Annotated in this window: 50 protein-coding genes and 1 pseudogene (1 of these 51 only partly in view); 27 read left to right on the forward strand and 24 right to left on the reverse strand. The window is 69.0% G+C overall.

Going from position 1 to position 56,643, the window contains the following annotated elements:
- Positions 1 to 229 precede the first annotated feature (229 nt).
- Positions 230 to 1,234, forward strand: coding sequence for a malate dehydrogenase (locus ACFVIV_RS35200; protein WP_379204001.1), 1,005 nt, complete (start codon positions 230 to 232; stop codon positions 1,232 to 1,234).
- Between the two features lie 31 nt (positions 1,235 to 1,265).
- On the opposite strand, the gene ACFVIV_RS35205 is transcribed toward ACFVIV_RS35200, so the two are convergent.
- A complete protein-coding gene (locus tag ACFVIV_RS35205; protein ID WP_379204003.1) occupies positions 1,266 to 2,138 on the reverse strand; it encodes a TIGR03619 family F420-dependent LLM class oxidoreductase in 873 nt (290 codons plus the stop codon).
- Positions 2,139 to 2,275: 137 nt separating this feature from the next.
- Between ACFVIV_RS35205 and ACFVIV_RS35210 the strand changes: the two genes are divergently transcribed.
- Positions 2,276 to 3,025 (forward strand): SDR family oxidoreductase, encoded by a 750-nt coding sequence (locus ACFVIV_RS35210; protein WP_379204005.1) that lies wholly within the window; start codon positions 2,276 to 2,278, stop codon positions 3,023 to 3,025.
- A 214-nt stretch (positions 3,026 to 3,239) separates the two neighbouring features.
- On the opposite strand, the gene ACFVIV_RS35215 is transcribed toward ACFVIV_RS35210, so the two are convergent.
- Both ACFVIV_RS35215 and ACFVIV_RS35220 read right to left on the reverse strand, forming a co-directional pair.
- Positions 3,240 to 4,856 carry a hypothetical protein gene (locus ACFVIV_RS35215; protein WP_379204007.1) on the reverse strand — a complete coding sequence of 539 codons (1,617 nt, stop codon included), beginning with the start codon at positions 4,854 to 4,856 and terminating at the stop codon, positions 3,240 to 3,242.
- On the reverse strand, positions 4,853 to 5,209 hold the full coding sequence (locus ACFVIV_RS35220; RefSeq protein WP_379204009.1) for a type VII secretion target: 357 nt from the start codon (positions 5,207 to 5,209) through the stop codon (positions 4,853 to 4,855). The genes ACFVIV_RS35215 and ACFVIV_RS35220 overlap by 4 nt, the downstream gene beginning before the upstream one ends.
- A gap of 119 nt (positions 5,210 to 5,328) precedes the next feature.
- On the opposite strand from ACFVIV_RS35220, the gene ACFVIV_RS35225 reads away from it, so the two are divergent.
- The 4 genes from ACFVIV_RS35225 to ACFVIV_RS35240 all read left to right on the forward strand — a co-directional run bounded on the left by ACFVIV_RS35225 (position 5,329) and on the right by ACFVIV_RS35240 (position 10,521).
- Positions 5,329 to 6,321, forward strand: coding sequence for an NAD-dependent epimerase/dehydratase family protein (locus ACFVIV_RS35225; RefSeq protein ID WP_379204011.1), 993 nt, complete (start codon positions 5,329 to 5,331; stop codon positions 6,319 to 6,321).
- Positions 6,322 to 6,352: 31 nt separating this feature from the next.
- Positions 6,353 to 7,369 carry an Rv2578c family radical SAM protein gene (locus ACFVIV_RS35230; RefSeq protein ID WP_379204013.1) on the forward strand — a complete coding sequence of 339 codons (1,017 nt, stop codon included), beginning with the start codon at positions 6,353 to 6,355 and terminating at the stop codon, positions 7,367 to 7,369.
- A gap of 111 nt (positions 7,370 to 7,480) precedes the next feature.
- Positions 7,481 to 9,433 (forward strand): 2-oxoacid:acceptor oxidoreductase subunit alpha, encoded by a 1,953-nt coding sequence (locus ACFVIV_RS35235; RefSeq protein WP_379204015.1) that lies wholly within the window; start codon positions 7,481 to 7,483, stop codon positions 9,431 to 9,433.
- The gene (locus tag ACFVIV_RS35240; RefSeq protein WP_379204017.1) at positions 9,433 to 10,521 is read left to right on the forward strand and encodes a 2-oxoacid:ferredoxin oxidoreductase subunit beta; all 1,089 of its coding nucleotides are present in this window, start codon (positions 9,433 to 9,435) and stop codon (positions 10,519 to 10,521) included. The genes ACFVIV_RS35235 and ACFVIV_RS35240 overlap by 1 nt, the downstream gene beginning before the upstream one ends.
- On the opposite strand, the gene ACFVIV_RS35245 is transcribed toward ACFVIV_RS35240, so the two are convergent.
- A complete protein-coding gene (locus tag ACFVIV_RS35245; protein ID WP_379204019.1) occupies positions 10,518 to 11,507 on the reverse strand; it encodes a GlxA family transcriptional regulator in 990 nt (329 codons plus the stop codon). The genes ACFVIV_RS35240 and ACFVIV_RS35245 overlap by 4 nt on opposite strands.
- Before the next feature lie 127 nt (positions 11,508 to 11,634).
- On the opposite strand from ACFVIV_RS35245, the gene ACFVIV_RS35250 reads away from it, so the two are divergent.
- Positions 11,635 to 12,159, forward strand: coding sequence for a pyridoxamine 5'-phosphate oxidase family protein (locus tag ACFVIV_RS35250; RefSeq protein WP_379204021.1), 525 nt, complete (start codon positions 11,635 to 11,637; stop codon positions 12,157 to 12,159).
- Here ACFVIV_RS35250 and ACFVIV_RS35255 read toward each other — a convergent pair.
- Together ACFVIV_RS35255 and ACFVIV_RS35260 are read right to left on the reverse strand one after the other, a co-directional pair.
- Entirely contained in the window at positions 12,123 to 12,635 is a 513-nt protein-coding gene (locus ACFVIV_RS35255) for a hypothetical protein (RefSeq protein ID WP_379204023.1), read from the reverse strand. The genes ACFVIV_RS35250 and ACFVIV_RS35255 overlap by 37 nt on opposite strands.
- A 161-nt stretch (positions 12,636 to 12,796) precedes the next feature.
- Positions 12,797 to 13,720 (reverse strand): neutral zinc metallopeptidase, encoded by a 924-nt coding sequence (locus ACFVIV_RS35260; protein ID WP_379204024.1) that lies wholly within the window; start codon positions 13,718 to 13,720, stop codon positions 12,797 to 12,799.
- Between the two features lie 118 nt (positions 13,721 to 13,838).
- On the opposite strand from ACFVIV_RS35260, the gene aspS reads away from it, so the two are divergent.
- The gene (gene aspS, locus ACFVIV_RS35265) at positions 13,839 to 15,647 is read left to right on the forward strand and encodes an aspartate--tRNA ligase (RefSeq protein WP_379204026.1); all 1,809 of its coding nucleotides are present in this window, start codon (positions 13,839 to 13,841) and stop codon (positions 15,645 to 15,647) included.
- A 75-nt stretch (positions 15,648 to 15,722) separates the two neighbouring features.
- Positions 15,723 to 16,682 carry a DUF389 domain-containing protein gene (locus ACFVIV_RS35270; RefSeq protein ID WP_379204028.1) on the forward strand — a complete coding sequence of 320 codons (960 nt, stop codon included), beginning with the start codon at positions 15,723 to 15,725 and terminating at the stop codon, positions 16,680 to 16,682.
- Positions 16,683 to 16,686: 4 nt separating this feature from the next.
- On the opposite strand, the gene ACFVIV_RS35275 is transcribed toward ACFVIV_RS35270, so the two are convergent.
- Entirely contained in the window at positions 16,687 to 17,772 is a 1,086-nt protein-coding gene (locus tag ACFVIV_RS35275; RefSeq protein ID WP_379204030.1) for a hypothetical protein, read from the reverse strand.
- 195 nt (positions 17,773 to 17,967) lie between these two features.
- Between ACFVIV_RS35275 and ACFVIV_RS35280 the strand changes: the two genes are divergently transcribed.
- On the forward strand, positions 17,968 to 19,137 hold the full coding sequence (locus ACFVIV_RS35280) for a phosphotransferase family protein (protein WP_379204032.1): 1,170 nt from the start codon (positions 17,968 to 17,970) through the stop codon (positions 19,135 to 19,137).
- Between the two features lie 52 nt (positions 19,138 to 19,189).
- On the opposite strand, the gene ACFVIV_RS35285 is transcribed toward ACFVIV_RS35280, so the two are convergent.
- Both ACFVIV_RS35285 and ACFVIV_RS35290 read right to left on the reverse strand, forming a co-directional pair.
- Positions 19,190 to 20,857 (reverse strand): alkaline phosphatase D family protein, encoded by a 1,668-nt coding sequence (locus ACFVIV_RS35285; RefSeq protein WP_379204034.1) that lies wholly within the window; start codon positions 20,855 to 20,857, stop codon positions 19,190 to 19,192.
- A 53-nt stretch (positions 20,858 to 20,910) separates the two neighbouring features.
- Positions 20,911 to 22,566, reverse strand: coding sequence for an alkaline phosphatase D family protein (locus ACFVIV_RS35290; protein WP_379204036.1), 1,656 nt, complete (start codon positions 22,564 to 22,566; stop codon positions 20,911 to 20,913).
- A 122-nt stretch (positions 22,567 to 22,688) separates the two neighbouring features.
- Here ACFVIV_RS35290 and ACFVIV_RS35295 point away from each other — a divergent pair, with 122 nt between their 5' ends.
- Positions 22,689 to 24,038, forward strand: coding sequence for a replication-associated recombination protein A (locus ACFVIV_RS35295; protein ID WP_379204038.1), 1,350 nt, complete (start codon positions 22,689 to 22,691; stop codon positions 24,036 to 24,038).
- 11 nt (positions 24,039 to 24,049) lie between these two features.
- Here the strand turns inward: ACFVIV_RS35295 and ACFVIV_RS35300 are convergent, their stop codons facing one another.
- Entirely contained in the window at positions 24,050 to 25,282 is a 1,233-nt protein-coding gene (locus ACFVIV_RS35300; protein WP_379204108.1) for a KasA/KasB family beta-ketoacyl-ACP synthase, read from the reverse strand.
- A 97-nt stretch (positions 25,283 to 25,379) separates the two neighbouring features.
- The gene (locus ACFVIV_RS35305; RefSeq protein ID WP_379204040.1) at positions 25,380 to 26,039 is read right to left on the reverse strand and encodes a CatB-related O-acetyltransferase; all 660 of its coding nucleotides are present in this window, start codon (positions 26,037 to 26,039) and stop codon (positions 25,380 to 25,382) included.
- Between the two features lie 71 nt (positions 26,040 to 26,110).
- Here ACFVIV_RS35305 and alaS point away from each other — a divergent pair, with 71 nt between their 5' ends.
- The 4 genes from alaS to ACFVIV_RS35325 are packed head-to-tail and all read left to right on the forward strand — an operon-like array spanning position 26,111 to position 31,641.
- Positions 26,111 to 28,780, forward strand: coding sequence for an alanine--tRNA ligase (gene alaS / locus ACFVIV_RS35310; protein ID WP_379204042.1), 2,670 nt, complete (start codon positions 26,111 to 26,113; stop codon positions 28,778 to 28,780).
- Positions 28,780 to 29,367, forward strand: coding sequence for a Holliday junction resolvase RuvX (ruvX, locus tag ACFVIV_RS35315; RefSeq protein WP_379204044.1), 588 nt, complete (start codon positions 28,780 to 28,782; stop codon positions 29,365 to 29,367). The genes alaS and ruvX overlap by 1 nt, the downstream gene beginning before the upstream one ends.
- Positions 29,364 to 30,818, forward strand: a complete 1,455-nt coding sequence (locus tag ACFVIV_RS35320; protein ID WP_379204046.1) for an endolytic transglycosylase MltG — start codon at positions 29,364 to 29,366, stop codon at positions 30,816 to 30,818. Before ruvX ends, ACFVIV_RS35320 begins: the two co-directional genes overlap by 4 nt.
- Positions 30,793 to 31,641 (forward strand): shikimate dehydrogenase, encoded by an 849-nt coding sequence (locus ACFVIV_RS35325; RefSeq protein WP_379204048.1) that lies wholly within the window; start codon positions 30,793 to 30,795, stop codon positions 31,639 to 31,641. Before ACFVIV_RS35320 ends, ACFVIV_RS35325 begins: the two co-directional genes overlap by 26 nt.
- Here ACFVIV_RS35325 and ACFVIV_RS35330 read toward each other — a convergent pair.
- The 3 genes from ACFVIV_RS35330 to ACFVIV_RS35340 are packed head-to-tail and all read right to left on the reverse strand — an operon-like array spanning position 31,632 to position 33,703.
- Complete coding sequence (locus tag ACFVIV_RS35330) at positions 31,632 to 32,105, reverse strand: DUF3291 domain-containing protein (protein WP_379204050.1); 474 nt, start codon at positions 32,103 to 32,105, stop codon at positions 31,632 to 31,634. The two genes, ACFVIV_RS35325 and ACFVIV_RS35330, sit on opposite strands and share 10 nt — an antisense overlap.
- Before the next feature lie 13 nt (positions 32,106 to 32,118).
- Entirely contained in the window at positions 32,119 to 32,739 is a 621-nt protein-coding gene (locus ACFVIV_RS35335; RefSeq protein ID WP_379204052.1) for a helix-turn-helix transcriptional regulator, read from the reverse strand.
- A 34-nt stretch (positions 32,740 to 32,773) separates the two neighbouring features.
- On the reverse strand, positions 32,774 to 33,703 hold the full coding sequence (locus tag ACFVIV_RS35340; RefSeq protein WP_379204054.1) for a zinc-binding dehydrogenase: 930 nt from the start codon (positions 33,701 to 33,703) through the stop codon (positions 32,774 to 32,776).
- Between the two features lie 82 nt (positions 33,704 to 33,785).
- On the opposite strand from ACFVIV_RS35340, the gene ACFVIV_RS35345 reads away from it, so the two are divergent.
- The 3 genes from ACFVIV_RS35345 (at position 33,786) to car (ending at position 38,706) form a co-directional block, all read left to right on the forward strand.
- The gene (locus tag ACFVIV_RS35345; RefSeq protein WP_379204056.1) at positions 33,786 to 34,427 is read left to right on the forward strand and encodes a TetR/AcrR family transcriptional regulator; all 642 of its coding nucleotides are present in this window, start codon (positions 33,786 to 33,788) and stop codon (positions 34,425 to 34,427) included.
- 56 nt (positions 34,428 to 34,483) lie between these two features.
- Positions 34,484 to 34,966, forward strand: coding sequence for a B-4DMT family transporter (locus tag ACFVIV_RS35350; RefSeq protein WP_379204058.1), 483 nt, complete (start codon positions 34,484 to 34,486; stop codon positions 34,964 to 34,966).
- A 233-nt stretch (positions 34,967 to 35,199) separates the two neighbouring features.
- Positions 35,200 to 38,706, forward strand: coding sequence for a carboxylic acid reductase (gene car, locus ACFVIV_RS35355; RefSeq protein ID WP_379204060.1), 3,507 nt, complete (start codon positions 35,200 to 35,202; stop codon positions 38,704 to 38,706).
- Between the two features lie 4 nt (positions 38,707 to 38,710).
- Here car and aroB read toward each other — a convergent pair whose 3' ends face one another.
- From aroB to ACFVIV_RS35375, 4 genes and pseudogenes are all read right to left on the reverse strand, one after another.
- Complete coding sequence (aroB, locus tag ACFVIV_RS35360; protein WP_379204062.1) at positions 38,711 to 39,829, reverse strand: 3-dehydroquinate synthase; 1,119 nt, start codon at positions 39,827 to 39,829, stop codon at positions 38,711 to 38,713.
- Between the two features lie 929 nt (positions 39,830 to 40,758).
- A pseudogene (locus ACFVIV_RS35365) lies at positions 40,759 to 41,277 on the reverse strand (shikimate kinase); the annotation flags it as partial.
- Positions 41,274 to 42,482, reverse strand: coding sequence for a chorismate synthase (gene aroC, locus ACFVIV_RS35370; RefSeq protein ID WP_379204063.1), 1,209 nt, complete (start codon positions 42,480 to 42,482; stop codon positions 41,274 to 41,276). The pseudogene ACFVIV_RS35365 and the gene aroC, both read right to left, overlap by 4 nt.
- Positions 42,483 to 42,717: 235 nt before the next feature.
- Entirely contained in the window at positions 42,718 to 43,278 is a 561-nt protein-coding gene (locus ACFVIV_RS35375) for an A24 family peptidase (RefSeq protein ID WP_379204065.1), read from the reverse strand.
- Between the two features lie 153 nt (positions 43,279 to 43,431).
- Between ACFVIV_RS35375 and ACFVIV_RS35380 the strand changes: the two genes are divergently transcribed.
- The 5 genes from ACFVIV_RS35380 (at position 43,432) to ACFVIV_RS35400 (ending at position 46,303) form a co-directional block, all read left to right on the forward strand.
- Positions 43,432 to 44,556, forward strand: coding sequence for a M24 family metallopeptidase (locus tag ACFVIV_RS35380; protein ID WP_379204067.1), 1,125 nt, complete (start codon positions 43,432 to 43,434; stop codon positions 44,554 to 44,556).
- Between the two features lie 39 nt (positions 44,557 to 44,595).
- Positions 44,596 to 45,159, forward strand: a complete 564-nt coding sequence (gene efp / locus ACFVIV_RS35385; RefSeq protein WP_379204069.1) for an elongation factor P — start codon at positions 44,596 to 44,598, stop codon at positions 45,157 to 45,159.
- Between the two features lie 19 nt (positions 45,160 to 45,178).
- Positions 45,179 to 45,694 carry a transcription antitermination factor NusB gene (gene nusB, locus ACFVIV_RS35390; RefSeq protein WP_379204071.1) on the forward strand — a complete coding sequence of 172 codons (516 nt, stop codon included), beginning with the start codon at positions 45,179 to 45,181 and terminating at the stop codon, positions 45,692 to 45,694.
- 33 nt (positions 45,695 to 45,727) lie between these two features.
- The gene (locus tag ACFVIV_RS35395; RefSeq protein ID WP_379204073.1) at positions 45,728 to 45,985 is read left to right on the forward strand and encodes a YciI family protein; all 258 of its coding nucleotides are present in this window, start codon (positions 45,728 to 45,730) and stop codon (positions 45,983 to 45,985) included.
- Between the two features lie 102 nt (positions 45,986 to 46,087).
- Positions 46,088 to 46,303, forward strand: coding sequence for a type II toxin-antitoxin system VapB family antitoxin (locus ACFVIV_RS35400; RefSeq protein ID WP_379204075.1), 216 nt, complete (start codon positions 46,088 to 46,090; stop codon positions 46,301 to 46,303).
- Positions 46,304 to 46,338: 35 nt separating this feature from the next.
- Here ACFVIV_RS35400 and ACFVIV_RS35405 read toward each other — a convergent pair whose 3' ends face one another.
- Both ACFVIV_RS35405 and ACFVIV_RS35410 read right to left on the reverse strand, forming a co-directional pair.
- Entirely contained in the window at positions 46,339 to 47,196 is an 858-nt protein-coding gene (locus ACFVIV_RS35405; protein WP_379204077.1) for an SDR family NAD(P)-dependent oxidoreductase, read from the reverse strand.
- Positions 47,197 to 47,388: 192 nt separating this feature from the next.
- A complete protein-coding gene (locus ACFVIV_RS35410) occupies positions 47,389 to 48,366 on the reverse strand; it encodes a zinc-binding alcohol dehydrogenase family protein (RefSeq protein ID WP_379204079.1) in 978 nt (325 codons plus the stop codon).
- 84 nt (positions 48,367 to 48,450) lie between these two features.
- Here ACFVIV_RS35410 and ACFVIV_RS35415 point away from each other — a divergent pair, with 84 nt between their 5' ends.
- On the forward strand, positions 48,451 to 49,029 hold the full coding sequence (locus ACFVIV_RS35415) for a TetR/AcrR family transcriptional regulator (RefSeq protein WP_379204081.1): 579 nt from the start codon (positions 48,451 to 48,453) through the stop codon (positions 49,027 to 49,029).
- Between the two features lie 82 nt (positions 49,030 to 49,111).
- A complete protein-coding gene (locus ACFVIV_RS35420) occupies positions 49,112 to 50,707 on the forward strand; it encodes an alpha/beta fold hydrolase (protein ID WP_379204083.1) in 1,596 nt (531 codons plus the stop codon).
- Here the strand turns inward: ACFVIV_RS35420 and ACFVIV_RS35425 are convergent.
- From ACFVIV_RS35425 to ACFVIV_RS35440, 4 genes are read right to left on the reverse strand one after another with little or no spacing between them, the layout of a single operon-like run.
- A complete protein-coding gene (locus ACFVIV_RS35425) occupies positions 50,704 to 51,351 on the reverse strand; it encodes an NUDIX hydrolase (protein WP_379204085.1) in 648 nt (215 codons plus the stop codon). The genes ACFVIV_RS35420 and ACFVIV_RS35425 overlap by 4 nt on opposite strands.
- A gap of 10 nt (positions 51,352 to 51,361) precedes the next feature.
- On the reverse strand, positions 51,362 to 52,615 hold the full coding sequence (locus ACFVIV_RS35430) for an adenylosuccinate synthetase (protein WP_379204086.1): 1,254 nt from the start codon (positions 52,613 to 52,615) through the stop codon (positions 51,362 to 51,364).
- A gap of 13 nt (positions 52,616 to 52,628) precedes the next feature.
- Positions 52,629 to 53,618, reverse strand: coding sequence for a hypothetical protein (locus ACFVIV_RS35435; RefSeq protein ID WP_379204088.1), 990 nt, complete (start codon positions 53,616 to 53,618; stop codon positions 52,629 to 52,631).
- A gap of 5 nt (positions 53,619 to 53,623) precedes the next feature.
- Complete coding sequence (locus tag ACFVIV_RS35440) at positions 53,624 to 54,643, reverse strand: hypothetical protein (RefSeq protein ID WP_379204090.1); 1,020 nt, start codon at positions 54,641 to 54,643, stop codon at positions 53,624 to 53,626.
- A 147-nt stretch (positions 54,644 to 54,790) separates the two neighbouring features.
- Between ACFVIV_RS35440 and ACFVIV_RS35445 the strand changes: the two genes are divergently transcribed.
- A complete protein-coding gene (locus tag ACFVIV_RS35445; RefSeq protein WP_379204092.1) occupies positions 54,791 to 55,351 on the forward strand; it encodes a DUF4334 domain-containing protein in 561 nt (186 codons plus the stop codon).
- 81 nt (positions 55,352 to 55,432) lie between these two features.
- On the forward strand, positions 55,433 to 56,643 hold the 5' portion of the coding sequence (locus ACFVIV_RS35450; protein WP_379204094.1) for an FAD-dependent oxidoreductase. Its footprint extends 22 nt past the window's final position; the window shows 1,211 of its 1,233 coding nt (coding positions 1-1,211); the start codon lies at positions 55,433 to 55,435; its stop codon lies beyond the right edge, outside the window.

Below are 56,643 nucleotides of genomic sequence, written 5' to 3' on the forward strand. Positions count from 1 at the left end.
CGGCCCCCCCCCCCGCTCATCCGGGCGTGTTGTGGGCGGGTTTCTCTGCCCTGGTGGTGGATTCCGGCCAAAAGCCCGCCGGAACGACGGGGGTGAGTCTCCGAGGAGGCGCGCTGGCGGAGGCGCGCCGGCATCGCGGTGATGTCTGCTTGCTCACGACTGCTGGGGTGTGCCGGTGAGCGATCGTTAGGGTAGGTACGGGATATCCGCCTAGCGCGAGGAGTTCGCCGTGAGCAGTGCCGCTCGACCCGTGACCGTGACCGTGACCGGAGCCGCCGGGCAGATCGCCTACGGGCTGCTGTTCCGCATCGCGTCCGGTGCGCTGCTCGGCCCGGAGACCCCGGTGCGGTTGCGGCTGTTGGAGATTCCCGCCGCGGTCGGCTCGCTCGAGGGCGTGGCCATGGAGCTCGAGGACGGCGCGTTCCCGCTGCTGTCGGGCATCGATATCTCCGATGATCCGTGGGTGGGTTTCGACGGCGCGAATATCGCGCTGCTGGTCGGGGCGCGACCGCGCACCGCGGGCATGGAGCGCGGCGATCTGCTGGCCGCCAACGGGCCCATCTTCACCGATCAGGGCGCGGCCATCAATGCCAATGCGGCCGCGGACATCAAGGTCCTCGTGGTCGGGAATCCGGCCAATACCAATGCCTACATCGCCATGAGCAATGCACCCGACGTGCCCGCGGAGCGGTTCACCGCGCTGACGCGCCTGGACCACAATCGCGCGATCGCGCAGGTGACGAAGAAGACCGGTGCGGCCGCGGCCGATATTCGACGAATCGCCATCTGGGGCAACCACTCCGCGACGCAGTACCCGGACATCAACCACGCCACGGTGGCGGGCCGCCCGGCCGTCGAGGTCATCGGCGACCAGGCGTGGCTGGTGGACGATTTCATTCCGACCGTGCAGCAGCGCGGCACCGCGATCATCAAGGCGCGGGGCGCGTCCTCGGCGGCGAGTGCGGCCAGCGCCGCCATCGACCACATTCACGATTGGGCGCTGGGCTCCGCGCCGGGCGACTGGGTGTCCATGGCGGTGCCGTCGGACGGTTCCTACGGGGTGCCGGAAGGGTTGATCAGCTCGTTCCCGGTGACCTGCGCCGACGGCCGGTACACCATCGTGCCGGATCTGCAGATCGACGAATTCTCGCGCGCCCGTATCGATCTCAGCGTCGCCGAACTGGTGGCCGAGCGGGATGCGGTGATCGAGGCGGGCTTCGCCAAGCGCGGCTGAGCCCGGCCCGATCCGGCGGTGATCGCCGAGCTCAGCCGAGCTTGGCGATCACATTGTCGCCGTACCACTTGATCTTGGTGATCTTGTCCTCGAGCGATTCGGTGTCGTGCTCCATGGCGTAGGAATTGCGGAAGCCGATGATCAGATCGGTGATGCCCCGCTCCTCCAGGCGCTTCACGCCGTCCGGGGTGTAGCCGTCCCGCGACACCGCGTGGATCTCGAACTCACCGGGATTGTCCCGCTCGCTGCGCAATTCGCGGATGCGCGCCAGGTACTGGTCCAGCTCCTCGTCCTTGCCGCCGGCATGCATCCAGCCGTCGCACAGCCGGACGGCCCGGCGCAGCGCGGCATCGCTGTGTCCGCCGAGCAGGATCGGCAGCGGCTGGGTGGGGGCGGGGGTCATCTTGATCTTGGGAATGTCGTAGAACTCGCCGTGGTATTCGAAGTACTCGCCGGTGGACAGCCCGCGCACGATCTCGATGCACTCGTCCAGGCGCTTGCCGCGCCGCTCGAAGGGGACGCCCATCATCTGGAAGTCCTCCGGCCACGGGCTGATGCCCACACCGAGACCGAAACGGTTGTTGCTCAACCGTGCCAGCGAACTGGCCTGTTTGGCCACCAGTACCGGTGGTCGGATCGGCAGCTTGAGCACGAACGGGGTGATCCGTAGCGTGGTCGTCGCCGCGGCGATGGCGGCCGAGAGCACGAAGCATTCGATGAACGGCTTGCCGTCCAGGAACTCGCGATTGCCGTCCGGGGTGTAGGGGTACTTGGAGTCCGACTCCGCCGGGTACGCGATGCTGTCCGCAACGGTGATGGAGTGGAACCCGGCCGCCTCCGCCGCCTGCGCCAGCGGGACGTAGTAGTCCGGATTGGTCATCGCCTCTGCGTAGGTGAAACGCATCGATCGTCCTCTCGACGGTGAGCAAGTACGAAAACTAGAACAGATTCTAGTTGCTGTTCGGATCATAGTCCCGGTAACCGAGACCATTTTTCGGCCTCGCTTGCGGCCGGATTCTGCACCTTGTTCTAATCGATGTCATGACCATTGCCATCACCGGATCCGGGTCGGGCATCGGCGCCGCGACCGCCGCCGCGCTGACCGCCGCCGGGCGCGACGTCATCGGCATCGATCTGCGCAATGCCGAGGTGACCGCCGATCTGACCGATCCGGCGGCGCGCGCGGCAGCGGTCGCGGCGGTGCTGGAACGCTCGGGCGGCGTGCTGGACGGGGTGGTGCTGTGCGCCGGAGTCGGCCCGCAGGTGCCGGACCCGAACGTCATTGTGGAGATCAACTACCGCGCCACGATCGCCCTGCTCGATGCGCTGCTGCCCGCGTTGCGGAAGGGTGAATCGCCTGCGGCCGTGGTGGTTTCCTCGGTCGCCTCCACCCACATCCAGTGGGCCGAGAATCCGATCGCCAAGGGCAACGAGGCCGAAGCCTTCGCGCAGGCAGGCGATTTCGCCGGGTCCTACGCCTACGCCGCCTCGAAGAACGCGGTGACCGTCGCGGTCCGCGAGCGCGCCGTGGAATGGGGCATGGCGGGCGTGCGCCTCAATACGGTGGCCCCCGGCAGCGTCGACACTCCGCTCCTGCAAGCCGGACTGGCCGATCCCCGCTACGGCGAATCCATCCGCAACTTCCTGGCACCCATCGGCCGCAATGGCTCGCCGGATGAGATCGCTTCGCTTATCGTGTATTTGCTGGGCCCGCACGCCGGTTTCATCCACGGGGCGCAGTTCGTCATCGACGGCGGCATCGACGCGCAGGTGCGCCCGACTGTCGTCTGAAAACCGCAGCGCCCGGCGGTAATCGGGCGCTGCTCCCCGCGTGTGTGGGGATGAGCCTGGTGGCCGGTGCCCGCGGGGTGTACAGCCGCAGTCGGCCTCCACTGATGCCGCGGTGCCGGAGCAGCTACTCCGGTAACCGCGGCATCGCCTTGTTCACACGCTGCATTGCCGCGTTCACACGGGCGCATCGCAGGGTCCAGCCACCGTGCAGAAGTCAGGCCGGGTCGCCGTCGTAATCTCCGGCAACCTCGTCCTCGGCTTCGCCGATGACATTCGGGGCCGCCTCGCCCAGATTGCCGGTGAGTTCGCTTTCGCCGGAACGGCTCTGGTGCGGCAGCACCGTGCGTGAATACTCCTGATCGCCGCCGCGCTGGCCGGCGCCCGCCGCGTGCGGTGAGCCCATGAAGCCCGGACCGCCGACGCCGCTCGTGCCGGGCAGGCCGCCGGTACCCGCGCCGAAGGGGCTCGCCGTGCCCGCCGGGACCTTGCCGCCGGGAATCGAGGACCCCGGGCCGCCGGGCGTCGACGCGACGCCGCCCAGGCCGCCGCCTCCACCGAGACCGCCGCCGCCTCCGGCACCGCCGCCACCGCCGCCGAGTCCGGCGGCCTTGGTGTCGAGATCGTTCGGGCCGGGCTTGGCGGGGATGCCGCCGAGGGGATTGGCGGGGGAGTCGCCGCCTTGCAGCAGACCTTTGGCCTGTTCGAGGATCGGCTGGCCGACGTTCTGCGCGAGCGACTGCGCGACCTCGGCCGGATTGGGGCCGCCGCCCTGGCCGAGCAGCTGGGCCACGACGCCGTTCAATTGCGCGGTGTATCCGGCCAGTTCACCGCGGGTGATGTTGACGACCGTCATGGCCTGGCCCAGATGCTGGGTGGCCGAGGCGATGAGGGCGGTCTGGGCGGGCGGGGTCATGATGACCGGCGCGAGGGCGGTGGCCTGCGCGGCGAAGGATTGCGCGATGGCGGTGAGCTGGATATTGCCGCGCTGCACCACGGCCGCGGCCTGTTCGGTGACGGCCGAGATGTCGAAGCCGCGCTGTGCGGTCTCCCGGCCGTGGTTCTGCGCCTGCTGGCCGGCGGCCTGCGCATTGCGCGAGGCCTGGCCCTGCCAGACCTGCTCGACGGTTTTGAACGCGCCCTGGCCGACGCTCATGGCGCCTTCGATGAGCTTGGAGCCCTCGCTCAGGATCGAGGCCGGATTGAGCTGGCCCAGGACACCGGTGCCGAAGCTGTTGATCAGATCCAGGAACGGCTTGAACAGCGCGTCCATCCCCGGGATCGCGGGCAGCGCCAAGCCCTTCATGAGATCGCCGACCGGATCGGCGGGCAGCGGCGGCAGCGCGGCCGGGTCCACCCCGGCCCGAGCCAGGGCGGCCTGCGCGGACTGCAATGCGGCGGGCACATTGTTCAGCGCCGCCTGTGCTGTGCCGAGCGCGCCCTGCGCGTCGCCGAGGGCTTGCTGCGCGGTGCCGAGTACGCCCTGCGCGTCCCCGAGTGCTTGCTGCGCGCCGCCGAGTACGCCGTGTGCGGCATCGAGGGCGGGGGCGTGGGAGCCGTCGAGGACCGAGGCCGCATAGGTGTCGTCACCGTGCGACGCGCCCGGGAGGCCGTGCGGCATACCGCCGGTCAGCGGCGACCCGCCCTGCTCGATCTCCTTGCGCGACAAGGCGAATGCGGGCGGCTCGAACGGGGCCATATCCTCGGGCAACTGCCCGAGCGGCGGGTCGAGCAGGACGCCGGACGCACCGGCGGGAAGCGCGGCGGCCGCACCGGCGACGCCTGGAGCGGTAGGGGCGACGACGCCGATCACGCCGTCCTCGGGGAACTTCATGACTGCCCTCCGAGCTGCCCGGTGACCCTGCTCAGCCCACCGGCGAATTCGGCATCGGTGGCGTCGTAGGTGGCGGCGGATCCGAAGGCGGCCTGGCCGACGTGGGCGAAGCGGGCGGAGAGGGCGTTGATGTCCTTGTCGTGCAGTAGCTCGGCGGCGGCGAAGCTGACCAGGAAGTCCGCGCCGATCAGGCCGAAGACCGGTGTCATGGCGGCGACGTGGGATACGGTGTCCAGGCCGCCGGTCGCGGCGATGTCGGCGGCGACGCCGTCCTGCGTCGCGGCGAAGGTGCGGACCGCGGTGGTATCGACCGAGAGTTCGGCCATGATGTGCCCCCCTATCGTCGTGGACATGCGATGCCGAATATAACCCATCGTTCGTCCAGCTCGGCGTGCCGTCCGGCCCCACGCCGAGGCCGAAGCGTGTTCCGGCCGTTGTTGCAAATTAGAACAAGTTCTATATTCTTCAAGCCATGAAGGTCGCAGTCACCGGCGCTGCCGGGTTCCTTGGCACCAATTTGCTTCGCCTGCTTACGGATCGCGGTCACGAGGTGACTGCCATCGATCGCGTCCGCCCGAACGGTGCGAGCGAACCCGGTGTCACCTGGGTCTCCGGTGACGTGCTCGACCCCGAGTCCATGCGTAGCGCGCTCGAGGGCGCCGAGGTCGTGTACCACCTGGTCGCGCTCATCACCCTGGCGCACAAGAACGATCTCGCCTGGCGGATCAATACCGAGGGCGTGCGCGTGGTGGCCGAGGCCGCCAAGGCGGTCGGCGTGCGGCGCATGGTGCACACCAGCTCCATTCACGCCTTCAACCAGTACAGCTGCGGCGGCACCATCAACGAGCGCTCGCCGCGGTCCATCGATCCGGATCTGCCGGTGTACGACCGCTCCAAGTTCCAGGGCGAGGTCGAACTGCGCAAGGTCATCGACGACGGCCTCGATGCGGTGATCTGCAACCCGACCGGTGTGTACGGCCCGGTCGACCACTCCGATTCGCGCATCAATGTCACGCTGTGGGATTCCGCGCGCGGGCGCACCCCGGTCATGATCGGCGGCGGCTTCGACCTGGTCGACGTGCGCGATGTGGCGCAGGGCCTGGTGCTGGCCGGCGAGCGCGGCAAGACCGGCGAGAACTATCTGCTCGGCGGCCATTTCGTGAACATGCTGGAGATCACCCGGTTCGCGGCCGAGTACAACGGCAGGCTCAAGCCCGCCTTCGCGATTCCGCCGAAGGTCATCAATGCGCTCATTCCGATCCTGGAGCCGGTCTCCAAGGCGCTGGGCAGCGACCGGATCTCCAAGGCGGCCATGGGCGCGCTGCTGTCGGCGCCGATCGTGGAGAACGCGAAGGCCAAGAGCGAGTTGGGGTATCAGCCGCGCTCTGCGCAGGAGACCGTCGGCGATCTGATCGACTTCTACAACGGGCGCAAACTCGAGCCCGACACGCAGAAGATCGCTTGACAGTCGGTAGAACAAATGTTCGACTTGGGTGGTGCGCTGGCAAAGCCAAACCCTGGACGCCGATGACGGCGCGCTGCCCGGGCTCGAACGTGCCGGTTTCGTACGCAGCGTACAGACACCGGAGTTCGAGGGCATCACATTCCACGAGGTGCTCTGCAAGAGCGCGCTGAACAAGGTGCCCGAGGGCGGGTCGCTGCCGTTCGGCTGGACGGTGAATCCGATGCGCGGCTGCTCGCACGCCTGCCGCTACTGCTTCGCGCGCGGCTCGCACGAGTACCTGGATCTGGACTCGGGCAATGACTTCGACTCGCAGATCGTGGTCAAGACCAATGTGGTGCCCATTCTGCGCAAGGAACTGCACAAGCGGTCCTGGCGGCGGGAACCCGTCGCGCTGGGCACGAATACCGATCCCTATCAGCGCGCCGAGGGGCGCTACCGGTTGATGCCGGGCATCATCGGCGCGCTCACCGAATCGGGCACCGGCTTCTCGATTCTCACCAAGGGCACGCTCATGCGCCGGGATCTGCCGCTGCTGACCCAGGCCGCGCGGCAGGTGCCGGTGCAGCTGGCGGTCTCCATCGCCATCCTGGATCCCGAACTGCATCGGGCCATCGAGCACGGGACGCCCTCGCCCAAGGCGCGCCTGGAACTGGTGCGCGCCCTGGCCGATGCCGGATTCGCCGTGAATGTCATGGTCGCCCCGGTCATTCCGTATCTCACCGATTCCAAGGCTCACCTGGACGAACTCATCGGGGCGATCGCCGAGGCCGGGGCCGCGAGCGTCACCGCATTTCCCATGCATCTGCGCGGCAGCACCCGCGGCTGGTTCCTCAACTGGCTCGCCGAAGCGCACCCGGCGCTGCTGCGACGCTACCGGCAGCTGTATGGTCGCGGTACTTCGGTCACTCCGGAGTATTCTGCGTGGCTACGCGGCCGTATCGAGCCGCTGCTCGACAAGCACGGCTTGAACCGCGACCGACCGGCCGAACCCGAGGTGCGTGCCGCCGAATCGCATACGCCCGACCCACAGCTGGCGTTGTTCGCCTGACGCCGGTGTAAATCTCTGCGTTCCGCCGCTCACTTTCGCCGGTGTGTCGCGAATAGAGCGGAGTAGTTTGGCGTTGGTACTTCTGACTCGACGAGGAAGTGATGCAGGCGCATGGTTTCGCAGCATGACAACCCGGTGGCGGCGCCCGGAAACGGCGCTGCCGCAGAGAAATTGGAAAAGGTCGTTATTCGCTTCGCGGGCGATTCCGGTGACGGCATGCAGCTCACCGGTGATCGGTTCACGCACGAAGCGGCCGCATTCGGCAACGACCTTGCCACTCAACCGAGTTTCCCGGCCGAGATCCGCGCACCCCAGGGCACCCTGCCCGGCGTGTCCTCCTTCCAGATCCAGATCGCCGACTACGACATCCTCACCGCCGGTGACCAGCCCGATGTGCTGGTGGCCATGAATCCCGCTGCGCTCAAGGCGAATCTGGAGGACCTGGCGCGCGGGGCCACGCTCATCGTGAACACCGACGAGTTCACCAAGCGCAATCTGGCCAAGGTGGGCTACAGCGGTGATCCGCTCACCGATGACACGCTGACCGATTTCGTGGTGCACCGGGTGCCCATGACCTCGCTGACCCTCGCCGCGACCGAACCGACCGGTGTGGGCAAAAAGGATGGGCAGCGGGCGAAGAATATGTTCGCGCTGGGATTGCTGTCCTGGATGTACGGGCGGCCCATCGGCGGCACCGAACAGTTCGTGCGAGAGAAATTCGCGGCCAAACCGGATGTGGTCGAAGCGAATATCCTGGCATTTCGCGCCGGATGGAATTACGGCGAGACCACCGAGGCCTTCGCCACCACCTACGAGATTGCTCCCGCGACGCTGCCGCCCGGCACCTACCGGCAGATCACCGGCAATACCGCGCTCGCCTACGGCATCGTGACAGCCGGGCAGCTGTCCGGTCTGCCGGTCTTCCTGGGCACCTATCCGATCACCCCGGCCTCGGACATCCTGCACGAGCTGAGCAAGCACAAGAACTTCGGCATCACCACCTTCCAGGCCGAGGACGAGATCGCCGGAATCGGTGCGGCGCTGGGCGCTTCGCTGGGCGGCGCACTCGGCGTCACCAGCACCTCCGGGCCCGGGCTCGCGCTCAAGAGCGAGAGCATCGGCCTCGCGGTCATGACCGAGCTGCCACTGGTGATCATCGACGTGCAACGCGGCGGGCCCTCCACCGGCTTGCCGACCAAGACCGAGCAGGCCGATCTGCTGCAGGCGCTCTACGGGCGCAATGGCGAATCCCCGGTGCCCGTGGTGGCGCCGCGCTCGCCCGCCGACTGTTTCGACGCCGCCGTCGAGGCGGCCCGCATCGCGCTCACCTATCGCACCCCGGTGCTGCTGCTGTCCGACGGCGCCATTGCCAATGGCTCGGAGCCGTGGGCGATTCCGCAGGTCGACCGGATGCCGCGCATCGATCCCGGCTTCGAACCCGGTGGCGAGCCCGACGATTCGTTCCAGCCCTACGCCCGCGATCCGGAAACCCTCGCGCGCCCGCTGGCGGTGCCCGGCACCAAGGGCCGCGCGCATCGCATCGGCGGCCTCGAGAAGGCCGACGGCACCGGCAATATCTCCTACGAGCCGGCCAATCACGAACTCATGGTGCGATTGCGGCAGGCCAAGATCGACGGCATTGCGGTGCCCGATCTCGAGGTGGACGATCCGGGCGAGCGGGCCGAACTGCTGCTCATCGGGTGGGGCAGCTCCTACGGTCCCATCGGCGAGGCGTGCCGGCGGGCGCGGCGGCGCGGGGTGCCGGTGGCGCAGGCGCATCTGCGGCATCTGAATCCGTTCCCGGCCAATCTCGGCGACGTGCTGCGCCGCTATCGCACCGTGGTCGCGCCGGAGATGAACGGCGGCCAGCTGGCCATGCTGCTGCGCGCCCGCTACCTGGTGGACGTGCAACCGTGGACCAAGATCGCCGGCACCGCCTTCTCCGCGCAGGAACTGGTCGGCGTCATCGACGCGGCCCTGGACGGCTCGATCGCCGAGATGGAACAGAGCAAGGCCTTCGCCGCGCGGGCGCGGGCGACGTATCGCAGCACAGGGGGTAAGTGATGACCATTCTCGAAAACCCGCTCGTCGGCACCGATCTCGGCCTCACCGGCCTGTCCGGCGTCCCCACCGCCGACGGCCCGCAGAAGGCCAAGGACTACACCTCCGATCAGGAGGTGCGCTGGTGCCCCGGCTGCGGCGACTACGTCATCCTCGCCACCGTGCGCGGCTTCCTCGCCGAGCTCGGCCTCAATCGCGAGAACCTCATGTTCGTCTCCGGCATCGGCTGCTCCAGCCGGTTCCCGTATTACCTGGAGGCGTACGGGATCCACTCCATCCACGGCCGCGCCCCCGCCATCGCCACCGGCCTGGCGGTCACCCGGCCCGATCTGTCGGTGTGGGTGGTGACCGGTGACGGCGACGCCCTGTCCATCGGCGGCAACCACCTCATTCACGCGCTGCGTCGCAATGTGAACATGACGATCCTGTTGTTCAACAACCGGATCTACGGGCTGACCAAGGGCCAGTACTCGCCGACCTCGGAGACCGGCAAGGTCACCAAGTCCACCCCCATGGGCTCGGTCGACCATCCGTTCAACACGCTCTCGGTCGCCCTGGGCGCCGAAGCCACCTTCGCCGCCCGCGCCCTGGACTCCGACCGCGCCGGCTTGAACGAGGTGCTGCGCGCCGCCGCCGAACACCGCGGCACGTCCTTCGTCGAAATCCTGCAGGACTGCCCGATCTTCAATGACGGCTCCTTCGACGCCCTGCGCCGCGAGAACGCCGAATCCCATCTCATCCGGCTACACCACGGCGAGCCCATCCGCTTCGGCGCCGACCGCGAATTCGCCGTCGTGCGCCATGGTTTCGGCCTGCGCGTGGCCCGCGCCGACAGCGTCGCCGAATCCGACATCGTGGTGCACGACGCCTATGCCGACGATCCGGAGTACGCCTACGCCCTGTCCCGGCTGTCGGATCAGGACCTCAACAATGTGGTGACCGGCGTCTTCCGCAGCGTGTCGCGGCGCACCTACGACGACGGCGTGCGCGCCCAGCTCGACAGCGCCGCCGAAGACAAACCGGTGCACGAGGATTCGCTGCAGACCCTGCTCACCGGCCGCGAGACCTGGACGGTCGGCGCGGCCGGCTAGTTGACCTCCGGACAGGGAAAGGCCCGGCGATAGTCGCTGGGGGAGACGCCGATCTGCTTGAGGAAGTGGTGGCGGAGATTGTTGGCGGTGCCCAGACCGCTCAGCTCCGCCACCTTCTCCACCGACAGATGCGTTGCCTCGAGCAGGGTTTGGGCCCGGCCGAGGCGCTGGTTCAGCAGCCATTGCAGGGGAGTGGTGCCGGTCGACTCCTGGAGGCGGCGGTAGAGCGTGCGCGGGCTGACGGCGGCGCGGCGGGCCAGATCCTCGATGGTGAGGGGCTGATCGAGATTGGCTCGCGCCCAATCCAGGACGGGCGCCAGGGTGTGATCGTCGGTGGCGGGCACCGACAGATCGATGAACTGGGCCTGCCCGCCCGGCCGGTGCGCGGCCACCACCATGCGGCGGGCCAGCTGATTGGCCACTCGCGCGCCCAGATCGCGGCGCACCAGATGCAGGCACAGATCCAGTCCGGCGGTCATGCCGGCGCTGGTGAGCAGGTCACCGTCATCGGTGTAGAGCACGGAGTCGTCGACCTGGACCCGCGGATAGCGGCGCGCCAGCTCGGCGGTGTGCATCCAGTGCGCGGTGGCGCGGCGGCCGTCCAGGAGCCCGGCCTCGGCGAGTGCGAAGGCGCCCGTGCACAGCGACACCATGCGCGCGCCCGCCGCGGCGGCCTCGCGCAGGGCGGTGATGAGATCCGCGGGCAGCGGAAGCCCGTCCTCCACACAGGCTTCCGGGACCGACGGGACGATCACGGTATCCGCGCCGATCAGACCATCCAGCCCGTAGTCGGTGCGCAGCGCGAGACCCGTTTCCGCGGCGGGTGTGCGTTCACCGGTCCCGCACAGGCGCAGCTCGTACCAGTCCGGCGACAGGTCCGGCTGCCGCCTGCCGAAGATCGTTGCGGGAATGCTCAACTCGTACATGTCCCAGGACGCCAACCCGATCTCACCGGGCACGACCAGGGCGACGGAACCGACGCTCATGCCCGTCAGGATATGGCAGGAATTTGGTGATACCCGGCATCGGTGTCACTGGTTCGGGAAGATCGACACTGCGAACCTGGTTCCTGTCAGAGCATCGAATGCAGTACGTCCCAAGGAGATTGCGGGCATGAGCACGAAGGTCGGCCGGTTCGCCGAACTGGAGCCGGAGTTCAACAGCTACGTCGGGGCCATCAACTACGCCACCATGGTGACCGTCGATTCCAAGTACCGGCCGCGCACCCGGGTGCTGATCCCGGTGTGGGAGAACGTGGACGGGCAGCCGCTGGGGTGGCTGGCCACCTATCGGACGCCGGTCAAGGAAGCGCATCTGGCGCGCAATCCGCACACCAACTTCTCCTACTGGGCGCCGGGCAACAACTCGGTCGCCATCGACGCCGTGGCCACGGGGGTGGAGGACCGGGCGGACAAGGAACACGTGTGGGAGCTGTACCGCCGCACCAGCCCTCGCGGCGCGGGCTACCACCTCGGCCAGTTCTGGCGCTCGCCCGCCGATCCGAAACTGCGGGTGCTGCGGCTGGAGCCGTGGCGGATCCAGGTGATCCGGGGCCGGGATCTGCGCAGCCGCATCTGGCAGGCCGATCCCGGCGCGCGGAATCAGCTCGCGGAGAAGGCGTTGAGCAGCTTGTCGTAGAGCGTCGCGAACCGGGCGCGCGCGGCCACCTGCTCATCGGTGAGGCCCTCGGTGGATTCGGGCGCGTACACGATGAGGTGCACGTCCGGATCCGGTTGGGCCGGCATGAAGTCGAGGATCAGATTGCCCTGATCGGTGACGGTGGGCGTGCCCAGATCCACCTGAGCCAGGGCCCGGATCTCGGTGGCGGCCGCGGTGGTCGCCTCGGCCGGGACCTTCCCCTTCAGTTCCTGGGTGCCGCCGTCCGGTCGTTTCACCGCGCTGCCGTCGGAGCGGATCTCCAGCACCGGGCGCAGATCGAGGCGGGTCTGCCAGCCATTGGGCATGGTGGTCAGCATGAACACCGTGGTGGCCGCCGGTTCGTCGGCGGCGGCGAAACCGCCTGTGCCGGTGAGCATCGCGGCCGCCACCAGCATCGCAGCGGTCGTGCGCCGCGCCGCAGTCCCGAATCGTGTTCTCGCGCCCAGTCTTCGCATTCACGTCCTCCGAATCCCATTGCGGGCAGGCGCCCGCCGCCGGAGATTCTGCCTCGCCGCGCGGTTCGTGGGCACCAGGGCGCGCCGACGGTGCAGGGGCCGGAAAGCACACACCCCGCACCGGATACGGCGCGGGGTGCGGAGTTCGGTAGGGCGGGCGATCAGCGCAGGGCGGGCGGATTGTCCAGGTCGCGGGCGGAGTAGGTGTCGCACGAAGCCACCTGGCCGGTCTTGTAACCGGACAGGAACCACTTCTGCCGCTGCTCGGACGAACCGTGGGTCCAGGCTTCGGGATTCACGCGGCCGGTGGCCTTCTCCTGAATCCGGTCGTCGCCCACCGCGGAGGCGGCGGACAGGCCGTCGCGCACATCGTTCTCGGTGAGCCGTTGCAGGAACGGGGTGTTCGAGCCGGGGGCCGGCAGCTTGTCGGCCCAGTATGCCCAGACCCCGGCGTAGCAGTCGGCCTGTAGTTCGGTGCGCACCGCACCGGATTCCGGGCCCTGCGGATCGCGCTGGGCGCGGCCCAGATCACCGAGCAGGTTCTGAATGTGATGTCCGAACTCGTGGGCGACCACGTACTCCTGGGCGAGCGGCCCGCCGGTGGCGCCGAAGCGATCCTTGAGCTCCTGGAAGAACGCGGTGTCGAAGTAGGCGGTCTGATCGGCCGGGCAGTAGAACGGGCCGACCGCCGAGGACGCGCGACCGCAACCGGTATTGATCACACCGGAGAACAGCCGCACCGACGGATCGGTGTAGCGGGTGCCGGTCTGCTTGGCCAGTTCGGTTCCCCACACCGAATCCAGGCTCTGCACCGTAAGCACCACGCGGCAGTCGACGTATTTATTGGCGTCCGCTCCGGTCCTGCAGTGCTCGGGCGTCCCGGCGACGGTCCCCTCCTGCTGCGCCTGCTCGCCGGTGAACTGCCCCAGCACGCTGCTCGGATCACCGCCCAGCAGCAGCGTCGCGATCAGCGCGATGATGCCGAGGGCGCCACCGCCGAGGACCATACCGCCGCCCATGCCCGGCCCGCCGCCACCGCTTCGCACCCGGTCCGGGTCGATTTGCAGGCCCTCGTTGAAGGTCATGGCTCCTAGCTTGGCACGGCGGCGCGGATATCGGTTTCCTCTAGTCAAACGTGTCTCACTACGATAGGAGCGCACCCGGCCGACCCCGTGGTGCTTCGAGCCCGTCGAAAGGAATCCCGTGCTGCGCACCCACTTGGCTGGTTCGCTGCGAAGCGAGCACGCCGGTCAGACCGTCACCCTCACCGGATGGGTGGCCCGGCGGCGAGACCACGGTGGCGTGATCTTCATCGATCTGCGCGATGCGTCGGGTGTGTCGCAGGCTGTGTTCCGTGAGGGCGAGCCTGCCGAACAGGCCCACAAGCTGCGCAACGAATTCGTCGTGAAGATCACCGGAGTGGTCGAGAACCGACCGGCCGGGAGCGAGAACCCGAATCTGCCGACGGGTGCCATCGAGGTCAATGTGACCGAGCTCGAGGTGCTCAACGAGGCCGCGCCGCTGCCGTTCCAGCTCGACGACGAGCCGGGCGAGGAAGCGCGCCTGAAGTACCGCTACCTGGATCTGCGCCGCGAAGGCCCGGGTCACGCCATCCGGCTGCGGTCGAAGGTCAATGCCGCCGCCCGCGACGTGCTGGCCAAGCATGCCTTCGTCGAGGTCGAGACCCCGACCATGACCAAGTCCACGCCCGAAGGCGCGCGCGACTTCCTGGTGCCCGCGCGGCTGCAGCCCGGCTCGTTCTACGCGCTGCCGCAGTCGCCGCAGCTGTTCAAACAGCTGCTCATGGTCGGCGGCATCGAGCGCTACTACCAGATCGCGCGCTGCTACCGCGACGAGGACTTCCGCGCCGACCGCCAGCCCGAGTTCACCCAGCTCGACATCGAGATGAGCTTCGTCGAGCAGGAGGACGTCATCCTGCTGGCCGAGGACATCCTGACCGCGCTGTGGAAGCTGGTCGGCTACGAGATCCCGACCCCGATCCCGCACATGACCTACGCCGAGTCCATGCGTCGCTACGGCTCGGACAAGCCGGATCTGCGCTTCGGCATCGAGATCACCGAGATGATGGAGTACTTCAAGGACACGCCGTTCCGCGTGTTCCAGGCTCCCTATGTCGGCGCGGTCGTCATGCCGAGTGGCGCGAGCCAGCCGCGCCGCCAGCTCGACGCCTGGCAGGAATGGGCCAAGCAGCGCGGCGCCAAGGGCCTGGCCTACATCCTGTTCAACGAGGACGGCACCCTCGGCGGCCCGGTCGCCAAGAACCTGTCCGACGCCGAGCGCGAGGGCCTGGCCAAGCAGGTCGGCGCCGAGCCCGGCGACTGCGTGTTCTTCGCCGCCGGCGATGTGAAGTCCAGCCGGGCTCTGCTGGGCGCGGCGCGCGGTGAGATCGCCCGCAAGTGCAACCTCATCGACGAGGACGCCTGGGCCTTCGTATGGATCGTGGACGCCCCCATGTTCGAGCCCGCCGCCGACGCCACCGCCAGCGGCGATGTGGCCCTGGGCCATTCGGCCTGGACCGCGGTGCACCACGCCTTCACCTCGCCCAAGCCGGAGCACCTGGCCACCTTCGACACCGATCCCGGTGCGGCGCTGGCCTACGCCTACGACATCGTCTGCAACGGCAATGAGATCGGCGGCGGCTCCATCCGTATCCACCGCCGCGACGTGCAGGAGCGGGTGTTCAAGGTCATGGGCATCGGCCAGGAGGAGGCGCAGGAGAAGTTCGGCTTCCTGCTCGACGCCTTCTCCTACGGCGCCCCGCCCATGGGCGGCATCGCCTTCGGCTGGGACCGCATCACCGCGCTGCTGGCCGGCATGGACTCCATTCGCGAGGTCATCGCCTTCCCGAAGTCCGGCGGCGGCGTCGACCCGCTCACCGAGGCGCCCGCGCCGATCACCCTGCAGCAGCGCCAGGAGGCGGGCTTGAACGTGAAGCTCGACGCCGACGGCAAGCCGATCAAGGACGACAAGGGCAAGGAAACCGGGAAGTAGGCACTCACCCGGATAGGCTGCACCCGGCCGGTATCGACCGATACCGGAAAACCCGCTGATCACAAGGGGGTTCGGGTGCTGCAGGTCCGGGTGATCTGTCCGGCCGAGACCACCGACGCCGCGCTGGCGGTATTGCGTGCCGATCCGGGCGCGACGCTCGTCACGGTGCAGCGCGGCGCGGCGGTGGACCCTGCCGGGGATCTGGTCGAATGCATGCTCGCGCGGGAGGCCGCCGATGGGGTGCTGGAAGGGCTCACCGGGCTCGGGATCACGCACAGCGGCGGCATCGGCCTGGAGCAGATCGACACCGTGCTGTCCGATGTCGCCGACGAGGCGGTCGAGGCCGCGCCGGGCAGCCCCTCCGATGCGGTGGTGTGGGAGGAGCTGGTCGCGCAGACCGGGGAGGCGTCCACGCTCACGCCCTCGTATCTGGCGTTCATCACCATCGCCTGCCTGCTGGCGGTGGTGGGCGTGGCGACCGATTCACCGGTGACCATTGTCGGGGCCATGGTGGTGGGCCCGGAGTTCGGGCCCCTCGCCGGGACCGCGGTCGCCTTGGTGAGCAAGGACTTCCGGCTCGCGGCGCATTCCTCGCTGGCCCTGCTGGTGGGGTTCCCGGTGGCCATGGCCATCGCCTGGCTCGCGACTCTGCTGTTCCGCAACCTCGGCTGGATCACCCGCGAGGGGATGGACAACATCCACAATGTGGACTTCATCTACAAGGTGGGGCCGTTCTCGGTGGTGGTGGCGCTGCTGGCCGGCGCGGCCGGGATGCTGGCGCTCATGACACCGAAATCCGCTGCGCTGGTCGGTGTTTTCATCTCGGTCACCACCATTCCGGCGGCCGGTTTCGCGGTGGTGGCGGCCACGGTGGGGGAGTGGCACAAGGCGTTCATGTCCATCGGGCAGCTGGCGGTGAACATGGTCGGCATCGTGGTGGCGGGCGTGCTGGTGCTGTGGGTGCGGCCGCGCTACGGCAAGCGCGGCGGCGCACTGGACCGGTTGAAGCGGTGGTGGCTGACCGACGTGCGGTGAGCGGTCAGACCTGCACCACCAGGCCGCCGGTGAGGGTGCGGTAGGCGTAGGTGATGGCGATGGCCGAGACCGGACCGGCCACCAGCAAACCCAATCCGCAGAACAGCATGCCGACCGCGGTGATGATCAGCACCGCCAGTGCCAGCAGCACGGTCGGCACGGGATTGCGGAACACCAGCTGGGCGCTGGACTTGATGGCGGTGACCGGATCCTGCTCCTGATCGATCACGAAGTGCAGCGAGAACATGCACAGCACACCGACGATGACCGCCGGGAACACGCATGCCAGCGAGGCCACCAGGGCGCCGACGAAGACCAGCACCGCGGTCAGCAGCACGCTGCCGGCATTCACGAAGCCGAAGAAGGCCGGGAAATCCGGTGGGGTGCCGTCGGTTTCGTAGAGCGCGCCGCGGATCATGGCCGCCTGCAGCAGCCACACCATGAGCGAGGCCACCGCGAACAGCAGCAGCAGGGCCGGGAGCGAGCTCACCTCGAACACGTTCACCAGCAGCGTGACCGTCAGCCAGGAGATCAGGCCGAGCAGGCCCATGCCGATCCAGGGAATCGGATTGAGGCGGAAGCGTTCCCAGCCGTAGGCGAGGGCGCGGCCGACATCGAGGGATTCGGTGGACCGATAGGGCAGCGGCGGCTCGGGCACCTGCGGCGGCGGCGCGCCCGGCGGCAGGCCGCCCGTGGGCTGGTAGCCGGGCTGGGGCGGCAGGCCGCCCGGCTGCGGCGCGGCGCCCGGGGGCGGCACACTGCCCGGGGGCATGGCGCCGGGCGGCAGTGGAGTTTGCTGAGAATAGCTGGGCGCCGTACCCGGCGCGCCCGACTGCGGGGGCAGCGGGGGCGGGGGTTCCACGGGCTCGCTGCCGTACTGTGCGGCGCCCGGTCCCTCGAACTGCGGGTAGCCGGCGCGGCCGGGCAGCTCGTGCCTGCCGTGCCCCGGGGCCGGTTCGGGCGGCGCGGAATGCGCTGCGGGCTCGGGGTTTTGGTGTCGGCCGGGCTGGGCGGAGAATTGCCGGCCACCCTCCTCGGCGGGCGGTTCGCCGGAGGGATCGTTCGGTGCGGAGGGCGGCGTGCCGGTCATGGTCGCGAGCCTTTCACATTTTCCGGTTTACGGTGTGGCGCACGGCAGTTGAACATGAGACAACTAGACCTGCCTGGTTGTGTCAAGCAACCAGCGCCGCGTGGGCAAACCCTTCACAAAGACACGCCGGACGACGCGCGAAAGGTTGCGCAACCGCTCGCTGAAAGTGACCTGAAGCGAGTAACTTGGGACGCGATGACCGCACTATTGGCCGAACGCGCCGCCGAAGTCGTGTCCGCGGCACAACAGTTGCTCACAAAGCGAATGGGTGCTCCGGTAAAGCTGAGCGATCCTATGGAACTCAGCGGTAGTGGTAGGACGACGGTGCTACGCGTCCGCGTTGCGGAGAACGCCTTTTCACTTCCGCGCACCCTCATTATCAAGCAGGTGCGCGGCGGAGCGAAGGAACGACGCACCGGCGGTATGGCGCCCGGCGTAGCCAGCATCGACTCCGCCTTCCTGCGGGAGGCGGTGTCGTACCAGTTCACCACCGCACTGGGCCGTGACCACCGACCCGGTGCGTACCTGCTCGGCTACAGCCTGCCCGAGCGCCTGCTCATTCTCAGCGACCTCGGGGAGAACACCTCGCTCACCCAGGTGCTGCAGGCCGCCGTGGAGCCCGCCGGGCGCAATGCGCTCATGGCCTTCGCCCAGGCACTGGGCCGCATGCACGCGGCGACCGTCGGCCGCGAGGCCGATTTCGTGGCACTGCTACGCCGCGTGGACGTGGTGCACCGGGTGGACGGCATCGCCCAGCAGGCCGAATCCGCGGTCGCCGAGGTGCCGATCATGCTGCAGCGCGAACTGGGCATCGAGGTGCCCGGCGAGATCGCCGAACGCATCGTGCGCGGTAACCGGCTGTTCTCCGCCGGCCGGCACCGGGCCTTCAGCCCCTCGGACCTGTGCCCCGACAATGTCATCCTCAATGAGGAGGGCGCGCGGTTCCTCGACTACGAATGGGGCGGCTTCCGCGACGCCACCCTCGATATCGCCTACGCGCTGGTGTCCTTCCCCGGCTGCCTCTGCGATGTGGAACTCTCCCGCGAACGCGCCCGCCAGATGGTCGAGGCGTGGCGCTCCGAAGTCGTCGCGGTGTGGCCGTCCCTCGCCGACGACGAGGTCCTGGCGGAACGCATTCTGGAGGCGCGCCTCATCTGGGTGTGGCTGTCCACCTTCTGGTTCTTGCCCGCCGACCATTCGCGCATCGCCTCGGCGCGCGAGCACGGGCTCTCGATTCCGCGCTCGGCCGCGCTCATCAACCGGTGGGCCGCGCTCGCCGAGGACGCGCGCTGCACCGGAGACGATCCGCTGGGCGATTTCGCCGAGCATGTGTCGGCGACGCTCGAGGAGCACTGGGAAGAGTAGTGAACCGGCCGCGTTTCGGGCGGCCGGTCCGCCGTGCTCCCAGGTCGTTCGTTCAGTTCACCGGTCCCGGCCGCGCTTCCACGCGTCCTATCCCGCTGCGCACCCCGAACGAGGCGCCGTGGCGCACACCGGTGTTCGGATCGGCCGCGGCGGTGACGTAGAACCAGTCCATCTGCGCCTGTTCGGCGGTGACCTCGAAGACGCCGTAGCCGTGCGAGTCGAGTTCGGCGTAGTGCAGGTGCGGGTTCAGGTTCCTGACCGTCTGCTCCAGGCCGAGCGACACCGTGCGGGCGGGCGTGTGCATGATCTCGCCGATGCTGGCCATGGACACCGAGGGCACCACGAATTCGGTGGCGGCGACCCGCCCCCGCGGATACTCGCGGGTGTCGACGGGGACGTCGGCAGCCCAGGAGGTGTGGATGTCACCGGTCAGGAACACCACATCGGCGACATCGTGTCCGGTGATGGTGTCGAAGAGGCGCTGCCGGTCGGCGGCATAGCCGTCCCATTGATCCAGGTTGATGGGAATGCCGGAATCGGGGGTGCCCAGGACGGCCTGGAAGGCCGCCGCGACCGCCGGATTCGTGGTCGGCAGTTGCAGCGGCGCGAACATGACCGGGGTGCCGACCAGCTTCCAGCGGGTGGGCGCGGAGGCCAAACCGGCGGTGAGCCAATCCATCTGGTCCTTGCCCGTGATCGAGCGATTCGGGTCCGCGGTCTCGCGCCAGCCCGCCACCGCGGGCAGTTGCTCGTCGCGGTAGGTGCGCAGATCCAGCATGGACAACTCGGCCAGCGCGCCGAACCGGAAACGACGGTAGAGGCGGGCATTGGCGCCGGAGCCATTGGCGCGCACCGGCATCCACTCCAGATACGCCTGCATGGCGGCGGCCCGGCGGGCCTGCCAATCGCCCTCGGCGGGATCGTGGTTCTCCGCGCCGCCCGCCCAGGCGTCATTGGCGGATTCGTGGTCGTCCCAGATGGCGATGAACGGATAGCGGGCGTGCAGGGCCGCCAGATCCGGATCGGTCTTGTACTGGCCGTGGCGGATTCGGTAATCGGCCAGCGACACGATCTCGTTGACCGGATCGTGTTCGCGCACCAGGGGCAGCAGGCCCCGATGCTTGCCGCGGGAGTACTCGTAGAGGTAGTCGCCCAGATGGATGACGGCGTCGAGATCCTCGCGGGCGGCCAGATGCCGGTACGCGCCGAAGTATCCGCCCTCCCAGTTCGCGCAGGAGGCGACACCGAAACGCAGCCGGTCGGGGGAGTCCTGCGCGGCCGGGGCGGTGCGGGTGCGGCCGATGGCGGAAACCGCTGCGAGCGCGGTGAATCGGTAGAAGTAGTCGCTGCCCGCCGACAGGCCGGGGACGTCGACCTTGACCGTGTGGTCGGCGTCGGGTCCGGTCGTGACCGCGCCCGAGGCGACGACGGAGGTGAAGGCGGCGTCGGTGGCAACCTCCCAGTGCACCGAAACCGGTTCGCCGGCACCTGAACCCGGGGTGGCGGCGTCGGAGGGGGTGACGCGGGTCCAGATGATCACGCCGGTGGGCAGCGGGTCACCGGAGGCGACGCCGTGCCGGAACACCTGCCCCGCGGCGTGCGCCGGAGCGGCGGAGAGCAGGGTGGCTCCGGCGGCGGCCGTCGCGGTGGTCTTCAACAGCCTGCGGCGGCTCAGCCCGCCCTGACCGGAATGAACTGAAACACTGGAGTTTTGTTTCATGTGCTGTATCGAACCCTGAACTCGGAGTGCGCGCTACCGGACCGCGGGAGTCGTCAGACGATCGGACCCGGACGCGGCTCCAGCCGTCCACCGCGGCGGGCGGCGAACGAGGCGCCGTGGCGCACACCGGCATTCGGATCGGCCGGATCGGAGATGTAGAACCAGTCCATCTGCGCCTGCTCGGCGTCGACGTGCAGTACGCCGTAGCCGTGCGAATCCAGTTCGATATAGCCCAGGTGCCGGTTGACGCCGCGAATGGCGCCCTCGGCCATGAGCGAGGCGGTGCGGGGCGGGGTTTTCGTCATGTCGCCCATGGAATCCGAGGTCACCGACGGCACCACGAACTCCACGCCCGCGGTCTGGCAGGCCGGGTAGGTGGCGGCCACGGTCGGGACGTCCGCGGCCCATGAGGTGTGGATATCACCGGTCAGGAACACCACATCGGAGACCTGATTGCCGGTGATGGCGTCGAGCAGGCGCTGCCGGTCGGCGGTGTAGCCGTCCCACTGGTCCAGGTTGGCCGGAATACCGGCGTCCGGGATGCCGATGAGCTCGGTCAGCGCGGCGGTGCTGGCCGGATCCAGCGGCGGGAACACCAGCGGGGAGATCATGACCGGATTGCCGACCAGCTTCCACCGCACCGGGGCGGTCACCAGAGCATTGGTGACCCAATCCATTTGGTCCTTGCCGGTAATGGTGCGGTTCGGGTCGTCGACCTGCCGCCAGCCCGGACCGGCGTGCACCTGCTCGCTGCGGTAGCTGCGCAGATCGAGCATGGACAGCTCGGCCAGGGTGCCGAAGCGCAGTCGCCGGTACAGCCGTCGGTCCGCGCCCGCGCGCACCGGCATCCACTCCAGATACGCCTGGCGGGCGGCGTCCTTGCGGGCCTGCCAATCACCCTCGCCCGGATTGTGGTTGTCCGCGCCGCCGGACCAGGTGTCGTCGGCGGTCTCGTGATCGTCCCAGGTGCAGATGAACGGCAGCAGGGTGTGCAGGTTCGCCAGATCCGGGTCGGTCTTGTACTGCGCGTGCCGGATTCGGTAATCGGCCAGCGAGATGATCTCGTGCGCGGGCTCGTGCAGGCGGACCGAGCCATTGCGGCCCCCGTACTCGCCATTGCCGTACTCGTAGAGGTAATCGCCGAGGTGCACGATGGCATCGAGGTCGCCGCGATCGGCCAGATGCCGGTAGGCGCTGAAGAATCCGGCCTCCCAGTTGGCGCACGACACCACGCCGAAGCGCAGGCGATCCGGGGTGTCGTCGGCGGCCGGGGCCGTGCGGGTGCGGCCGGTCGGGGAGGTCTGATCGAGCGCGGTGAAGCGGTAGAAGTAGTCCGCGCCCGGCGCCAGCCCCGCGACGTCGACCTTCACGGTGTGGTCGGAATCCGCTGTCGCGGTGTGTATTCCGGAGGCGACGACGGAACCGAACCCTTCGTCCCGCGCGACCTCCCAGCGCACGCTCACCGGGTCGCCCGCGCCGGAGCCCGGTAGCGCGTCCTCCGACGGCGTCACCCTGGTCCAGAGGATGACGCCGGTCGGCAGCGGATCGCCCGAGGCGATGCCGTGCCGGAAGACCGCGGACTCGGCGCGCGCGACGGCGGTGCCGAGCAGGCCGGCCGCGGCGGTGCCGGTCAGGAGTACCGCGGCGGTGCCGCCCTTGAGCGCCGCGCGGCGACCGACTCGGGCGGAAATGATCTCAGGGAGGCGCACGCCACAGATTCGATCGGATCGGCATCCCGAAAGCAAACTGGACAGATGAACAGTTAGTGAATCGATACCTGCCCGGACCTGCGCGCTCGGACCTGTCGGAGCCCCTCGGTAGGGTCGTGCAGGTGAGCGATGGGTTGTTCGACGCGCCCGGATCGGAGGCCGTGTCCGAGGAGTTCGAGGTGATCAAGCCGACCACCGGCGACAGGTTCGCGCCCTTGGCCGTGCGCATGCGCCCGCGCACCCTCGACGAAGTGGTCGGTCAGGAGCACCTGCTCGGCCCCGGATCCCCGCTGCGCCGCCTCATCGAAGGGTCCGGCGCCGCTTCGGTTCTGCTCTACGGCCCGCCCGGCACCGGCAAGACCACCCTCGCCTCCCTGCTCTCCCAGGCCACCGGCCGCCGCTTCGAAGCGCTGTCCGCGCTCTCGGCGGGTGTGAAGGAAGTCCGCGGCGTCATCGACCTCGCCCGCCGCCGCCTCACCGCGGGCGAGCAGACCGTGTTGTTCATCGATGAGGTGCACCGCTTCTCGAAGACCCAGCAGGACGCATTGCTGGCGGCGGTCGAGAATCGCATCGTCCTGCTGGTGGCCGCCACCACGGAGAACCCGTCCTTCTCGGTCGTCTCCCCACTGCTGTCGCGTTCCCTGGTGCTGCAACTGAAGTCGTTGTCCGCGGACGATATTCGCCTCGTCCTGACCCGCGCCATCGCCGATCCGCGCGGACTGGCGGGGGAGTACAAGGTCACCGACGCCGCCCTCGACCACATCATCCGCATCGCGGGCGGCGATGCCCGCCGTTCCCTGACCGCCCTCGAGGCGTCCGCCGAGTCCTCCCTCGACGGCACCGTCGATGTCGAACTGGTCGAGGCCAGCGTCGACAAGGCCGCGGTCCGCTACGACCGCGCCGGCGACCAGCACTACGACGTCATCAGCGCCTTCATCAAATCCCTGCGCGGCTCCGACGTCGACGCCGCCCTGCACTACCTGGCCCGCATGATCAGCGCCGGCGAAGACCCCCGCTTCATCGCCCGCCGCCTGATGATCCAGGCCAGCGAGGAAGTCGGCATGGCCGACCCCACCGCCCTCCAAACCGCCGTCGCCGCCGCCCAAGTCGTCCAACTAGTCGGCATGCCCGAAGCCCAGTTGGCCCTGACCCAGGCCACCATCCACATAGCGACCGCCCCCAAATCCGGTGCGGTGGTCAAGGGCATCGGCGCGGCCATGGCCGACATCCGAGCGGGCAAGGCCGGAGCCGTCCCACCGCATCTACGCGACGGCCACTATGCCGGAGCCGAGAAACTCGGCAACGCCAAGGGTTACAAATACCCCCACGACCATCCCGACGGCGTCCTCGCCCAGCAATACCCACCCGACGAACTGGTCGGCACCGACTACTACCACCCCACAGACCACGGCTACGAACGCGAAGTAGGCCCGCGCGTCACCAAACTCCGCCGTATCGTCCGCGGGAAATAAGGCGGCCCGATTCAGGCGCGGCCGAAGGCGAGGGCCACATTGTGGCCGCCGAAGCCGAAGGAATTGTTGAGGGCGTAGTCGATTCGGGTGTGGCGGGGTTCGGCGGTGACTATGTCGAGATCGATTGCCGGGTCCTGGTTCTCGAGGTTCAAGGTGGGCGGGATGACCTGATCGCGGAGGGCCAGCACGGTGAGGACCGCTTCGAGAGCGCCTGCGGCGCCGATGGAGTGGCCGAGGGCGGACTTCGGGGCGTAGACGGCGGGGTGGGTGCCCACGGCCTGGGTGATGGCCCGCGCTTCGGCGAGATCGCCGACCGAGGTGGCGGTCGCGTGGGCGTTGATGTGGGTGATGTCGGCGGGGGTGAGGCCCGCTACCTGGATGGCTCTGGTCATGGCGCGGGCCGCGCCGGTGCCCTCCGGATCGGGGGCGACGAGGTGGTAGCCGTCGGAGGTGATGCCGGTGCCGAGCAGGCGGGCCAGGATGGTGGCGCCGCGGGCGCGGGCGTGCTGTTCGGTTTCGACCACCATGAGGGCGCCCGCCTCGCCGAAGACGAAGCCGTCGCGGTCGGTGTCGAACGGGCGCGACGCGCCCTTCGGGTCGTCGTTGCGGGTGCTCATGGCCCGCATCATGGCGAAGGCCGCGATCATGAGCGGATCCAGGCAGCCCTCGACGCCGCCGGTGACGACCATGTCGGCATCGCCCATGACGATCATCTGCCACGCCTTGGCAATGGCCTCCGAACCCGAGGAACACGCGGAGACCGGGGTGATCACCCCGGCGCGTGCCTTCAGTTCCAAGCCGACGACCGCGGATGGGCCGTTGGGCATCATCATCTGCACGGCCAGCGGCGAGACCTTGCGGTAGCCGCCGGCGGTGAGGGCGTCGCGGGCGTGCACCACCGCATCCGCGCCGCCCTGACCGGTGCCGATGGCCACCGCCAGCCGTTCGGTATCGACCTCAGGACTGCCCGCATTGCGCCAGACCTGCCGGCCGAGCACGACCGCCAGTTGCTCTACATACGCGTAGCGCCGCAATTCCACACGGCTCAACAGGGTTTCGGGCTTCACCCGCAGCGCGCCCCCGATCCGCACCGGCAGCGCATACGACCGCACCCACGGCTCGGTGAGCTCTTCGATGCCGGACCGCCCGGCGAGCAGTTCGCCCCAGGTGCCGTCGACATCACCGGCCAGTGACGTCGACGCGGCCACCGCGGTCACCACGACATCCGGAAACGTGCCGTCCATCGCGAACGGATTGCGCACCTGCACAACGCCCTCCCGTTGTATCCACTCAGTGTGAGCCAGGTAGCGCTCGGGAGATACCCGGACGGCGGCGAATTCGTCAGTCGGTCATGAGCCCGTTGTCGCGGGCGATCTTCTCGATGTCCGCGGGAGTGCCCGCCATGATGGCGCGCACGTGCTCGGTGACCAGTTCGACCGGCCAGTTCCACCAGGCGGCGCGCAGCAGGCGGTCGACGTCCTCGTCGGAGTAGCGCTGTTTCACCGGCTGGGCCGGATTGCCGCCGACGACGGTGTAGGGCGCGACATCGGCGGTGACCACCGCGCCGGTGGCGATGATCGCCCCGTCACCGATGGTGACGCCGGGCATGATCAGCGTGTTGTAGCCGAACCACACGTCATTGCCGACGACGGTGTCGCCCTTCGAGGGGATGGACGTGATGATGTCCATGGTCCGCTCGGCCCAGGCGCCGCCGAAGATGGTGAACGGGAAGGTGGAGACGCCGGCGGTGGGGTGGTTGGCGCCGGCCATGATGAAGCGGGTGCCGGTGGCGATCGCGCAGTATTTGCCGATGATCAGTTTCTCGGGGCCGAAGGCGTAGAGGACATTGTTCGTCTCGAACTCGGTGGGGGCCTGCGGGTCATCGAAGTAGGTGTAGTCGCCGACCTCGATATTGTCCGAGGTGATGTGCGGTTTCAGGAAGACCGTGCGCTCGGCGTGGGGCAGGGGGAAACGCTGGGACGGGTCGGGGATCACAGTCACTCGGGGGATGGTAGCTACGCCCCGGTGGTGGGTGAAAACTCGCTGGACCGGGACCGGTAGGCTGGATACCTGTGCAGACCCACGAGATTCGACGGCGCTTTCTGGAGCATTTCGTCCGTGCCGGACATACCGAGGTACCCAGTGCCTCGCTGATCCTGCCCGACCCCAACCTGCTGTTCGTGAACGCAGGTATGGTCCAGTTCAAGCCTTACTTCCTCGGACAGGAAGCGCCGCCGTACTCGCGAGCTACCAGCGTGCAGAAGTGCGTGCGCACCGGTGATATCGAAGAGGTCGGCGTCACCACCCGGCACAACACCTTCTTCCAGATGGCGGGCAACTTCTCCTTCGGCGATTACTTCAAGGAAGGCGCGATCACCTTCGCCTGGGACCTGATCACCAAGTCGCAGGAGGAGGGCGGCTACGGTTTCGATCCCGAGCGCATCTGGGTGACCGCCTACGAGTCCGATCCGGAGGCCGCCGAGATCTGGGAGCGCGTCGCCGGGATCCCGAAGGAGCGCATCCAGTTCCGCGACGGCAAGGACAACTACTGGGACATGGGTGTGCCCGGCCCGGGTGGTCCCTGCTCGGAGATCTACTTCGACCGTGGCCCGGCCTACGGCAAGGAAGGCGGCCCGGTCGCCGACGAGGACCGCTACCTCGAGATCTGGAACCTGGTGTTCATGCAGGACATCCGCGGTGAGGACAGCCCCAAGCTGGGCTTCCCGCCGATCGGGTCGCTGCCCAAGAAGAACATCGACACCGGTATGGGCGTCGAGCGCGTCGCCATGCTGCTGCAGGGTGTGGAGAACGTCTACGAGACCGATCTGCTGCGCCCCATCATCAACAAGGCCGAGGAGCTGACCGGCAAGTCCTACGGCGTCGAGCACACCGACGACGTGCGCTTCCGCGTCATCGCCGACCATGCCCGTTCCGCGGCCATGCTCATCTCCGACGGCGTGAACCCGGGCAATGACGGCCGCGGCTACGTGCTGCGCCGCCTGCTGCGCCGCATCGTGCGCTCGGCTCGCCTGCTGGGCGCGGACAAGCCGGTCATGGGCGCGTTCATGAAGGTCGTCAGCGACCTCATGGCGCCGTCCTACCCGGAGCTCGCCACCGACTTCAAGCGCATCGAGAATGTCGCCGTCGGTGAGGAGACCGCCTTCCTCAAGACCCTGTCCACCGGCACCAAGCTCTTCGACGAGACCGTCGACGAGGCGAAGGCCCAGGGCTCCAAGAAGATCAGCGGCACCGACGCGTTCACGCTGCACGACACCTACGGCTTCCCCATCGATCTCACCCTGGAGATGGCGGCCGAGGCCGGGCTCGAGGTCGACGAGGCGGGCTTCCGCTCGCTCATGGCCGAGCAGCGCCAGCGCGCCAAGGACGACGCCCAGGCCCGCAAGCACGCGCACGCGGATCTCACCGTCTACAAGGAACTGGTCGACCGCGGCGCCACCGAGTTCACCGGTTTCGACGAACTGTCCACCGAGGCAACCGTTCTCGCCCTCATCAAGGACGGCGTGCGAGTGCCGGTGGCCGCGGCCGGATCCGATGTCGAGGTCATCCTGGACCGCTCGCCGCTGTACGCCGAGTCCGGCGGCCAGATCGCCGACCGCGGCGCCATCTCCTCTTCGCACGGCCTGAAGCTGCGCGTCAACGATGTGCAGAAGATCGCCAAGAAGCTGTGGGTGCACAAGACCACGGTCGAGGCCGGTCAGGTCACCGAGGGCGACACCGTCCTCGCGAGCGTCGATCCGGCGTGGCGGCGCGGCGCCACCCAGGGCCACTCCGGCACCCACATGGTGCACGCCGCGCTGCGACAGGTGCTGGGCCCCAACGCCGTTCAGGCCGGCTCGCTCAACAAGCCGGGCTACCTGCGCTTCGACTTCAACTGGCAGGGCGCGCTGTCCGAGCAGCAGAAGGCCGATATCGAGGCCGTGTCCAATGACGCGGTGGCCGACGACTTCGCGGTCAACACCTTCGTCACCGATCTGCCGAGCGCCAAGAAGATGGGCGCGCTGGCGCTGTTCGGCGAGAACTACGGCGACGAGGTGCGCGTGGTGGAGATCGGCGGACCGTTCTCCATGGAGCTGTGCGGCGGTACCCATGTGGGCCACTCGTCGCAAATCGGACCCATCACCGTGCTCGGCGAATCCTCGGTCGGCTCCGGCATCCGCCGCGTCGAGGCCTTCGTGGGCTTGGACTCCTACAAGTACCTGGCCAAGGAGCGTGCGCTGCTGGCTGGTATCGCCTCCTCGCTGAAGGTGCCCTCGGAAGAGGTTCCGGGACGCGTCGAGCAGCTCGTCGAGCGCCTCAAGGTCGCCGAGAAGGAACTCGAGCGCACCAAGATGGCGGCCGTGCTGTCGAGTGCGGGCGCCTTCGTCGAGCAGGCGCAGCGGGTCGGCAAGGTGCTGTTGGTGGCCGCCGCCGCGCCGCAGGGCGTGGGCGCGGGCGATCTGCGCACCCTGGTGGCCGACATCAAGGGCCGCCTGGGTTCCGAGCCCGCCATTGTGGCGCTGCTCGGCAATGCCGACGGCAAGGTGCCCTTCGTCGTCGCGGTCACCAAGGCGGCGCAGGATCTCGGCGTCAAGGCCGGTGACCTGGTGCAGTCCTTCGGTCCGAGCATCGAGGGCCGCGGTGGCGGCAAGCCGGAGATGGCGCAGGGCGCGGGCTCCAACCCGGCCGGCATCGAGGCCGGACTGGCGGCCTTGCGGGCGCGGGTGGCCGAGCTCGCCGGGTGATGCACGGTTCCGACTCTTCGGACACACCGGGCGCCTCCGAGATTTTCGAGGGCGCCCGGACACCGGTCGAAACGGACGGGCGGTTCATAGCGGACCGCCCGTCGCAGGCGGACGATCCCGGCCGCGGACGGCGCATTGGCGTCGATGTCGGCACTGTGCGAATCGGTGTCGCGAGTAGCGATCCGGACGGTATTCTCGCCACTCCCGTGGAGACCGTGCCGCGCGCGAAGAAGGTCGCGCCCGGCGCCCTCGCACCCGACCTGGCAAGGATCGCCGATATCGTGCGCGAATACGAAGCCGTCGAAGTGATCGTCGGCCTGCCGCGCACCTTACGCGGCGAAAGCGGCTCTTCGGCTAAGCTGGCGGCCACCTTCGCAAGGCGTTTGCGGACCTTGATCGAGCCGGTCCCGGTGCGACTTTCCGACGAACGTTTGACTACGGTGTCTGCTGCACGCGCGTTGCGGGACAGTGGAGTTCGTGCGCGTGGGCAGCGGCAGGTCATCGATCAGGCGGCCGCCGTATCGATCCTGCAAGGCTGGTTGGACGAACGGAGTGCACTTTTGAAGCCCCGCGGGGATGATGCATGACCGACCGCTGGACGCGAGCCGAGGAACGCTACCGGCAGAATGCGGAGCGCCGCTACCGCCGGGATGATCTGGACTGGGCGGACGCGGACGATTACGAGGACGACACCACCGTCATCCCGCGCTACGAGGACGAGGACGACGAACCGCCGCTCGAGCCCGAGCCGCGCCGCCGCCCCGCACCGCAGCGGGCCGCCGGTGGCCGTCGCCCCGCCGCGCCGCGCGCCGGATCCCGGGCCTCGGGCGGACGATCCGGGGGATCGCGCGCGAAGCGGTCCCGGGTCGCCTCGCGCAAAGCGGCCGAGCGCAAACGGCGCCGCCGCAATCTGTGGGTCGTCGCGGTCGTGTTCGCCCTGCTGCTCGCCGCCGGCGTGGGCTTCGTGGCATGGAAGTTCATGAACCGGCTCAGCCCGGCCGAGGATTTCGCCGCCGGGTCGGCCGGGCCGCTCACCGTCGTGCAGGTGAAGTCCGGTGACACCGCCACCCAGATCGCCGAAGCCATGTACGACAAGGGCGTCGTCGCCAGCAGCGCCGCCTTCTACGAGGCGGCGGTGCGCAATTCCAATATGAACTCGGTGCAGCCCGGGTACTACGCCATCGCCAGCCACAGCCCGGCCGCCGACGCGGTGACGGCCTTGGTGGGCAAGAGTTCTCGCGTCGGCAATGTGGTGATCTCCGAGGGCCGCCAGTTGCACGACTCCACCGATGTGCACACCGGGGCGCGCAAGGACGGCATCTACCGCAAGATCGCCGACGCCAGCTGTGTCGGCACCGGCAGCGCCGCCAAGTGCGTGACCTACGAGCAGCTCGAGGCCGCGGGCACCAATTCCGATCCGGCCGCGCTCGGCGTGCCGTCGTGGGCCATGGAACGCGTCCGTTCGGTGCCCGATCGCAGCCGCCAGCTCGAAGGGCTGATCCGGGCGGGCACCCTGGATTTCGATCCCAGCGGAAGCCCCGAGCAGATCCTGAAGCAGTTGGTCACCGAGAGCGCGGCCAGCTACGAATCGACCGGGCTGCTGCAATCCGGCGCGTCCAACGGGCTGACCCCCTACGAGACGCTGATCGCGGCATCCCTGGTGGAACGCGAAGCGCTGCCCAATGACATGTCCAAGGTGGCGCGGGTCATCGTGAACCGCTTGGCCGTCGACCAGCCGCTGCAGTTCGACTCCACGGTCAACTACACCCTGGACAAGACCGAGGTCGCCACCACCGACGCCGACCGGGCGACCAAGACCCCGTGGAACACCTACGCCATGGCCGGTCTGCCCGCCACTCCCATCTCCGCGCCCTCCCTGGAAGCCTTGCGCGCCATGGAGAAACCGGAGCCCGGCAACTGGCTGTACTTCGTGACCATCGACCAGCAGGGCACCACGCTGTTCACCGACGACTACAACGAGCACCTGCGCAATATCCAGAAGGCAATGCAGAGTGGAATTCTCGACAGTGGCCGGTGAGGCGCGCGCGGCGGCCGGTGCGGTTCGCAAGGCCGCCGTGCTGGGCAGCCCGATCGCGCATTCGCGGTCGCCGCAACTGCACCTGGCGGCCTACCGTGCGCTGGGGCTGAACTGGACCTATGAGCGCATCGAGTGCACCGGCGAGCAGCTGCCGGGCCTGGTCGACGAGCTCGGGCCCGAATGGGTCGGGCTGTCGGTGACCATGCCCGGCAAGGTCGCCGCGCTCGAGTACGCGGGTGAGCGCACCGACCGGGCCGAGCTGGTGGGGTCGGCGAACACCTTGGTGCGCACCGCATCCGGGTGGCGCGCGGACTGCACCGATGTCGACGGCGTGCGCGGTGCGCTGCAGGGTGTCGGCGTCGAGGAGATCGAGCGCGCCGTGGTGCTCGGCGCGGGCGGCACCGCCCGTCCGGCGCTGCTGGCCCTGGCCGAATTGGGCGCGCACACCGTCACCATCGTGGCCCGCGACAAGGGCCGCGCGGCCGACACCCTGGAACTCGCCGAGCGCCTGGGCATGTCGGCCGAAGTGATCGATTTCGATCCGGACGGCCTCGGATTCGTCTGCTCCGATGTCGATGTCGCGGTCAGCACCGTGCCCGCCGCCGGCGCCGCGCCCGTGGCGGATGCGGTGGCCGCGGCGCCGGTGGTGCTGGACGCCATCTACAACCCGTGGCCGACGCCGTTGGCGGAGGCCGTCATTCGCGCCGGGCACACCGTCGTCAGCGGTTTGGAGATGCTGCTGAACCAGGCCTACGGGCAGGTCGAGCAGTTCACCGGCAAGCCCGCGCCCCGCGCGGAAATGGCTGCGGCGCTTCAGGAATGACCGGGGCAGGCTGATGCGGCCCGCTCGGGTTCGAACGCGTTCCGGAATGTGAACGCATACGGCGTGGGCCCGTGCTCGCGCAGATGCTCGAGATGCTCGACGGCCTCGCCGAGAGTCGGTATGTGCCCCACCGGAATCCACCACAGCGCGACCGGCGGCACGCCCAGCGGCAGGAACCATTCGCGGCGGCGGCGCATGAATTCCAGGTGCTCGCTGCGGTAGACGTAGTCGAACAGCGCCTCGCGCGATTCCCACACGCTCAGATTGATGAGCATGTCGTCGTCCCAGCCGTCCGGGCGCAGGGAGACGGCATTGTCGGACTCGCCGTCGACCAGTCGCCAGACGAAGCCGGGGGAGGTGTCGGCGAGTTTGTTGATCCGATCGAGGGCGTCGAAGAAGTCGGCGACCCGCGGATCGCCCTGCGGTGCGACCAAGCGGCCGATATTGAGCTCTGCGAGATGCATGACCGGACTATAACTAATCGTCGCTTGTTTTAGAAAAGCTCACGCAACACCGTCCCGGCGCCGGATCCATCCGGGCCGTCCATCCGGCCTCCGCCGCCGGGCGCTCGAGCAGGGCCAGATTCATCCCGCACACCAGCGGCGGGAAGTCCACCGCGAGCCGGTGAAAAGGGCAGTTGCGCAAGCGAATCACCGCACCGTCCTCGAACGGCTCGTACCCGCGCTCACGCAGCGCCTCCAGCAGCTCCCGCCCATCCAGCGAGGGACCGTGCGCGGCAGCCGCTTTCGCGACCGCCTCCTCGAACCCGGCATGCTCCACCGCCTCGGCGAGCACCGCGGCAACGGTCCGGTAGTCCCGGGCGGGCAGGCTGACCGTGAACTCCGCATCCGCCCGCCGATAGAACTTGGCGGGCCGCCCCGACCCGGGTCCGGTCTTACCCTCGGGGCGGCGGAACACGGCGTCGAGCAACCCGGCCTCGGTCAACTTGTCGAGGTGAAACGCCGCCAGCGGCCGCTTGATCTCGGCCGCCTCCGCCGCCTCGTCCCGGCTGACCTCGTGATCCGCCGCGGCCACATAGTCGTAGAGCCGCCGGCGAACCGGATCCTGCAACAACGCGACGGCATCGATACTCACCATGCATTTCTACCGCGTGCGCTGCCGCGGCCCGGCATCACCGCACCTCGAGCACCGCCTTGCCGTGCAGGCGACGGGTCCGCAGCGCCTCGGCCGCCTCGGCGATCCCCGCCCAGTCGCCGCGCCAGGAGATATTCGGGTCCAGCGCACCCGCCGCGACCTGTCGCGCCAGCCAGCTCAGATCCGGCGCGAGATTCGCGCACGACAGCAGGAAGAACGTGACCATCGAGCGATCGTGGCGGCCCTGATCGCCGAAAAGCGCCCCGTAGGGGAAGATTTCGTCCTGTCCCGCCGCGTGGCCGACCGCGACCAGCGTCCCGCCTTCGGACAGGTTCCGATAGGCGTCGACCAGCTGGCGGCCGCCGACCAGATCCAGCACGCCGTCGACGGGTGATCGCACTTCCGCGGGATCGGCGATGACCTCGGCCGCGCCGAGTTCCCGCAGGCGCGCACCGTGCGCGGCGGGATCGCCGGTGGCGGCAATGACGTGTGCGCCGCCCAGGCGCGCGAGCTGAATCGCGTAGCGGCCCACGCCGCCGGTCGCGCCGGTCACCAGTACCCGCCGGCCCAGGATCGGCCCGAGCCGGTGCAATCCGCGCAGTGCGGACGCGCCCGCCACCGGAATCGTGCTCGCCGCACCGAGATCCGCGGTGTCGGGAACGATGCCGATCAGATCGGTGTCGACCGCGCGCAATTCCGCCCACGCCCCCTCGGGAGCGAGCGTCACCACCGGCGTGCCCGCCGCCGGGCCCGAGCCGTCGGCGGCGGCCTGCACCACGATCCCGGCCGCATCCCAGCCCGGCACCATGCCGTCGGGTGCGGCGGCCAGCAGGGAGACGATCTCGCCGTGATTGAGCGAGGTGGCGGTGACCTGGATCAAGGCCTGATTCGGGGCCGGTTGCGGATCGGGAACCTGGTCCATCCGCAGACCGGAAGGAGAGGAATGGTCGACAACGAGTGCACGCATGGCGGTTAATGTGCCACTGAGTGGCAAAAGCTGTCAAGGCGCGAAAGCCGCTTGATGGCGGCGATCCGCTACGCTCGATCCCATGGCTGACAGTGCGACCGACCGGCTGCCGCTGCGCGAACGCAAGAAGCTGCGGACCAGGCAGGCATTGATCGATGCCGCGCTCGAGTCGTTCGCCGAACGCGGATTCGGCGCCACGACCCTCGACGAGCTCTGCGAGGCCGTCGAGATCTCCAAGCGCACGTTCTTCCGCAACTTCACCAGCAAGGAAGACGTGGCCATGGCGCCGCTGCAGGATCTGTGGGCGGCCTTCCTCGTGGAACTCGCCGAACGTCCGGGCGGCGGCACGCTGCTGGGCATGGGGCAGGATGCCCTGCTCGCCGTGGTGGAACGGATGCCGTCCGACGGCTGGGCCGAGCGCGCCCGGCGCAGCTACCGCCTCACCGATTCGACCCCCGCCATGACCGCCCACAACCTCGAGTTCTGTGATCGCACCACGCGCGACGCACTGCGAATCCTGCAGGAGCGCTTCGCTCTCGACATCGCCGCCGATCCCCGTCCCCGGCTCGCGCTCGATATCTTGGTCGCCGCCTTCCACTGCGCACTCGACACCTGGGCCGCCCGTCCCGAATTCGCCGACGCCGCAACATTGTCCGCGGACCTGCGCGAGGCGTTCGCCGCGATCCCCGGTGCGCTCACCCTGACCCCGGCCGGAGTCGGCTAAGGTTCTAGAACGAGTTTCAATTCGGCCAGGGGGCCGCGCAGGTTAAGGTGATCGACATGAATGCGTGGGTGATGCGTGCCGTAGCTCTGGGGGCGCTGACCATTGTGCTGCGAACCCTGCTCGGATTCGCCATGGTGTACTGGCCGACCGGCGGGTCCTGGATGCGGATCCTGAGCCTGATCGTGCTGCTCGCGGCAGTCGTCACCTGGGGCGTTCTCGACGGCCGCGCCGATCGTCGAGCCAATTCGGATCCGGAACGCGGTGCGGACCTCACCATGCGCTGGCTGAAGGCGGGCGCCGCGGGCGGTCTCGGCAGCGGCCTGGCTGCCTGGCTGCTGGACTACCTCCCGAAGTTCGACCTCGGTGACAACGGCCTGCTGTTCGAGATCACCTCCGGCGCGTCGTTCATCGTCCTGCTGATCTTCGTTCCGGCCATGATCGGCGTGACCATCGGCCGCTACCTGGTCGGGCGCGAAGCCGCGAAGGCCCCGGCCGAGCCCGAAACCATTGTCCTGAAAAAGGAATCGGCCACGGCCTGACCTCGCCCGCTGCGGCGGGCCCCGGTCGTGATGCGCGCGGTGTGACGGGCATCACTGGAATAAATCACTGTGAGCGGGAATCGGGAGACCGCTCGCTATGTTGTTAGCCTTGCTTAGTACTTGCTTGCTGTCTGGTCGATGGATACGGCTCTGGTCCGGATCTCGATGCGCGAACGTGGGTGACAGGCCCGATCCGGTCGGAGCGTGAAACAGCTCTGTTCAGGAGGCTGGCCATGTCGTTCTTCACCGAAGCGCAGGAACATCGAATCGCCGATCTGATCGCACACGACGATCAGATCGCGCAGGCCCGGCCCGATCCGGGAATCTCCCTACTGCTGGACAATCCGGGCCTGACTCTCGCCGACCTGGTGCGGACCGTGCTGGCGGGGTACGCGGACCGCCCGGCACTGGGCAGCCGGATATCGGAGCTGGTCACCGATCCGGAAACCGGCCGGACCGAACCGCGATCGACCGAGCGATTCGCCATCGTCACCTACCGGGAGCTGGCGCGCCGGGCGGAGGCGGTCGCCCGCGGACTCGCGCGGGGATCCGCGGGCGGGCCGCCGGTGACGGCCGGCGATCGAATCGCCGTGCTGGGCTTCAACAGTGCCGATTACACGGTGCTCGATCTGGCGTCGATGCTCGCGGGGACCGTGGCCGTGCCATTGCAATCCAGCGCGTCGACCGCCCAGCTGCGCCCGATCATCGAGGAGACCACGCCGCGGGTGATCGCGGCCGGAATCGGCTACCTGCCCGCCGCGGTCGAACTCGCCCTCGCCGATGCCGGGACGACGCGGCTGGTCGTCTTCGACTACCTGCCCGAATCCGATACGCAGCGAGAGGTTTTCGCCGCCGCCGCACAGCGCTTGCTCGACGCGGGCTCCCCGGTCGTCCTGGAATCGCTTGCCGCGGTGGCGGAACGAGGCCGGGACGGCGACGACATCGCGGTGGGGCTCGCACCGGATCAACTGGCATTGCTGATCTACACCTCCGGCAGCACCGGCGCGCCCAAGGGGGCGATGTATCCGGCGCGGCTGGTGGCCAATCTGTGGCACAACGGATTCGCCTTCGACGGCGCGGACAGTGACCGCGTTCCGTCCGTCACCATGAATTTCCTGCCGATGAGCCATGTCATGGGCCGGGGCACGCTGTACCGGACGCTCGGATCCGGCGGCATCGCGTATTTCGCTGCGAGCAGCGACCTTTCGACTTTCCTGGAAGACCTGCGCCTGATCCGGCCGACCGAACTGCCGTTCGTACCCCGGGTGTGGGAGTTGCTGTTCCAGGAATACCGGCGGGCTGTCGACCGGCTGCCCGACGACGGCCGGCGGGGCGAGCGCGAACAGGAGATCCTGGCCGAGTTCCGCGATACCGTCCTGGGTGGCCGCGCGATCTCCGCGCTGACCGGGTCGGCGCCGACCTCACCGGAGGTCCGGGAGTTCGTCGAGGCGCTCACCCAGGTGCCGCTGGTCGAGGTGTACGGATCCACCGAGGCGGGCGGCGTGCTGGTGGACGGGCGGGTGCGGCGGCCGGTCGTGCAGGACTACAAGCTCGTCGACGTGCCGGAGCTCGGCTATTTCGGCACCGACCGGCCGTATCCGCGCGGCGAGCTGGTGGTCAAGACCGACCATCTGTTTCCCGGCTACTACCGGCGGCCCGAGGTGACCGCCGAGGTGTTCACCGCGGACGGCTACTACCGCACCGGCGACGTCGTCGCCGAGATCGCGCCCGATGAACTGCGCTATGTGGACCGCCGCAACAATGTGCTCAAGCTGTCGCAGGGCGAATTCGTGGCGGTCTCACGGCTGGAAGCCGACTACGAGGACAGTCCGCTCATCGAGCAGATCTACCTCTACGGCAACAGTTCTCGCGCCCACCTGCTGGCCGTGGTGGTCCCCGCCGCCGATGCGGTCGCGGCCGGGGACCCCGCGGCGGCGAAGCCATTGCTGGCCGAGGCCCTGCGGGCGGTCGCGGTCCGCAAGGGGCTGCAGCCGTACGAGATTCCGCGCGACTTCCTCATCGAGACAACGCCGTTCACCGTCGAGAACGGTCTGCTGACCGGGATTCGCAAACTCGCCCGTCCGGTGCTGCGGCAGCACTACGGCGAACGGCTCGAACAGCTCTACCAGCAGTCTGATCACGATCGGGAAGCCGAATTGCGCACGCTGCGAGCCGGTCTCGCGCACCGTCCGCTCGAGGAGACCGTATCGCGCACGGTCGCCGTCGTACTCGGGCTGGATGCGGCCGAGGTCGCGCCCGAGGCGCGGTTCACCGATCTCGGTGGCGATTCGCTGTCGGCGTTGACCTTGGCGAACACGCTGCACGAGCTGACCGGGGTGGAGGTGCCGGTCGGCGTGATCGTCGGCCCGGCCACCGATCTGCGTGCGCTCGCCGGATACCTCGGCGCCGCCGGCGACCGCCGCCGGCCCACCTTCGCCGGCGTGCACGCGAGCGCGGCGACCGAGATTCGCGCGAGCGAGCTGACATTGGACAAATTCATCGATGCCGGCACGCTCGCCGCCGCGCCCACGCTGCCCCGGGCGTCCGGGCAGATCCGCACCGTATTGCTCACCGGCGCCACCGGATTCCTCGGCCGCTTCGTGGCATTGGAATGGCTGGAACGGCTGTCGGCGGTCGACGGGCGGCTGATCTGCCTGGTCCGCGCCGCCGATGACGAGCAGGCCCGGGCCCGGCTCGACGCCGTCTTCGACAGCGGGGATCCCGAACTGTGGCAACGCTATCGGCAACTCGCGCAGCGGCACCTGGACGTGGTCGCGGGCGATAAGGGCGAGTCGGGTCTGGGACTCGACACCGCCACCTGGCAGCGGCTGGCCGAGACGGTCGATCTGATCGTCGACGTCGCGGCGCTGGTCAACCATGTGCTGCCCTATCAGCAGCTGTTCGGCCCCAATGTGGCCGGCACCGCCGAGCTCATCCATTTGGCGCTCACCGGCAGGATCAAGACGTTCGACTACATCTCGACCGTCGCGGTCGGCGCCGGAATCGATCCCGCCGCCTTCACCGAGACCGCCGACGTGCGTGCCATGAGCCCGGTCCGGCCGCTGGACGACAGTTACGCCAACGGCTACGGCAACAGCAAGTGGGCCGGTGAGGTGCTGCTGCGCGAGGCCCACGACCTGTGCGGGCTGCCGGTGACCGTGTTCCGGTGCGACATGATCCTGGTCGACGGCCGCTACCTCGGCCAGTTGAATGCGCCGGACATGTTCACCCGCCTGCTGTTCAGCGTGCTGGCCACCGGTATCGCGCCGGAATCCTTCCACCCGCTCGACGCGTCCGGGCGGCGGCAGCGCTCGCACTACGACGGGCTGCCGGTGGACTTCATCGCCACCGCCATCGCCGAACTCGGTGTGCGGGAAGGATTCCGGACCTACCACGTGATGAACACCCACGACGACGGCCACGGCCTGGACGAATTCGTCGACTGGCTCATTGCCGCGGGCAACCCGATCGAACGCATCACCGGATACCGGGACTGGTTCGGCAGATTCGAGACGGCCCTGCGCGCACTACCGGAGGATCAGCGCAAGCATTCGCTGCTACCGCTGCTGCACGCCTACACCGAACCGCAGCCGCCGCATGCAGGCAGCCCGGAGTCGACCGCCCGATTCCGGGCCGCCGTCCGGGCCGCGAGAATCGGCCCGGACCAGGACATCCCGCACATCACCCCGGAAACCATCCGAAAGTACGAGGCCAACCTGCGGCACCTGAAACTGCTCTGATGGGTCAGAGCAGAATCGAGTTGCCGCCGGGCGACTGCTCGCGGGCGATGGCCGAGTAGGCCGCGGCCAGCAGGCTCGGGTCCGGGCCCTCGAGGCGGCCGGGCTTGGCGAGGCCGTCCAGCACGACGAAGCGCAGCACGCCGGACTGGGTCTTCTTGTCGGTCTGCATGGACTTGAGCAGATCGGGCAGGGCGTCGGCGTCGTAGCTGACGGGCAGGCCGATGCTGGAGAGGATGGCGGCGTGCCGGTCGGCGGTGGCGTCGTCGAGGCGGCCGGCCAGCCGGCCGAGTTCGGCGGCGAAGACCAGGCCCACCGAGACGGCCGCGCCGTGCCGCCAGCGGTAGCGCTCTCGGCGCTCGATGGCATGGCCGAGGGTGTGGCCGTAGTTGAGGATTTCGCGGAGGTCGGCCTCCTTGAGATCCGCGGCGACCACATCGGCCTTGACCTGGATGGCGCGGCGGATCAGCTCCGGCAGCACGTCGCCGGTCGGATCCAGAGCGGCCTCGGGATCGCGCTCGACCAGCTCGAGGATGACCGGGTCGGCAATGAAACCGGCCTTGATGATCTCGGCCATCCCGGCCACGATCTCATTGCGCGGCAACGACTCCAGGGTGACCAGGTCCACCAGCACCGCCGCGGGCTCATGGAACGACCCGACCAGGTTCTTGCCCGCCTCGGTATTGATGCCGGTCTTGCCGCCCACGGCCGCGTCGACCATGGCCAGCAGCGTGGTCGGCACGTGCACGATGCTCACGCCGCGCATCCAGGTGGCGGCCACGAACCCGGCCAGATCGGTGGCCGCGCCGCCGCCCAAGCTGATGACGACATCCTTGCGCGTCAGGCCGATCCGCCCCAGCACCTCCCAGCAGAAGCCCGCGACCTGAAGATCCTTGCCCGCCTCGGCATCCGGAATCTCCACCCGATGCGCGTCGAGCCCCTTGTCCGCCAGCGCCTGCCGCACCACCTCCGCGGTCTCGGCCAGCGACGGCTGATAGAAGATCGCCACCGTCCGCACCCCGGACCGCCCGGTCACCTCGTCCACCAGGTCGCCCAGCAACCCCCGACCGATGATCACGGGGTACGGGTCGGCGGTGCGGACTTCGATGCGGGTCGGCTCGCTCATAGGTGCTGCTCCGATTCTTCTCGTACGGTCTGATCTGCTGTGTGCTGCGCCGCCGCCCGAGCCCGCGCCCGAGCCCGCCGAGCCCGCGCCCGCCGCGACCGCCCGGCCCCCGGCGGCGGAGCCGGATCGGCCGAGTCGTTCCCGCCGGAAGCGGAATCCGCGGCGCCGCCGCCACTCTGGCGAGTGCCGGCCGCTGCAATACCGGCGCCGGCCCCGCGCCGGGAGCGGCCCGTGCCCGGCCCATGTGCGGCCGAGCCCGAATCCTGTTGATCGGCCTTCGCCCCCGCACCGCCGCCAGTTCGAGCCGCGTCGTCCGCGGTGGCCGCGGTGTTGTCGGTTCGGCGAGAGGGTCCCGCGCCGCGCGATGTTCCAGCCGAGTCCTGTCCGCCGGCAGCGGAATCCGTGCTATCGGCAGCGCGATCGCCGCCCGATGCGGCTGCACTTGCGCCGGTGCCATCGCCCGCGGCGGCAGTCACATGTCCACCAGCGGCGTTACTCGTACTGGCTGGCGGATTACCGGGCGCAGCGGAGGTGTCACTCGCCGGCGTGCTCGGTGACGGCGAATTCGTGTTGGAAGCAGGTGGATTCGCGGGAGCACCAGTGGCTCGGGAGGCGCGTCGGCGGCGGCGATTGCTCGTCGCTCCGGTGGTGGGAGAGGTTTCCGCCGCCGCAGCGGAACTTGTCACTGCATTGGTTGCGGTCGCATTCGAGCCGCCGGAAGCCGTGCCCGGCTGCGAGGAGGTCGCGGGGGCGGTGGCGGATCCGGATGCGGGCGTGAGGGTTTCGGAGTCGTGGCCGATCGCGGGTGTGGTGGTTGCGCCCGAACGGCGACCGCGGCGGCGGGAGCGGCGGGAGCGGGCGGCGCCGGTCGGGGTGGGGACGGTGGGCTGGGGGGCCGGGTCTTCCGGGCGGATCACCGATTCCAGGCCGAGTTTGGCGAGGATCATGCGGACCACGCGGCCGGGGCTGCGGCCGTCGGTGCGGACGCGGACCGTTGCCACCTCGCGGTAGAGGGGGCGGCGGATCTTCATGAGTTCGCGGTATTTCTTCGCGGGGTCGTCGCCGTTGAGGAGGGGGCGGTTGGTGCTGGCGCCGGTGCGGCGCAGGCCCTCGCCGACGCTGATCTCCAGGTAGACCACGGTGTGGCCGCGCAGCAGGGCGCGGGTGGCGGCGGACAGCACGGAGCCGCCGCCGAGGGAGATGATGCCGTGGCCGGTCAGGACGGCGTCGCGGACCACTTCCTCCTCGATGCGCCGGAATTCGGGTTCGCCGTCCTCGGCGAAGATTTCCGGAATGGTGCGGCCGGTGCGCTCCTCGATGCCGGCGTCGGTGTCATAGAGGTCCACGCCGAGTTCGCGGGCGAGTTTGCGGCCGATCGTCGACTTGCCCGCGCCGGGCGGACCGACCAGCACCACGCTCGGTGGTGACTGATCGGGCTCGGTCGTCACTGTGGCGCGTTGCCCGAGGGAACGTGCGGGCGCGCGTTGATCCGCTTCAGGTAGGCGGCGATATTGTCGACCGTCTCGGGCAGCGAGTCGCCGCCGAACTTCTCCAGCACCGCCTGCGCGACCACGAGCGCCACCATGGCCTCGGCGACCACACCGGCCGCCGGCACCGCGCACACATCCGAGCGCTGGTGAATGGCGACGGCCTCGCCGCCGGTGGTCATATCGACGGTGGCCAGCGCGCGCGGCACGGTGGAGATGGGCTTCATGGCGGCGCGCACGCGCAGCGCCTCGCCATTGGTCATGCCGCCTTCGAGACCGCCCGCGCGGTTGGTGGAGCGCAGCACACCGTCCGGGCCGGGCTTCATCTCGTCGTGGGCCTGGCTGCCGCGGCGGCGCGCGGTCTCGAAACCATCGCCCACCTCGACGCCCTTGATGGCCTGAATGCCCATGAGCGCGGCCGCTAGTCGCGAATCCAGGCGCGCCTCACCGCTGGTGAACGAACCCAGGCCGACGGGCAGCCCCTCGATCACGACCTCGACCACGCCGCCGAGGGTGTCGCCGTCCTTCTTGGCGGCCTCGATCTCGGCGATCATGGCCGCTTCGCCGTCCTTGTCGAAACAACGGACCGGGCTCTCGTCGATGGCGGCCAGATCACCGGCGCCCGGCACCACGCCCGAAGTATTGGCCGCGGCGCCGATCGAGACCACGTGCGAGATCACCTCGACGCCCAGGGCCTGCCGCAGGAAATTCTTGGCAACGGTGCCGGCGGCCACCCGCGCGGCCGTCTCGCGGGCGCTGGCGCGCTCGAGCACATTGCGAGCATCGTCGAATCCGTACTTGAGCATGCCCGAGTAATCGGCGTGCCCGGGCCGCGGCCGGGTCAGCGGCGCATTGCGCGCCAGCTCGGCCAGCTCGGCCTCGTCCACCGGATCGGCCGACATGACCTGCGTCCACTTCGGCCACTCCGAGTTGCCGACCTCGATGGCGACCGGTCCGCCCATGGTGCGCCCGTGCCGCACGCCGCCGATCATGGTGACCGCGTCGGCCTCGAACTTCATGCGCGCCCCGCGCCCGTACCCCAGGCGCCGGCGCGCAAGCTGCGCGGCAACATCGGCAGAGGTCACCTCGACACCGGCCACCATCCCCTCGAGGATCGTGACGAGAGCGGGACCATGGGATTCTCCGGCAGTTATCCAGCGCAACACGGGTTACATCTTTCCACGAGAATTCGCTCGGCCGGACACGCGGTCCGCCGTAAGGCGATACGACTCACCATTGCTCGAGGTTCTGTCGGCCCCGAACGCCTGTCGCGCTCCGCTGAGCCACGGCCCGAACACGGTCGCGGCGGCCCCGTCCGCGGGGCCCGCACCGCACAATTTCGTCCCGGACAGGTTCGCGCTGGGCAGGCTCGCGCGGTGGCTCGGGTCGGTCCGGTTGGGCTCACTGGGCCGCCAGCAGCGCGAGGATGCTCGCCGCGCACATGGCCGGGCCGTGCGGGATCGTGCCGGTGGATAGTGGGAGCGCCGGTGCGGCGTGGTCCGGGAAGGAGGTGGGAGCGGTGAGCGCCGCCGACCTGATGGGCGAATGTCGCTGGTGAGCGCAGCTGGTGACGGTCTCGTAAGGCGATGGCATTGGTCCGGCGACCGTCGCTGTCAGTGCAGCGCCCGCCCCGGCCGCCGCGGTGAGCATGGGTGCGGTGAGCGCGGCCCATACCCAGCAGTTGGGCCCGCCCAGCGCGGTCGCGGCGCCGAGTCCGAGGGCGAGCTTCATATCGCCGGCACCCAGCGCGGCCGGATTCCACAGGTGCACCAGGAGATAGGGGGTTGCGAGGAGAAGCGCGCCCAGCACGGCGAGCGTGGGGCGGCCCAGGGCGGTCGCATAGGTGAGCGCCGCCGCGGCGCCGGGCAGTGTCAAGGCATTGGGCAGTCGCCGGGAGCGCAGGTCGAACCAGCTCAGTGCCGCGCACCAGGCGGTGAGGATCAGCAGGGGAAGCGGTTCCATGGGTCGAGGGTCCCGCGGCGGGTGTTCGCGCGGGCCGCTGATTCGCGAAATGTGGAGAACCACTTGGTATGTGAACATCACGGCTTTCGGTGAGAACCGCCCGGCTCCGTGTTGGGTGTCGGAGATGCCGCGTGTCGGCAGTACCTTGGACGCATGTCTGCTGATCACGATCCGGTCCGGCGTCCCGACTACGCACTGCGCCGAGCCAGCCTGCGCAACCTGCTGGTCGAAAACCGGGTGGACGCCCTACTGGTGACCGATCTGATCAATATCCGGTACCTGACCGGGTTCACCGGGTCGAATGCCGCTCTGCTGGTCTATGCCTGGGACAGCTCCGAGGATCGCACCGTCATCTGCACCGACGGCCGCTACATCACCCAGGTCGGCGAGCAGGTCCCGGATCTGCGCGCGGAGATCAACCGCGCCAGCGCCCGCCGGGTGGTGGAGATCGCGGGGGAGTGGCAGACCGGTCGCGTCGGCTTCGAGAGCCATATCCTCACCGTCGAACAGCACCGGGCCTTCGTGGCCCTGGGCACCGGCCTGGACCTGGTCCCGGTCGCGGGCCTGGTGGAACAGCTGCGCATGGTGAAGGACGACTACGAGGTCGGCCGCCTGGCCGCCGCCTGCGATGCCGCCGACAACGCCCTGGCCACCCTGCTCGAACGTGGCGGCCTGCGCCCCGGCCGCACCGAACGCCAGGTCGCCCGCGAACTGGAATGGCTCATGTTCGAGCACGGCGCGGACGCCGTCTCCTTCGAGACCATTGTCGCCGCCGGCCCGAATTCGGCCGTCCCGCACCACCGCCCGACCGGCGCGGTGCTGGCCGCCGGTGATTTCGTGAAGCTCGACTTCGGCGCCACCGTCGACGGCTACCACTCCGATATGACCCGCACCTTCGTGCTCGGCCAACCGGCGGACTGGCAGCGCGAGATCTACGACCTGGTGCACGCCTCCCAGGCGGCCGGCCGCGAGGCCCTGGCGGTGGGCGTGGCGACCAAGGCCGTCGACGCCGCCTCCCGCTCGGTCATCGAGGACGCCGGGTACGGCGAGTACTTCGTGCACGGCCTCGGACACGGCGTCGGCCTGCAGATCCACGAAGCGCCCGGAATCGCCAAAACGGGCACAGGTACACTGCTGGATGGCGTGGCGGTGACCGTCGAGCCAGGTGTGTATCTTCCCGGCCGCGGCGGTGTCCGGATCGAGGACACGCTCGTGGTTCGCAAGGGGGGCCCGGAACTGCTCACCCACACCAGCAAAGACCTGACCGTCGTCGACTGACGCGCGGTTGCATACCGACTAGTAGGAGATCCGAGGACAGTGGCGGACACCAGCGACTTCAAGAACGGCCTCGTGCTGAAGATCGACAATCAGCTCCAGCAGATCGTCGAGTTCCAGCACGTGAAGCCGGGTAAGGGTCCCGCCTTCGTGCGCACCAAGCTGAAGAACGTCGTCTCGGGCAAGGTCGTCGACAAGACCTTCAACGCCGGCGTCAAGGTCGAGACCGCGACCGTCGACCGTCGCGATATGACCTACCTGTACCACGACGGCTCGGACTACATCTTCATGGATGGCGAGACCTACGACCAGATCCACCTGGGCGAGACCATCCTGGGCAAGAACGCCGGCTTCCTGCTGGAGAACATGCAGGTCCAGATCGCCATGCACGAGGGCGAGGCGCTGTTCGTCGAGCTCCCCGTCGCCATCGACGTCGTCGTCACCCACACCGAGCCGGGCCTGCAGGGCGACCGCTCCTCGGCCGGCACCAAGCCCGCCACCGTGGAGACCGGCGCCGAGGTGCAGGTGCCGCTGTTCATCAACCAGGGTGACAAGCTGCGCATCGACACCCGCGACGGCTCCTACATCAGCCGCGTCAACTCCTGACGCGCGGATAATGGTGACCGTGGCCGATCAGCCCGTGGACAAGAAGTCGAACTACAAGAAGCTGGGTGCGCGCCACAAGGCGCGCCGCCGGGCCGTGGACCTGCTCTTCGAGGCCGAGGCCCGCGATATCGACCCCGCGGAACTGCTTGCCGAGCGCGTCTCGCTGTCGGTGCGCGACGACTCGGTGGCCCCGGTGAACCCCTACACCCGCGTGCTGGTCGAAGGCGTCGCCGACGATCTGGACCGGGTGGACGGCACCATCGAGTCCTACCTGCAGGATTGGGCCCTGTCCCGGCTGCCCGCCGTGGACCGCGCCATTCTGCGGGTGGCGGTGTGGGAGTTGTTCCACGCCAATGACGTTCCCCCCGTGGTGGCCGTCGACGAGGCGGTGGAATTGGCCAAGGCCCTCTCCACCGACGATTCCCCGTCGTTCATCAATGGTGTCCTCGGCCAGGTGGTCCTGGTGGCCCCGCAGGTCCGCGCCGCGGCCGCGGCCACCCTGGCCCCGCGCCGGGCCGACGACGAGCAGCAGTAATCGAACAGCAGTAATACAGAGGAGAAGCGCAGGGTGCGCAAATACCTGGTGATGGCAATGCGCACCCCGCGCTTCGATTCGTCTGTGGCCCAGCCCCATCGCGAATGGCTCGACGCCGTCCGTTCCCGCGGCCAACTGGTGGAATCCGGCAAGTTCACCGACAACTCCGGCGGCGCCTACGTCATCCTCGCCGAAAACCTCGACGCCGCACGGGCATTGGTCTTCACCGACCCCATCCACACCACCGGCGCCTCCGAACTCACCGTCTACGAGTGGGAGATCACCGGCTGATCGCGGGCGGTGGTATCGCCTTCGTTCGGGCATCCACGAATGGCGAGTTGCCCAGTGGCGTAACGTCGGCGGCATAGGCAACCTCTATTTTCGGAGGTGCGCATGACCGTAACAAGCGTCAATCTGGATGACGAGCTGATCGAAACCGCGCAGCGGCTCACCGGGCTCGGTACCAAGCACGAGGTTATCGATCTCGCTCTCCGCGAGCTCGTGCAGCGGATCAAACAGCAGTTACTGGCAGAGCGCATTGCAGCCGGGCGGCTAACCCCAACCCCGCAACTTCTTGATCCGAGATTCAACGAGGCTGCGCGGCGGTGACCGGCAGGCGCATTCGATGTCCTCGTATCAACTGATCAGGAGCGCGTCAGCCCCACCCAGCCGCCGGTGAGCCGCTGCACGGCGGAACCATCCAGATCGGCGAGCTTGGTTCCCGCGAAATCGCGTGCCCACTCGGTGGTTTGCACCCGGAAGGGCGGATTCTCGTCGGTGAGCGCGGCAATGATCGAACCCGCCGCGTCCGCCGGAGTCTGCGCGACGCTGAACGCCTTCAGGGTGCGATCGATATACGCCTGCAGCGCCGGCGCATACGGCCCGGCCGCGGCCAGCATGGCCGGAATGTCGAGCTGCTGCCCGGCCACGAATTCGCTGGCGACCGCGCCCGGTTCGACGACCGATACCCGCACCCCGACCGAAGCGGCTACCGGCGCAAGGGATTCCATGAACCCCTCGACCGCGAACTTGGCCGCGCAGTACGCCTCGTTGAACGGCTGCCCCACCACTCCGCCGACGCTGGTCACCGTGACCAGCCGGCCGCGCGATTCCCGCAGGTGCGGCAGGGCCGCGCGAGTGACCTCGACGACGCCGAAATAGTTGACCTCCATATTCGCGCGCACCGGATCCATGCCCGCGATCTCGATGGTGCCCACGGTTCCGGCGCCCGCATTGTTGACCACCGCGTCGAGCCCGCCGTACTCGGCGACCACACCGGCGACGCATTCGGCGACCGAGGCCGGATCGGTCACGTCCAGCCGCGCGACCCGCACCAGATCGTCGACGCCCGCTTCCTTGGCGGCGGCGATCAGATTCTCGGCGCGGGTGGTGTCGCGCATGGTGGCCACGGGCAGCCAGCCCATCCGGGCGGCCGCGACGGTGGTGGCGAGGCCGATGCCCGAGGAGGTGCCGGTGATCAGGACGGTTTTCGCAGTTCCCATGGTCTCGCCTCCGGTTGCTGTGGAACGGAGTGATCTGGCCTGCCGCCACGAGCCCCCGGCCGTGGACCAACCGGTTTCGCGGCGGTTTCAGCGTAGACCTCCGGTGAGGAACCGATGTCACGACGCGGGTCCGCAGCGCTGGCGAGCCGTAGGGCCGGACCCGCTGTGAACCAGTGGGGGCCGGACCCGCTGTCAGGCGGGGCCGGGCCGCAGCACGATCGTGCCCAGGGCGCTGCGCTCCTCGATGAGCCGGTGCGCGGTCGCGGCTTGCGCGAGCGGCAGCACCGTCGCGGTGAGCGGCGTGAGGGATCCGCGGGCGGCGCGCTCCAGGGCCGCGCCGCGCGCCCGATCCACCCGGGCCAGCCAGTCCGGTCCGGCGCAGCCGATGAAGGTGAGCCCGCGCATGGTCAGATCCGTCGCCGTCACCTGCGCGAAGGAGCCGGACAGCAAGCCGTAGCCCAGCATTCGGCCGCGCAGCGGGGTCATCAGGTCGAGCAGGGTGGCCGCGGTGTCGCCGCCGATGGCGTCGAACACCACATCCACCGTTGTGCCGCCGAGGATTTCGCGCAGTCGCTGTGGCCACTGCGGATCGCGATGATCGAGCACTTCGTCGGCGCCGAGCTCGCGCGCCCGGTCCATCTTGTCCGGACCGCCCGCGGTGGCGATGATCCGGGCCGCGCCGAATTCCTTGGCCAGCTGGGTGAGGTAACCGCCGACTCCGGTTGCGGCGGCTTGGATCAGCACCGCCTCGGTGCCGGTGAGCGCGGCGGTCTCCAGCAGCGGAATCGCCACGGAGGCGCTCATGGTCACCGCCGCCGCATCCACCGCGGACAGTCCCTCCGGGATGGGCGTGACGGATTCCGCTGGTACGCACACCCATTCGGCGTAGGTGCCGAAGGTGTTGCTGGCCACCATGACGCGCCGACCGGTGAGCGCGGCGTCCGCGCCCGCGCCCACCTCGGTGACCACGCCCGCCGCCTGCGTGCCGAAGACCAGCGGCAGCGGCGCGGGGATCGGGAACGCACCCGAGCGCAGCATGGTCTCCGGATACAGCACGGGGATCGCCTCGGCGCGCACGAGCACCTCGCCCGGCCGCGGGCGCGGCGCGGGCACCTCGCGCGCCTGGAGCACCTCGGGTCCACCGGTTGCGGTCATTAGGATTGCCTGCATCGAAACTCCATAAATTGACTGACGGTCCAGTTACTCTCGTGACTATATGGACCGACGGTCAACTTGTCTAGGAAAGCCGAGGAAATGCCTGCTCAGCAGCCCAAGGAACGCGCCGATGCGGCACGCAATCGGCGCGCGATCCTGGACGCGACCCGGATGCTGCTGGTCGAACACGGCGCCGATGCGCTGAGCATGGATCGGGTGGCGGCGGCGGCCGGGGTCGGCAAGGGCACGATCTTCCACCGGTTCGGGAGCCGGGCGAATCTGCTCAACGCGCTGCTCGCCGAACCCGCCGAAACCCTCATGAGCGCCATTGCCGACGGGCCGCCGCCGCTGGGGCCGGGCGCTCCGGCGGGGGAGCGGCTGCTCGCCTTCTTCGACGCCATGACGGTGATGATGGCCGACAATGTCGAGCTCATGGCCGCTTACCGTGCGGTGCCGATGCCGCCGCATCCGCGCACCGCCGAGTTCCACGGCACCTGGGACACCCACATCACCGCGCTGCTGCACGAGTCCCGCCCCGATATCGACGCCGAGGCGGTCGGCCGCCTGCTGCTGAGTTCGGTCGGCTCGGATCTGGCCCGGGAAATGGTGCGCGCTGGGGAAACCGACCGGCTGCGCGCCTCCATTCGCGAGATGGTGCAATCGGTCTTGCGACGCTGACGTATGGCTCACGAAAAAGTCATAATCTACTGGCTACGCTGAGCTGGTTTTCATTCCGATTCCAGGGCGAGAGGAATCAACCGTGCGCCACCGGACCAGACTCGCGGTCGTCACCGCGGCAGTAGCGCTGCTCCTTTCCGGCTGTTCGAATTCCGATGAGCCGTCGGACGGGGCCGGGAGGAACGCCCCCGACGGCGCGGAGGCGACGCCGCTGGCGAGCCTCGCGGAATACGAAGAGCAGCGGATCGATTGGCAGCCGTGCGCCGAACGCCCCGACGCCGAGTGCGGCACCCTGCGCATTCCCATCGATTACGCGAATCCGGGTGCGGCCGCGATCAAGATGCCGCTCATCAGGCTGGCGGCCACCAATCCCGCGGCCCGGCTCGGCGTGCTGACCACCAATCCGGGCGGGCCGGGCGAATCCGGTTTCGATTCGGTGTTGTTCCTCGAAGACGACGATCCCGCCCTGGGCCGCCTGCGCGAGCGCTACGACCTGATCGGCTGGGACCCGCGCGGCATCGGCCGGACGGCGGGCATCAAATGCCTCGGCGACGCCGAGATGGACGAGTACCTCGCCACCGACTTCACGCCCTCCGATGAGGCGGGCAGGCAGCGGGTCGCGCAGGCGCACAAGAACTATGGCGAGGGCTGTCGGCGCAATGCCGGCAAGCTGCTCGGCTTCGTCGGCACCGAGGTGCTCCCGCACGATATGGACGTGATGCGGGCCGCGCTCGGCGAGGACAAGCTCAACTATGTCGGCTTCTCCTACGGCACCCGGGTGGGCCAGTACTACGCCGATCGCTTCCCGGATCGGGTCGGCCGCATGGTGCTGGATTCGGTCGACGATCCCGGTGAATTCGACGGCGTCTCCGAGGATTCCGGGCAGGGCGGGATGGAATCCGAGCCGCAGGAACTCGCCCAGGAGGAGCAGTCCGTCCGCACCATCCTGTCGGCCTGCGCCGCCGAACCGGCCTGCCCGGTCGGCACCGATCCCGATGCCGCCATGGCCAAGCTGCAAGACCTCGTCCAGCGCGTGGACGCCAACCCCCTGCCGCTGCCCGATGGCCGCAAGCTGGGCTCGAATATGGCCTTGACCGGCGCATTCCAGGCGACCTACGACACCTCCGACTGGTCGGTCTTCGATCATGCGCTGGCCGACGCCCTCGCGGGCAACGGCGCCGAACTGGCCGCGCTCGCCGACGCGTACGTGCACCGCAATGCCTCGGGCGAATACGACACCGCCGCCTACGCGTTCTCGGCGGTCAGCTGCCTCAATGGCGATCCCGCCAAGTACCGCAGCAAGTCCGAGGAGCAGCTGCTGTCCGATCTGGACCGCGACGCCCAGCAGGCGCGCGGCGGCTCGCCGCTGTTCGGCGTGAACGACGTCTACAAGGGCGCGTTGTGCGAGTTCTGGCCGGTCGCCCCCTCGGCCAAGGCGACCGCCCTGAAGGCGGCGGGCGCGCCCACCATCCTGCTGATCAACAACACCGGTGACGCGGCCACCACCCTCGCCGCCGCGGAGAATGTGGCGGCGAACCTGTCGAACGCGGTGCTGGTCGTGAACGAGCGCGACGACCACATCGCCTTCGGCAAGGGTTCGGCGTGCGTGGACGACATCGTCGTCGGCTACCTCTTCGACGGCAAGGTCCCCGAACGCGGAACCTTCTGCAAGGCTTAGTGTTTCGCGGCCACGGCCCCGTCCTGCTGCTCGAACGCCCACATGGCGGCGGGACGGCCCGTGGCCTTCACGCGCACCCGCTCACCGGTGCGCGCCAGCCCGGGCAGCGCCGCCAGCGTGCGATTGAGATTGCCGGGATCGGGCCGCGCACCGTGCAGCGCGGTGGTCAATTCCACCGCGCGCGTGGCCGGAAACTGCTCCCCGGTCAATGCCCGCGTGAAAATCAGGTCCTTCCACAGCATTTCACCCAGCCGCGTGCGCGCCGCCACAATGATCCGATTGTGGTCGAACGCCAGCGGCGGCACCCGGTCGAACGCCACCCACTCGGCCTCGCCGGGCTCACCGACCACCGCCCACATGGCAATGGACAGCGTCGGCCCGCGCGGATCACGGCTGGGCTCATCGAACGTCGCCACCTGCCCCACCGCCGCAATGGCCTCCTCGGCGACCCCGAGCTTGGTGTGCACCGCCCGCACGGCCGCCTCCACGAGCCGCTCGCCCCGCCCCAGTAGCACACCGGGCAATGCCAGTTGACCGGCGAACGGCTCCCACCGCCGCGGCGCGATCCCCACCGTCACGGTCGCGTCGTCGCGCCCGTACCGCAGGGCGATCACATCGATGGATACCGCCGATTGTTGCTCCACAAGTGGACAATCATGCCGTAGTGGCCACCCGGATCGTGCGATCGGCGCGATCCGGGCCGTGTGCGGTGAGGACCACCGGGACACCGAGTTCGGCCTCGAGGTAGGTGGTGATGTCGGTGGGCAAGCTGGTCAGGACGGGGGTTGCGGTGTCCAGCAGATCGGTGAGCCGCTGTTGGTGCCCGAGATCCCGCCAGGCACCGCAATGGAGTCGATCGGTATAACCGTCCGGGGTGAGATAGCCAGTGGCGGTGCGGATTTCGCCGAGCGCATCGAGGTGGTCGACGGCCAGGCCGTCGATGCCGCCGCAGGCGTCGACGGCATAGCGGAGCAGGATCGGATCGAGGTGGCCGATGCGGAATTCACCCTGGTAGGGGCCGGTTCCATTGTGGTGCTCGGGAATAGCGAGCGCGGGATCCTCGGTGGGGAACGGGCCCGCGCCGTGCCGGGTCCCGTAGGCCCGCGTCACGCCCAGGACGTAGGCGGGTGCGCCGATGCGGGCGAGCATGGCGCGCGCGTTGCGCGGTTCCACCGTGGACCAGGTGGTGTGCGGGTGCAGGCCGCGCCATTCGTCCAGGAGCACGCCCTGCGCGCCCTCGAACACCAGGCGGCCCGCGTCGGCGAAGCCGGCGAGCTGATCGCCGGGCAGGATGGCCACGGCGTGCGCGAATTCCCGGTACAGGTCGATCAGATCGTCGATCGGGTCGTGGCGGTGCGCGCCGCCGGCGAGCAGCGGGCGGTAGTGCTCCTCGAGAGCAATGAGTTTGCGCCGCAGCGCATCCGGGTTCCGGCAGTCGGCGACGCGGGGCGCATCGTGGGTGCGGGCGTAGTCGGCCGTCTCGCCGATGCCGAGACCGCACGAACCGTGCCGGGAAGCACCCCTCGCGTCCTCCCGGCAACGGTTGGCGGCCCCGTGGATCGGGGTGGTGAGCAGGGCTCGTTCGTCCACGTAGAGCAGCGACAGCGGATCGGCGACGCCGAGCGCGGCCAGGGCCCGGGCCTCGGCGGCCAGGGCGATGGGCTCGACCAGCATGTGCCGCGACAGCAGGGTCGGCACGCCCGAGAAGGTGCCGGACCCGAACTGGCGGAAGGTGTGGTGGCGGCCGGCGGCGACCACATTGTGCGCCGCCTGCGCGCCCCCGTTGAAGCGCACCACGGCGGCGACGTCGAGGCCCGCCGGCGGCGAGCACAACCAGTCCACGGTCGCGCCCTTGCCGGCGTCGCCGAAGCCGAGGTCCACCACGATCACATGCCGGTCGCCGAACATGGGTGTGTCCCTTCTAGTTTCCGAAGTCGACGTCGTCGTCGCCGGTGGTGGCGGCGGGCAGCGCGCCGGTGCTGCGCCCGCGCGGGGCGGCCGCGGTGAGGGCCAGGGCCTTGCCCACCGCGTCGGCTTCGGCGTCGGAGCCGATATCGCGCAGATCCGCCAGTCCCGCACCGAGATCCACGCGGTCCTCGGTAATGCCGATGGTCAGTGCGATGAGCTCGCACACCGCCGCCGGATCGTCGAGCCGCAGGAACCGCTCGCCGAGCAGTCCCCGCCAGTGCTCGCCGATTTCGGGATCGTTGTAGTAGCTGGACTGATTGGGCAGGATGTAGAACACATGCCAGCGATCGGCCAGTTCGCGGTAGATCGAGGGCACCGTGATATCGCGCCGCACATCGTCGCCGATGACAGTGCGCACGTGCCGCCGGGCCAGCCGCGACTTGTTGAGCTCGTCGCCGACAATGAACAGATAGCCCTTGCGGCCGCGCTTGTCCCAGGCGTCGGTGGCGGTGTGCCGGGCCATGAAATACGCGGCCAGCTCGTAGCTTTCGGACTTCTGCCCGCCACCGCCGCCCTCCAGCAGGATCAGCCGCAGCTGTTCGTCCATCCGGTTGTCGGATTCGAACTGCCCGACCTGCAACGGAACCCGATCGCTGTCGGCATCGCCGATGGCGCCGAACAGGATCTGCGGATCCTCCGCGTATCCCTTGCGCTGCAACAGCCCGTGCAATTTCGTGAGCTTCTCCTGCATGATGCGCGGCACCCGGCCCATGGAGCCGGTCACATCGAAGAGCACCGCGATCGGCAGCGAATTCCCGTGGTCCTCCGAGTCTCTCGACTCCCGCACCCGCACCCCCTTGGGGTCGAGCGAGGGGTGCGCGGTCCACTGGTCGTAGGGCACCGACCGCAGATCGGCCGTATAGCCGAAATCGTCGAGCCCGCGCGCCGCGCGGAAGGTGCGCGCCGCATCGTAGGCGGTGTCGTCCCAGCTTCCGTAACCCATTGCTATCACTTTCCTTTCGGGAGCTCGAAGGGCCGGAAGCGTCGCTGTCCGTAGAGCCCGTCGAGCAGATCGTCGAATTCGCCGAGCAGGTCGGCGGCGTCCGGTCGCATGCGCGGATCGGTCTGCAGGCATCCGGTGGCATAGGTGCGCATGGGGGCGGGTGCGCGATCGCCGAGCATGGTGAGCAGCAGCCGATGCGCGAGATACACGTCGGTGGCGGGGGAGACCGCCGCGCGAATCTCCGGCGGATAGCCGAGCGCGCCGATGGTCGCCGCCGCGGCCCGTCCCGGCCGGGTCGCGAACGACCATCCGGCCAGCACCACCCCGTGCAGCCGCGGATGTACGAGCACATTCGCCGGCGAAATCGCCGTGTGCACCCACCCGGCCAGCGCGGCCCCCGCCAGGCAGCGCAACAGCCGCCGATGCATCCAGGCGTAATCGCGCGGATCCAGGCCCCGCGGATACGCCTGCCGCACCCGCTCGAGCGTCACGAACTCACCGCCGAGCGCCCCGAGCACATTCACCGTCCGGTGCTCGCCCGTGGCCGAGTCGGCATGGTCGGCGGTGTCCACCAGCGCCGGAAAATACGGTCGCAGCCATTCGTGCTCAGCGGCCACGATCGCGATGTCCCGCAAGGCGTTCCGCTCGCCCGCCAGTAGCCGATTCGCCACCGCGCGGCGCGGAATCTTCACGATATGTTCGGCCCCGCTGCGATACAGGTCCGCTACCGAGCCCCGGGCATGCAGTGCCCCGAGCGGATACCTGCCGTGCGCGCCGCGGACCTCGAGTTCCGGTGCTCCGGCATCGAGCCACTGCTGATAAAGCTCCGCGAGCCGCGCGAACGCCGAGTTCGGGGCGGCGGTCTCGCCCGCATCCGCCCGATCGGGGTGCACCAGCGCGGCCAGTCGGTGATACTCCCGCCGCCCCCGCTGTCGGTCGGCGGAATCGCTTGCGGCAGTACCGAAGAGGTCTTCGGGCCGCTGTGCCGCCCGAATGGTCTCGGCGATGGCTCGCACTGTCGTCATGGTTTTAGGCTAGACGACTAAAACACATCGATCCAGCCTTTTGGGCGACTTTCTTGTCGGGATGACAAAAACCATGGTGAGGGCATTGCCCACTCCAGCGGCTAAGGTGAGAGAAGTTGTGTCGATTACTCTCATCGAGGAGGTCGGATGGCCGCCGAATCCGTGACCGACGGAACCGCGCGCCTGCGCGCCCTGATGGCCGACGGCTGCACTCGGGAGCAGGCGTGGGAGTTGTTCGACGCGCTGCCCACCGTGCGCGTCGGGGAGATCACCACCGGACGGTGGCGTGGGGACGAGCTCGACACCGGCCATCCCTGGAAGGGCGTGCTCGTCGAATCCGGCTGGTACGGCAAGCAGTTCGACGATGCCGACTCCGTGCAGCCGCTGTTGTTCGCCGCGCCCGACGGCGCGGTGTTCGCCGTCGATCCGCGTCGCGTGCCGCTGTTCCTGGCGCGCAAGGTCCCGGCATCGGCCCTGCGGCCGGTGCGGCGCGGGCTCGGTGTGCTGCGCCCGGTGCTGAGCACGCGGACGCCGCGGGCCCGGCTGCGGAATCTGGAATTCCGCGGGAAGACCAGCGCCGCAATGATCTACGACCACCTGCCGATCATCGATGTCTTCCGCAAGGTCGACGACCAGACGCTGCTCGGTGTGATGGATCTGCGCGGGTTGCGCGAGCCGTACTTCTTCGTGCTGCACCGCGAGCGGTAATCCCGGAACGGCCCGGCCGCCGCGGATTCGGTCCTACCCTGGAAAGGGACCGATGGTTGGCGCGCTCGGGAGGGAAGCCCGATGGAAAGCACGACCTGTCTCGTCGCCGGTGGCGGTCCGGCGGGAATGATCTTGGGGCTCTTGCTGGCTCGCGCCGGCGTCGAGGTGACGGTGCTGGAGAAGCACGGGGATTTCCTGCGGGACTTCCGCGGGGACACCGTGCATCCCAGTACCCTCGTGCTGCTCGACGAGCTCGGCCTGCGCGAGGACTTCGCGAAATTGCCGTACCGGCGGGTGAATTCGGTCCAGGTGCCCATCGGGGGCCGGATGGAACGGTTCGCCACCTTCGACCATATGCCGGGCAAGTACAAGTTCATCGCCATGGTGCCGCAGTGGGACCTGCTGGATCTGCTGGCGCGCGCCGGCGACGCCGAACCCGGGTTCCGGCTGCGCATGCACACCGAGGCCACCGATCTGCTGCGTGAGCAGGGTCGCGTGGTGGGCGCCAAGTACCGGACCAAAGACGGTGCGACCGGGGAGATTCGCGCCGATCTGACGGTGGCCTGCGACGGCCGCGATTCGACGCTGCGCGCCGCGGCGGCCCTGGGTTCGCGCCGCTGGCCGACGCCCTTCGACGTGTGGTGGTTCCGGATCCCGCGCAATGGCACCGATCCGGCGGGGGCGGTCGCGGTGCTGACCGAGAATCGCGTCGCCATCATGATCGACCGCGGCGACTACTGGCAGATCGCCACACTGATCGCCAAGGGCAGCGACCCGGCCCTGCGGACGGGCGGGCCGGTCGGGGTGATCATGCGCAGCATGGCCGAGGCGGTGCCGTGGCTGGCCGATCGCGTGGACGCGGTGCCCTCCTGGGACGAGGTGAAGCTGCTGGATGTGCAGCTGGACCGGCTCGACCGCTGGTACACCGAGGGCTTGTTGTGCATAGGCGATGCCGCGCATGCCATGTCACCGGTCGGCGGCGTCGGCATCAACCTGGCCGTGCAGGATGCCGTGGCCGCGGCGAGAATTCTTGCCCCGAAACTGCTTTCGCATGCCGTGACGACGCGGGATCTGGCCCGAGTGCAGCGCCGCCGCACGGTGCCGACGGTCGTCACCCAGACCTTGCAGCGGATCGCGCACGCGCGCGCCATCGGACCGGCCGTCTCGGGCGCGATGAATATCTCCAACGCACAGCGAACTCCGCTGGCGCTGCGCGTCTTCCGCCGGATTCCGGTGCTGCGGAGCCTGCCGCCGTTCCTGGTCGGCCGCGGCGTGCTGCCCGAACACGCTCC

Source organism: Nocardia sp. NPDC127526, from assembly GCF_042672265.1.
Lineage (GTDB): Bacteria > Actinomycetota > Actinomycetes > Mycobacteriales > Mycobacteriaceae > Nocardia.

Excerpts from the sequence above, each read along its gene's own strand:
- ACFVIV_RS35415 (WP_379204081.1), top strand. The coding sequence starts at position 48,451 with ATGCCTGCTCAGCAGCCCAAGGAACGCGCCGATGCGGCACGCAATCGG.
- ACFVIV_RS35220 (WP_379204009.1), bottom strand. The coding sequence starts at position 5,209 with ATGTCCACGACGATAGGGGGGCACATCATGGCCGAACTCTCGGTCGAT.
- ACFVIV_RS35380 (WP_379204067.1), top strand. The coding sequence starts at position 43,432 with ATGTCTGCTGATCACGATCCGGTCCGGCGTCCCGACTACGCACTGCGC.
- ACFVIV_RS35260 (WP_379204024.1), bottom strand. The coding sequence starts at position 13,720 with ATGACCTTCAACGAGGGCCTGCAAATCGACCCGGACCGGGTGCGAAGC.
- ACFVIV_RS35255 (WP_379204023.1), bottom strand. The coding sequence starts at position 12,635 with ATGCGAAGACTGGGCGCGAGAACACGATTCGGGACTGCGGCGCGGCGC.
- ACFVIV_RS35345 (WP_379204056.1), top strand. The coding sequence starts at position 33,786 with ATGGCTGACAGTGCGACCGACCGGCTGCCGCTGCGCGAACGCAAGAAG.
- ACFVIV_RS35215 (WP_379204007.1), bottom strand. The coding sequence starts at position 4,856 with ATGAAGTTCCCCGAGGACGGCGTGATCGGCGTCGTCGCCCCTACCGCT.
- ACFVIV_RS35405 (WP_379204077.1), bottom strand. The coding sequence starts at position 47,196 with ATGGGAACTGCGAAAACCGTCCTGATCACCGGCACCTCCTCGGGCATC.
- ACFVIV_RS35350 (WP_379204058.1), top strand. The coding sequence starts at position 34,484 with ATGAATGCGTGGGTGATGCGTGCCGTAGCTCTGGGGGCGCTGACCATT.
- ACFVIV_RS35300 (WP_379204108.1), bottom strand. The coding sequence starts at position 25,282 with ATGGACGGCACGTTTCCGGATGTCGTGGTGACCGCGGTGGCCGCGTCG.
- ACFVIV_RS35285 (WP_379204034.1), bottom strand. The coding sequence starts at position 20,857 with ATGAAACAAAACTCCAGTGTTTCAGTTCATTCCGGTCAGGGCGGGCTG.
- aroB (WP_379204062.1), bottom strand. The coding sequence starts at position 39,829 with ATGAGCGAGCCGACCCGCATCGAAGTCCGCACCGCCGACCCGTACCCC.
- ACFVIV_RS35375 (WP_379204065.1), bottom strand. The coding sequence starts at position 43,278 with ATGGAACCGCTTCCCCTGCTGATCCTCACCGCCTGGTGCGCGGCACTG.
- ACFVIV_RS35280 (WP_379204032.1), top strand. The coding sequence starts at position 17,968 with ATGACCGCACTATTGGCCGAACGCGCCGCCGAAGTCGTGTCCGCGGCA.
- ACFVIV_RS35275 (WP_379204030.1), bottom strand. The coding sequence starts at position 17,772 with ATGACCGGCACGCCGCCCTCCGCACCGAACGATCCCTCCGGCGAACCG.
- ACFVIV_RS35435 (WP_379204088.1), bottom strand. The coding sequence starts at position 53,618 with ATGGGTTACGGAAGCTGGGACGACACCGCCTACGATGCGGCGCGCACC.
- ACFVIV_RS35245 (WP_379204019.1), bottom strand. The coding sequence starts at position 11,507 with ATGAGCGTCGGTTCCGTCGCCCTGGTCGTGCCCGGTGAGATCGGGTTG.
- ACFVIV_RS35335 (WP_379204052.1), bottom strand. The coding sequence starts at position 32,739 with ATGGTGAGTATCGATGCCGTCGCGTTGTTGCAGGATCCGGTTCGCCGG.
- ACFVIV_RS35320 (WP_379204046.1), top strand. The coding sequence starts at position 29,364 with ATGACCGACCGCTGGACGCGAGCCGAGGAACGCTACCGGCAGAATGCG.
- ACFVIV_RS35235 (WP_379204015.1), top strand. The coding sequence starts at position 7,481 with ATGGTTTCGCAGCATGACAACCCGGTGGCGGCGCCCGGAAACGGCGCT.
- ACFVIV_RS35210 (WP_379204005.1), top strand. The coding sequence starts at position 2,276 with ATGACCATTGCCATCACCGGATCCGGGTCGGGCATCGGCGCCGCGACC.
- ACFVIV_RS35240 (WP_379204017.1), top strand. The coding sequence starts at position 9,433 with ATGACCATTCTCGAAAACCCGCTCGTCGGCACCGATCTCGGCCTCACC.
- ACFVIV_RS35330 (WP_379204050.1), bottom strand. The coding sequence starts at position 32,105 with ATGCATCTCGCAGAGCTCAATATCGGCCGCTTGGTCGCACCGCAGGGC.
- ACFVIV_RS35400 (WP_379204075.1), top strand. The coding sequence starts at position 46,088 with ATGACCGTAACAAGCGTCAATCTGGATGACGAGCTGATCGAAACCGCG.
- ACFVIV_RS35205 (WP_379204003.1), bottom strand. The coding sequence starts at position 2,138 with ATGCGTTTCACCTACGCAGAGGCGATGACCAATCCGGACTACTACGTC.
- ACFVIV_RS35250 (WP_379204021.1), top strand. The coding sequence starts at position 11,635 with ATGAGCACGAAGGTCGGCCGGTTCGCCGAACTGGAGCCGGAGTTCAAC.
- ACFVIV_RS35225 (WP_379204011.1), top strand. The coding sequence starts at position 5,329 with ATGAAGGTCGCAGTCACCGGCGCTGCCGGGTTCCTTGGCACCAATTTG.
- ACFVIV_RS35340 (WP_379204054.1), bottom strand. The coding sequence starts at position 33,703 with ATGCGTGCACTCGTTGTCGACCATTCCTCTCCTTCCGGTCTGCGGATG.
- ruvX (WP_379204044.1), top strand. The coding sequence starts at position 28,780 with ATGCACGGTTCCGACTCTTCGGACACACCGGGCGCCTCCGAGATTTTC.
- ACFVIV_RS35430 (WP_379204086.1), bottom strand. The coding sequence starts at position 52,615 with ATGTTCGGCGACCGGCATGTGATCGTGGTGGACCTCGGCTTCGGCGAC.
- car (WP_379204060.1), top strand. The coding sequence starts at position 35,200 with ATGTCGTTCTTCACCGAAGCGCAGGAACATCGAATCGCCGATCTGATC.
- ACFVIV_RS35440 (WP_379204090.1), bottom strand. The coding sequence starts at position 54,643 with ATGACGACAGTGCGAGCCATCGCCGAGACCATTCGGGCGGCACAGCGG.
- ACFVIV_RS35445 (WP_379204092.1), top strand. The coding sequence starts at position 54,791 with ATGGCCGCCGAATCCGTGACCGACGGAACCGCGCGCCTGCGCGCCCTG.
- ACFVIV_RS35410 (WP_379204079.1), bottom strand. The coding sequence starts at position 48,366 with ATGCAGGCAATCCTAATGACCGCAACCGGTGGACCCGAGGTGCTCCAG.